Origin of the sequence: Bradyrhizobium sp. 62, from assembly GCF_023073035.1 — a bacterium.
Lineage (GTDB): Bacteria > Pseudomonadota > Alphaproteobacteria > Rhizobiales > Xanthobacteraceae > Bradyrhizobium.
In genome coordinates this window covers 78,743-134,532 of sequence record NZ_JADPIT010000011.1, presented here as the reverse complement: position 1 = coordinate 134,532, position 55,790 = coordinate 78,743, and the positions used below count along the sequence as shown (strand labels likewise).

The 55,790-nt window shown below is 64.6% G+C and carries 53 protein-coding genes and 1 pseudogene (1 of these 54 cut by a window edge); 18 read left to right on the top strand and 36 right to left on the bottom strand.

Annotation, left to right across the window (positions count from 1 at the left end; translation table 11 throughout):
* On the top strand, positions 1 to 953 hold the 3' portion of the coding sequence (locus tag IVB47_RS07375) for a hypothetical protein (RefSeq protein ID WP_247460762.1). The gene continues 430 nt to the left of window position 1, outside the view; 953 of the gene's 1,383 nt are visible here — the last part of the coding sequence; the start codon falls outside the window, past its left edge; it ends in the stop codon at positions 951 to 953.
* Positions 954 to 1,023: 70 nt separating this feature from the next.
* On the top strand, positions 1,024 to 1,317 hold the full coding sequence (locus tag IVB47_RS07370; protein WP_197031122.1) for a hypothetical protein: 294 nt from the start codon (positions 1,024 to 1,026) through the stop codon (positions 1,315 to 1,317).
* A 19-nt stretch (positions 1,318 to 1,336) separates the two neighbouring features.
* Here the strand turns inward: IVB47_RS07370 and IVB47_RS07365 are convergent, their stop codons facing one another.
* Positions 1,337 to 1,696, bottom strand: coding sequence for a hypothetical protein (locus IVB47_RS07365; RefSeq protein ID WP_007612410.1), 360 nt, complete (start codon positions 1,694 to 1,696; stop codon positions 1,337 to 1,339).
* A 122-nt stretch (positions 1,697 to 1,818) separates the two neighbouring features.
* Between IVB47_RS07365 and IVB47_RS07360 the strand changes: the two genes are divergently transcribed.
* Positions 1,819 to 2,136, top strand: a complete 318-nt coding sequence (locus tag IVB47_RS07360; RefSeq protein WP_027566847.1) for an antibiotic biosynthesis monooxygenase — start codon at positions 1,819 to 1,821, stop codon at positions 2,134 to 2,136.
* A gap of 30 nt (positions 2,137 to 2,166) precedes the next feature.
* Here IVB47_RS07360 and IVB47_RS07355 read toward each other — a convergent pair whose 3' ends face one another.
* Entirely contained in the window at positions 2,167 to 2,610 is a 444-nt protein-coding gene (locus tag IVB47_RS07355; RefSeq protein ID WP_247460760.1) for an RbsD/FucU domain-containing protein, read from the bottom strand.
* Between the two features lie 164 nt (positions 2,611 to 2,774).
* Here IVB47_RS07355 and IVB47_RS07350 point away from each other — a divergent pair, with 164 nt between their 5' ends.
* The gene (locus IVB47_RS07350) at positions 2,775 to 4,583 is read left to right on the top strand and encodes a caspase family protein (protein ID WP_247460757.1); all 1,809 of its coding nucleotides are present in this window, start codon (positions 2,775 to 2,777) and stop codon (positions 4,581 to 4,583) included.
* Between the two features lie 73 nt (positions 4,584 to 4,656).
* Here IVB47_RS07350 and IVB47_RS07345 read toward each other — a convergent pair whose 3' ends face one another.
* The 4 genes from IVB47_RS07345 to thiD all read right to left on the bottom strand — a co-directional run bounded on the left by IVB47_RS07345 (position 4,657) and on the right by thiD (position 8,558).
* The gene (locus IVB47_RS07345; RefSeq protein ID WP_027566844.1) at positions 4,657 to 5,640 is read right to left on the bottom strand and encodes a threonine/serine dehydratase; all 984 of its coding nucleotides are present in this window, start codon (positions 5,638 to 5,640) and stop codon (positions 4,657 to 4,659) included.
* Between the two features lie 63 nt (positions 5,641 to 5,703).
* On the bottom strand, positions 5,704 to 6,747 hold the full coding sequence (locus tag IVB47_RS07340; protein ID WP_247460755.1) for a glycosyltransferase family 1 protein: 1,044 nt from the start codon (positions 6,745 to 6,747) through the stop codon (positions 5,704 to 5,706).
* Between the two features lie 13 nt (positions 6,748 to 6,760).
* Positions 6,761 to 7,573: a UDP-2,3-diacylglucosamine diphosphatase gene (locus tag IVB47_RS07335; protein WP_247287409.1), complete on the bottom strand. Its 813-nt coding sequence runs from the start codon at positions 7,571 to 7,573 to the stop codon at positions 6,761 to 6,763.
* Positions 7,574 to 7,757: 184 nt separating this feature from the next.
* Entirely contained in the window at positions 7,758 to 8,558 is an 801-nt protein-coding gene (gene thiD, locus IVB47_RS07330; protein ID WP_247460752.1) for a bifunctional hydroxymethylpyrimidine kinase/phosphomethylpyrimidine kinase, read from the bottom strand.
* 129 nt (positions 8,559 to 8,687) lie between these two features.
* Here thiD and IVB47_RS07325 point away from each other — a divergent pair, with 129 nt between their 5' ends.
* The gene (locus IVB47_RS07325) at positions 8,688 to 8,933 is read left to right on the top strand and encodes an Lrp/AsnC family transcriptional regulator (RefSeq protein ID WP_007602021.1); all 246 of its coding nucleotides are present in this window, start codon (positions 8,688 to 8,690) and stop codon (positions 8,931 to 8,933) included.
* A gap of 24 nt (positions 8,934 to 8,957) precedes the next feature.
* Here IVB47_RS07325 and IVB47_RS07320 read toward each other — a convergent pair whose 3' ends face one another.
* Positions 8,958 to 9,887 carry a cytochrome c gene (locus IVB47_RS07320; protein WP_247460751.1) on the bottom strand — a complete coding sequence of 310 codons (930 nt, stop codon included), beginning with the start codon at positions 9,885 to 9,887 and terminating at the stop codon, positions 8,958 to 8,960.
* Positions 9,888 to 10,042: 155 nt separating this feature from the next.
* Here IVB47_RS07320 and IVB47_RS07315 point away from each other — a divergent pair, with 155 nt between their 5' ends.
* A complete protein-coding gene (locus IVB47_RS07315; protein WP_027566840.1) occupies positions 10,043 to 10,459 on the top strand; it encodes a CHRD domain-containing protein in 417 nt (138 codons plus the stop codon).
* A gap of 77 nt (positions 10,460 to 10,536) precedes the next feature.
* Here the strand turns inward: IVB47_RS07315 and IVB47_RS07310 are convergent, their stop codons facing one another.
* The 10 genes and pseudogenes from IVB47_RS07310 to IVB47_RS07265 form a co-directional block, all read right to left on the bottom strand.
* The gene (locus tag IVB47_RS07310) at positions 10,537 to 11,832 is read right to left on the bottom strand and encodes a cystathionine gamma-synthase family protein (protein WP_247460749.1); all 1,296 of its coding nucleotides are present in this window, start codon (positions 11,830 to 11,832) and stop codon (positions 10,537 to 10,539) included.
* Between the two features lie 285 nt (positions 11,833 to 12,117).
* Positions 12,118 to 12,564 carry a cytochrome c gene (locus tag IVB47_RS07305; RefSeq protein WP_007602016.1) on the bottom strand — a complete coding sequence of 149 codons (447 nt, stop codon included), beginning with the start codon at positions 12,562 to 12,564 and terminating at the stop codon, positions 12,118 to 12,120.
* A 121-nt stretch (positions 12,565 to 12,685) separates the two neighbouring features.
* Positions 12,686 to 14,995 carry a xanthine dehydrogenase family protein molybdopterin-binding subunit gene (locus tag IVB47_RS07300; protein ID WP_247460746.1) on the bottom strand — a complete coding sequence of 770 codons (2,310 nt, stop codon included), beginning with the start codon at positions 14,993 to 14,995 and terminating at the stop codon, positions 12,686 to 12,688.
* A gap of 273 nt (positions 14,996 to 15,268) precedes the next feature.
* Positions 15,269 to 15,526 (bottom strand): DUF1127 domain-containing protein, encoded by a 258-nt coding sequence (locus IVB47_RS07295; protein WP_247460805.1) that lies wholly within the window; start codon positions 15,524 to 15,526, stop codon positions 15,269 to 15,271.
* Positions 15,527 to 15,831: 305 nt separating this feature from the next.
* On the bottom strand, positions 15,832 to 16,248 hold the full coding sequence (locus IVB47_RS07290; protein ID WP_247287415.1) for an SRPBCC family protein: 417 nt from the start codon (positions 16,246 to 16,248) through the stop codon (positions 15,832 to 15,834).
* 163 nt (positions 16,249 to 16,411) lie between these two features.
* Positions 16,412 to 17,938: a murein biosynthesis integral membrane protein MurJ gene (gene murJ, locus IVB47_RS07285; protein ID WP_247362641.1), complete on the bottom strand. Its 1,527-nt coding sequence runs from the start codon at positions 17,936 to 17,938 to the stop codon at positions 16,412 to 16,414.
* A gap of 43 nt (positions 17,939 to 17,981) precedes the next feature.
* Positions 17,982 to 19,133 carry a DegT/DnrJ/EryC1/StrS family aminotransferase gene (locus tag IVB47_RS07280; RefSeq protein ID WP_247460744.1) on the bottom strand — a complete coding sequence of 384 codons (1,152 nt, stop codon included), beginning with the start codon at positions 19,131 to 19,133 and terminating at the stop codon, positions 17,982 to 17,984.
* Positions 19,134 to 19,166: 33 nt separating this feature from the next.
* The gene (locus IVB47_RS07275; protein ID WP_247287417.1) at positions 19,167 to 20,171 is read right to left on the bottom strand and encodes a Gfo/Idh/MocA family oxidoreductase; all 1,005 of its coding nucleotides are present in this window, start codon (positions 20,169 to 20,171) and stop codon (positions 19,167 to 19,169) included.
* A gap of 184 nt (positions 20,172 to 20,355) precedes the next feature.
* Positions 20,356 to 21,768 carry a mannose-1-phosphate guanylyltransferase/mannose-6-phosphate isomerase gene (locus IVB47_RS07270; protein WP_247460741.1) on the bottom strand — a complete coding sequence of 471 codons (1,413 nt, stop codon included), beginning with the start codon at positions 21,766 to 21,768 and terminating at the stop codon, positions 20,356 to 20,358.
* A 7-nt stretch (positions 21,769 to 21,775) separates the two neighbouring features.
* A pseudogene (locus IVB47_RS07265) lies at positions 21,776 to 22,041 on the bottom strand (UDP-glucuronate 5-epimerase); the annotation flags it as partial.
* Between IVB47_RS07265 and IVB47_RS07260 the strand changes: the two are divergent.
* The 3 genes from IVB47_RS07260 to IVB47_RS07250 all read left to right on the top strand — a co-directional run bounded on the left by IVB47_RS07260 (position 21,961) and on the right by IVB47_RS07250 (position 24,284).
* The gene (locus IVB47_RS07260) at positions 21,961 to 22,158 is read left to right on the top strand and encodes a hypothetical protein (protein WP_247460807.1); all 198 of its coding nucleotides are present in this window, start codon (positions 21,961 to 21,963) and stop codon (positions 22,156 to 22,158) included. The pseudogene IVB47_RS07265 and the gene IVB47_RS07260 overlap by 81 nt on opposite strands.
* A gap of 150 nt (positions 22,159 to 22,308) precedes the next feature.
* Positions 22,309 to 23,268: a lysylphosphatidylglycerol synthase transmembrane domain-containing protein gene (locus IVB47_RS07255; protein ID WP_247460739.1), complete on the top strand. Its 960-nt coding sequence runs from the start codon at positions 22,309 to 22,311 to the stop codon at positions 23,266 to 23,268.
* Complete coding sequence (locus IVB47_RS07250) at positions 23,265 to 24,284, top strand: glycosyltransferase family 4 protein (protein ID WP_247460736.1); 1,020 nt, start codon at positions 23,265 to 23,267, stop codon at positions 24,282 to 24,284. The genes IVB47_RS07255 and IVB47_RS07250 overlap by 4 nt, the downstream gene beginning before the upstream one ends.
* On the opposite strand, the gene IVB47_RS07245 is transcribed toward IVB47_RS07250, so the two are convergent.
* The 6 genes from IVB47_RS07245 to rfaD form a co-directional block, all read right to left on the bottom strand.
* Entirely contained in the window at positions 24,272 to 25,219 is a 948-nt protein-coding gene (locus tag IVB47_RS07245; RefSeq protein WP_247460734.1) for an NAD-dependent epimerase/dehydratase family protein, read from the bottom strand. The two genes, IVB47_RS07250 and IVB47_RS07245, sit on opposite strands and share 13 nt — an antisense overlap.
* A complete protein-coding gene (locus IVB47_RS07240) occupies positions 25,216 to 26,436 on the bottom strand; it encodes a glycosyltransferase family 4 protein (RefSeq protein WP_247460732.1) in 1,221 nt (406 codons plus the stop codon). The genes IVB47_RS07245 and IVB47_RS07240 overlap by 4 nt, the downstream gene beginning before the upstream one ends.
* Positions 26,437 to 26,438: 2 nt before the next feature.
* Positions 26,439 to 28,352 (bottom strand): nucleoside-diphosphate sugar epimerase/dehydratase, encoded by a 1,914-nt coding sequence (locus IVB47_RS07235; RefSeq protein WP_247460730.1) that lies wholly within the window; start codon positions 28,350 to 28,352, stop codon positions 26,439 to 26,441.
* A 123-nt stretch (positions 28,353 to 28,475) separates the two neighbouring features.
* A complete protein-coding gene (locus IVB47_RS07230; RefSeq protein ID WP_247460727.1) occupies positions 28,476 to 29,762 on the bottom strand; it encodes an O-antigen ligase family protein in 1,287 nt (428 codons plus the stop codon).
* Positions 29,759 to 31,243, bottom strand: a complete 1,485-nt coding sequence (gene rfaE1, locus IVB47_RS07225) for a D-glycero-beta-D-manno-heptose-7-phosphate kinase (protein ID WP_247460726.1) — start codon at positions 31,241 to 31,243, stop codon at positions 29,759 to 29,761. The genes IVB47_RS07230 and rfaE1 overlap by 4 nt, the downstream gene beginning before the upstream one ends.
* A gap of 11 nt (positions 31,244 to 31,254) precedes the next feature.
* Positions 31,255 to 32,235 (bottom strand): ADP-glyceromanno-heptose 6-epimerase, encoded by a 981-nt coding sequence (rfaD, locus tag IVB47_RS07220; RefSeq protein ID WP_247460725.1) that lies wholly within the window; start codon positions 32,233 to 32,235, stop codon positions 31,255 to 31,257.
* 174 nt (positions 32,236 to 32,409) lie between these two features.
* Here rfaD and waaF point away from each other — a divergent pair, with 174 nt between their 5' ends.
* Positions 32,410 to 33,480 (top strand): lipopolysaccharide heptosyltransferase II, encoded by a 1,071-nt coding sequence (gene waaF, locus IVB47_RS07215; RefSeq protein WP_247290160.1) that lies wholly within the window; start codon positions 32,410 to 32,412, stop codon positions 33,478 to 33,480.
* A gap of 179 nt (positions 33,481 to 33,659) precedes the next feature.
* On the opposite strand, the gene IVB47_RS07210 is transcribed toward waaF, so the two are convergent.
* The gene (locus IVB47_RS07210; protein ID WP_247460723.1) at positions 33,660 to 34,697 is read right to left on the bottom strand and encodes a glycosyltransferase family 4 protein; all 1,038 of its coding nucleotides are present in this window, start codon (positions 34,695 to 34,697) and stop codon (positions 33,660 to 33,662) included.
* A gap of 125 nt (positions 34,698 to 34,822) precedes the next feature.
* Between IVB47_RS07210 and galE the strand changes: the two genes are divergently transcribed.
* The 3 genes from galE to IVB47_RS07195 all read left to right on the top strand — a co-directional run bounded on the left by galE (position 34,823) and on the right by IVB47_RS07195 (position 38,492).
* On the top strand, positions 34,823 to 35,836 hold the full coding sequence (gene galE, locus IVB47_RS07205) for a UDP-glucose 4-epimerase GalE (RefSeq protein ID WP_007612473.1): 1,014 nt from the start codon (positions 34,823 to 34,825) through the stop codon (positions 35,834 to 35,836).
* 116 nt (positions 35,837 to 35,952) lie between these two features.
* A complete protein-coding gene (locus IVB47_RS07200; RefSeq protein ID WP_247460721.1) occupies positions 35,953 to 37,755 on the top strand; it encodes an ABC transporter ATP-binding protein in 1,803 nt (600 codons plus the stop codon).
* 35 nt (positions 37,756 to 37,790) lie between these two features.
* A complete protein-coding gene (locus tag IVB47_RS07195) occupies positions 37,791 to 38,492 on the top strand; it encodes a fumarylacetoacetate hydrolase family protein (protein WP_247460719.1) in 702 nt (233 codons plus the stop codon).
* Positions 38,493 to 38,569: 77 nt separating this feature from the next.
* Here the strand turns inward: IVB47_RS07195 and IVB47_RS07190 are convergent, their stop codons facing one another.
* Positions 38,570 to 39,028, bottom strand: coding sequence for a nuclear transport factor 2 family protein (locus IVB47_RS07190; protein WP_027566819.1), 459 nt, complete (start codon positions 39,026 to 39,028; stop codon positions 38,570 to 38,572).
* A 131-nt stretch (positions 39,029 to 39,159) separates the two neighbouring features.
* Here IVB47_RS07190 and IVB47_RS07185 point away from each other — a divergent pair, with 131 nt between their 5' ends.
* Positions 39,160 to 39,702, top strand: coding sequence for a hypothetical protein (locus IVB47_RS07185; protein WP_247460717.1), 543 nt, complete (start codon positions 39,160 to 39,162; stop codon positions 39,700 to 39,702).
* Between the two features lie 28 nt (positions 39,703 to 39,730).
* Positions 39,731 to 39,967, top strand: coding sequence for a hypothetical protein (locus IVB47_RS07180; protein ID WP_247460715.1), 237 nt, complete (start codon positions 39,731 to 39,733; stop codon positions 39,965 to 39,967).
* A gap of 20 nt (positions 39,968 to 39,987) precedes the next feature.
* Here IVB47_RS07180 and IVB47_RS07175 read toward each other — a convergent pair whose 3' ends face one another.
* On the bottom strand, positions 39,988 to 40,143 hold the full coding sequence (locus IVB47_RS07175) for a hypothetical protein (RefSeq protein WP_007612486.1): 156 nt from the start codon (positions 40,141 to 40,143) through the stop codon (positions 39,988 to 39,990).
* Positions 40,144 to 40,289: 146 nt separating this feature from the next.
* Positions 40,290 to 41,213, bottom strand: coding sequence for a LysR family transcriptional regulator (locus tag IVB47_RS07170; RefSeq protein ID WP_247460713.1), 924 nt, complete (start codon positions 41,211 to 41,213; stop codon positions 40,290 to 40,292).
* Positions 41,214 to 41,426: 213 nt separating this feature from the next.
* On the opposite strand from IVB47_RS07170, the gene IVB47_RS07165 reads away from it, so the two are divergent.
* Positions 41,427 to 42,137 carry an SDR family oxidoreductase gene (locus tag IVB47_RS07165; protein WP_247460711.1) on the top strand — a complete coding sequence of 237 codons (711 nt, stop codon included), beginning with the start codon at positions 41,427 to 41,429 and terminating at the stop codon, positions 42,135 to 42,137.
* 31 nt (positions 42,138 to 42,168) lie between these two features.
* On the top strand, positions 42,169 to 43,404 hold the full coding sequence (locus IVB47_RS07160; RefSeq protein ID WP_247460709.1) for a YbfB/YjiJ family MFS transporter: 1,236 nt from the start codon (positions 42,169 to 42,171) through the stop codon (positions 43,402 to 43,404).
* 19 nt (positions 43,405 to 43,423) lie between these two features.
* On the opposite strand, the gene IVB47_RS07155 is transcribed toward IVB47_RS07160, so the two are convergent.
* The 4 genes from IVB47_RS07155 to IVB47_RS07140 all read right to left on the bottom strand — a co-directional run bounded on the left by IVB47_RS07155 (position 43,424) and on the right by IVB47_RS07140 (position 49,190).
* The gene (locus IVB47_RS07155) at positions 43,424 to 44,884 is read right to left on the bottom strand and encodes an NAD(P)/FAD-dependent oxidoreductase (protein ID WP_247460707.1); all 1,461 of its coding nucleotides are present in this window, start codon (positions 44,882 to 44,884) and stop codon (positions 43,424 to 43,426) included.
* Positions 44,885 to 45,043: 159 nt separating this feature from the next.
* A complete protein-coding gene (gene ahcY / locus IVB47_RS07150; RefSeq protein WP_247460704.1) occupies positions 45,044 to 46,465 on the bottom strand; it encodes an adenosylhomocysteinase in 1,422 nt (473 codons plus the stop codon).
* Between the two features lie 111 nt (positions 46,466 to 46,576).
* A complete protein-coding gene (gene metK / locus IVB47_RS07145; RefSeq protein ID WP_247290184.1) occupies positions 46,577 to 47,773 on the bottom strand; it encodes a methionine adenosyltransferase in 1,197 nt (398 codons plus the stop codon).
* 61 nt (positions 47,774 to 47,834) lie between these two features.
* Positions 47,835 to 49,190 (bottom strand): hypothetical protein, encoded by a 1,356-nt coding sequence (locus tag IVB47_RS07140; RefSeq protein WP_027519010.1) that lies wholly within the window; start codon positions 49,188 to 49,190, stop codon positions 47,835 to 47,837.
* 175 nt (positions 49,191 to 49,365) lie between these two features.
* On the opposite strand from IVB47_RS07140, the gene IVB47_RS07135 reads away from it, so the two are divergent.
* The gene (locus tag IVB47_RS07135) at positions 49,366 to 51,084 is read left to right on the top strand and encodes a caspase family protein (protein WP_247460702.1); all 1,719 of its coding nucleotides are present in this window, start codon (positions 49,366 to 49,368) and stop codon (positions 51,082 to 51,084) included.
* A 131-nt stretch (positions 51,085 to 51,215) separates the two neighbouring features.
* Here the strand turns inward: IVB47_RS07135 and IVB47_RS07130 are convergent, their stop codons facing one another.
* From IVB47_RS07130 to IVB47_RS07110, 5 genes are read right to left on the bottom strand one after another with little or no spacing between them, the layout of a single operon-like run.
* On the bottom strand, positions 51,216 to 52,334 hold the full coding sequence (locus IVB47_RS07130; RefSeq protein WP_247460700.1) for a cobalamin-independent methionine synthase II family protein: 1,119 nt from the start codon (positions 52,332 to 52,334) through the stop codon (positions 51,216 to 51,218).
* A 19-nt stretch (positions 52,335 to 52,353) separates the two neighbouring features.
* A complete protein-coding gene (locus IVB47_RS07125; protein WP_027566808.1) occupies positions 52,354 to 53,070 on the bottom strand; it encodes an ABC transporter ATP-binding protein in 717 nt (238 codons plus the stop codon).
* Positions 53,063 to 53,818, bottom strand: coding sequence for an ABC transporter ATP-binding protein (locus IVB47_RS07120; protein WP_007612502.1), 756 nt, complete (start codon positions 53,816 to 53,818; stop codon positions 53,063 to 53,065). The genes IVB47_RS07125 and IVB47_RS07120 overlap by 8 nt, the downstream gene beginning before the upstream one ends.
* Positions 53,815 to 54,843, bottom strand: a complete 1,029-nt coding sequence (locus tag IVB47_RS07115; protein ID WP_027566806.1) for a branched-chain amino acid ABC transporter permease — start codon at positions 54,841 to 54,843, stop codon at positions 53,815 to 53,817. Before IVB47_RS07115 ends, IVB47_RS07120 begins: the two co-directional genes overlap by 4 nt.
* A gap of 8 nt (positions 54,844 to 54,851) precedes the next feature.
* The gene (locus IVB47_RS07110; RefSeq protein ID WP_027566805.1) at positions 54,852 to 55,721 is read right to left on the bottom strand and encodes a branched-chain amino acid ABC transporter permease; all 870 of its coding nucleotides are present in this window, start codon (positions 55,719 to 55,721) and stop codon (positions 54,852 to 54,854) included.
* Positions 55,722 to 55,790: the final 69 nt, after the last annotated feature.

The window sequence follows — 55,790 nt, the reverse complement described above, 5'->3', positions numbered from 1 at the left end:
CCTCCATCGAGGCGGCCTGCGCGCAGGTTTCGACCATCGACCCCCGCGCCGACCTCAAGGCCGCATTCGATCTGCTCAAGGACCGGATCGACCAGACCGACGCTGACGCAACGCCGCAGGCGGCGCGCCCCTCGCCGACTCCGGTGCAGGATGCACCCTCGCCCGCTGCGGAAGCTCCGCCTGCGGAGGCCGTGCCTGCGGCGATGGCCAGCGAAGCAGCCGTGGCTTTTACGGAGGCGCCGCAGGACATCGCAGAGGCGATCGAGCCCGAAGCAGCCGTGGAGACGGTCGACGTCGTCGCCGAGGCCTTCTCTGTTGCCGAGCAGGCGACGGACGCCGCCCTGGAGCAGGCGCCCCTCGCCGAGAGCCGGATCGCGCCTGAAGACATCGCTTTTGAAGAGCCGGCCACTGAGGCCTTCGCGGAAGTGACGGACGAATTTTCGCCCGAGGCCGCCGCCGAAGCCGAGGATGAAGCCATCCTCGAGGCCATCGCGCTGGAGATGGCCGCGCCAGATCCGGAATTCGACGAGATCATCGAACCGGTCGAGATGGAAGCGACGGTTCCGGAGCCGGTCGTTGCGGAGGCCGCAGCGCCCATCGCAGCCGAGATACCGGAGCCGATCGCACCCGAGCCAGTCGCCGCCGCAGCGATCGTGGAGGAGCCTGTAGAGGAAGCGCCGATCGCGATGGAATCGCTGGCGCGCCTCACCAACGCCATTGCGGAAGCCGCCGCCGAAGTGATGGAGCAGTCGGCGCCGGTGATGGCCGCCACCGCGACATTCGGCGCGGCGCAGGCCACGACGCTGCCGATGCCCTCGCCGGTTCCGGAAGCCTCGCTCGGCGCCACCATCCTCGCCAGCGGCATCCTGCAAAAACCCCGCGCCGCCGCAAACGACCCCATGGCGCCCATCCGCCGCATGACCCAGGCCGAGAAGATCGCGTTCTTCTCGTAAGGGGGCAACCATCTCCTCAACCGCAGACACCCTCACCCTCTGGCGTCCCGTCGGTCCGAAAGAGCTGGAACTGATCCAGCAAACGGGCATGCGCGCGTTTCCGCCGCGCTTGCCCGACCAGCCGATCTTCTATCCAGTCTTGACGGAAGACTACGCCATCAAGATCGCGCGCGACTGGAATGTGCCAGCGAGCGGCGCGGGCTTCGTGACGCGCTTTGCTGTCGAGCGCAGCTTTATCGCGAAGTACGACGTGCAGGAGGCGGGCGGCCGCTCACATCTGGAGTACTGGATTCCGGCCGAAGACATGGATGCCTTCAATGCCGCAATCGTCGGCCTGATCGAGGTCGTCCGTAGCTTCCCCTAGCCGCCGCGCGCTCAGCCCATCATCCGCAATTCCACACCGCACCGATCGGCGTCCGCGTCCAGCATGGCCCAAAACTGCCGCCATTGTAGCGGCCGCCGCCGAAGCCGGGCCGGCCGAAATAGCGCCACTCACCATCCCAGCCGTAATATTGCGGGACCGGATCGATGTACCAATGGCGTCGGTCGCTGGGCGACATCCGCCGCATCGCTTCCTTCTGCTTGTAGAGCGGAATGCTGTTGCTCAGCGGCTGGCGATAGCCGGGCAGGAAGCCATAGCCATGCCAGGCTTGCTTGGGACGCTTTTGGATCGAAGCGGCCGGCGCGACAGCCGGCAGCAGCGACAGGACAATAGCGACAGATAGACACATAAGGCGCGACATGGACCGACCATAAACAGTCGGATGCCGGCAGGCCATTCAAATTCGGGTGGGCGATGTAACAAAGCCCATCCCGAAACCGAAGAGATCGAGAACGGAAATCCACCACCGAGGGTCAAGGAAACATGATTGGTGAAGTGATTGTCATTGGCGATCTGCAATTGCGTGACGGCGCCTCTGTCGACGAACACGACCGACTCGGCGAGCGCATGTACGACATCGTCAGCCGTCTTCCCGGCTTTCTGTCGGTCAAGTCGTTCAAAGCCGACGACGGCGAGGAGCTCACCGTGTTCCGTTTTGCCTCGGAGGAAGCGCTCGAAGCCTGGCGCACCCACCCCGAACATGTCGAGACGATGAAGCGGGGACATGCCGAGTTCTACGCCAGCGGCTTCCTGCAGATCTGCAAGGTGATCCGCGAGGTCGGACCGTTCGAGCACGCGTGACGCAGTCTCGCATCGTTCGATCGTGCGCTTCTAGCTGATCACACCTTTCCTGATCAGGAAGCATCCGTAACTGCTGCTGTCGCCGACCTGCACGACGCCAAAGCTCGCCGCCGCCGCGCGATAAAAATCCGGCCGGGAGAGTTTTCCGGGCGTGACCGGCCGGCCGGCGGCGCGTTCGATCTCGGCGAGCACCGCGCGCTGCACGTCGGGGACGCGATCGGGATCGTCGACCGGCATCATCACGCGCACCGGATCGGGATCGAAATCGTCGAGCGGATAGACCGACATGATGGCGCGGATCGCGGTCTCCATGCTCATGCCCGGCAACCGGATCAGGCGCCGCGAGTGCGTGCTCTGCGCGATGCGTGCCGCCGGGTGGTTGGCATCGACGAAAACGAGGTCGTCGCCATGGCCCATCGAAGCCAGCAGCCAGAGCAGGTCGGGCGTGAGGATCGGATCGATCGATTTCAGCATGTGACGGACTGTCCTCCCATCGTGCACCCACCCCGGCGGGTTCCAAGCGTGATTCAGATCACGCAGCCTACCATGGTGATGGCGATCACGGACCTCAAACTCGAACGCGGCCAAGCTCCCGGGCAACCAATCTCGTATCGAGATCAGTGCCAAAGGAGCACGCCATGTTCCGCCTAAAACCTTTCCTGATGACGGCCAGCCTGCTGGGAAGCCTGTTCGGCTTCGCCTGCGGCCCTGTTTCCGCGCAAGTCGCCCCGGTCGAGCCGGCCCCCACCGCGCTGCAAGGCCCGGAACAGCGCGTGGCGCTGGTGATCGGCAATTCGAACTACCAGAACGCGCCGCAGCTCGCCAATCCCGACAATGACGCGGAGTCCATGGCGAAATTCCTGAATTCGGCCGGGTTCGAAGTGGTCGCCGCGACCGACCTGACCCAGAACGACATGCTTCGCGTGGTGCAGGACTTCTCCGCCAAAGTGTCGGCGCGCGGTCCGAACACGGTGGCGATGGTCTACTACGCCGGTCACGGCGTGCAGCTCGCCGGCGAGAATTACCTCGTTCCCGTCGACGCTAAGGTCTCGAGCCAGACCGAGCTCGTCAACAACTCCGTCCGTCTGGTCGACGTGATGTCGACGCTGGAGACGATCCCGAGCCGCATGCGCATCGTCATTCTCGATGCCTGCCGCAACAACCCGTTCCCGAACGTGAATGATGCCGGCCGTGGTTTGGCCATCGTCGATGCCCCGAACGGTTCGATCGTCGGTTACTCGACTGCGCCGGGCGCGGAAGCGCAGGATGGCACCGGCGGCCACAGCCCCTACACGCAGGCCTTCCTGAACGTCGCGCGCGAGCCCAACGTGCCGATCGAGCAGCTGTTCAAGCGCGTGCGCCTCGAAGTGAACCAGACCACCAGCGGCGCGCAGATCCCGTGGGAGAGCTCGTCGCTGACGTCCGACTTCACCTTCTTCGGCGACACCGCCGTTGCCGCCAACCGCGCGCCGGTGAATGCGCCTGTGGTGCAGATGGCCTCCAACCTGCCGAGCCGCTCGACCCGCCAGGCCTATGACTACGTCGTGTCCGAAGCCCGCCCGGAGTACTATCAGGAGTTCATCACGATGTATCCGCACGACCCGCTGTGCGATCACGTCCGCTGGCTGCTCAACAACCTGCTGCTCACGCAGGCCTGGCACAAGACGGTGCTCGCGAACTCGCCGGTCGCCTACAAGAACTTCTACGACAGCTACGGCAACACGCCCTATGCGCAGGTCGCGCTGAAGCTCCAGATGCAGCCGAAGCAGATCCCCTTGATGCAGGCGACCAAGTTCCTGGCGCCGCAGAATATCGCCCCGACCTTCAAGATCGGCAATCTCGGCCAGCCCAAATACATGCCGCTGCAGCAGGGTAATGGCGGCGCGCAAGTGAACGGCAATTTGCCGATCGTGCAGAAGTCGGGCGACAACAACGGCATCGGCAAGCTCGGCAATGGCGGCCAGATCGTCAACCTGCCGGCGGGCAACAACCAGCCGAACGGCACGCCGTCGCAGACCCCGGGGAAGATCGTCACCCTGCCCGCGCCGACCAACACCACCAACAACAATGGCGGCATCGGCAAGATCGTGACGCTGCCTGCGACCAACAAGACGCCGAACGGTACTGCTAACGGCACGACCAACGGCACGACCAATGGCACTCCTGGCAAGATCGTGAGCATGCCGGTGAATGTCGGCAAGGGTGGCACGAGCATCGATACGAAGCCCGTCAAGGTTCAGACGCAGAACAACCCGATCCGCATCGACAACGGCGCGAAGATCAACAACAACCCCGTGAACAAGGTGCAGGTGCAGAACAACACCCGCCCGCAGTTCAACACGACCAACCGGCTCGTCAATAATAACGGCAGCAACAACTTCCGGCAGTCGATGAACCAGAGCCCGGGCGGTAACGGCGGCAACAACCACCGCGGCTTCATGCACTGATCGCGGTCGGCCACACACGATAAAGGGCAGAGCGGTGACGCTCTGCCCTTCTTCATGTCAGAAGATTGGACTATCAGGCCACCAGCTCGGCAAACAGATCGGCGTCGACATTGCCGCCGGAGAGCACGATGACGACGTTCTTGCCGGCAACATCGAGTCGCCCCGCAAGCAGCGCGGCCAGGCCGACCGCTCCGCCCGGCTCCACCACGAGCTTCAGCTCGCGATAGGCAAACGCGACGGCCGCGCCGACTTCCTTGTCCGAGGCGGTCACGCCGCGCGCGAGCAGCTTGCTGTTGATCGCGAACGTCATCTCGCCGGGGATCAGGGCCATCAGCGCATCGCAGATAGTGCGGCCTGCCGGCCCGTGCGGCTCGCGATGACCTGCGGTCAGCGACAGGCCGTGATCGTCGAAAGCCTCGGGTTCGGCGACGACGATTTGCGCCAGCGGATAGCGCGCCTTCACAGCCGTCGCGACGCCCGCGATCAGACCACCGCCGGAGGCCGGCGCCACCACGATGTCAGGGGCGAGACCAAGTGCCGCCATGTCCTCGGCGATCTCGCGGCCGGCGGTGCCTTGGCCGGCGATCACGAAGGGATCGTCATAGGGCCTGACCAGCGTTGCGCCGCGCTTCTCGGCGATGCCGCGCGAGATCGCCTCGCGGTCGTCGCGGTCGCGGTCGTACAGCACGACCTCGGCACCGTAGGATTTGGTGCGCTCGCGCTTCGACAACGGCGCATCCGCGGGCATCACGATGGTCGCCTGCATGTCGAGGATCTTGGCCGCCGCCGCCACGCCCTGGGCGTGATTGCCGGAGGAGAACGCCACCACGCCGCCGGCGCGCTTGTGCTGCGGGATCGAGGCGACCTTGTTGAAGGCACCGCGGAACTTGAACGAGCCGGTGCGCTGGAGCATCTCCGGTTTGAGATAGACCTTTGCGCCGACACGTTCGTTGAGCACGGGAAAGGACAACAGCGGCGTACGGACGGCGAAGGGTGCGATCACGCGCGCTGCGGCATCGATATCGGCAGGGCCGATCGGGAGGAGCTGTTCTGTCATGCCTGATGTTATCGCGGCGGATGAGGCGCGGGCAAGGCATCTCCGCGCGAGCATTCTGGGCTCTCAGGCGACGAATCGCGCCGGCTCCGCCCCGTTCCGGCCCGGCAGGACCGCGCCGACCGCCAAAATGCTGTCGATAAAGGCCCGGGCCGAGGCCTCCCAGGTGTAGTTGGAGGCGAATTCGACGCAATCCTGCCGGGAGATGTCCAGCGCGGCGAAGCAGGCGCTGCGCAGATCGTGATCGAGCGCGCCGACCGGCGCATCGCCGATCACGCCGCGGGGCCCCTTCACCGGAAACGCCGCGACGGGCAGGCCGCTCGCCAGCGCTTCGAGCAGGACCAGGCCGAAGGTGTCGGTTTTGCTCGGAAACACGAAGACATCGGCGGCAGCGTAAATGTCCGCCAGTTCCTCGCCGTGCTTTTCGCCGAGGAAGATCGCGTCCGGATAGGCCTGCTCCAGCGCGACACGCGCCGGACCGTCGCCGACGATCACCTTGGTGCCGGGCAGGTCGAGGTCGAGGAAGGCCTCGAGATTCTTCTCCACCGCGACGCGGCCCACCGAGAGGAACACCGGCGCCGGCAGGCAGAGATCAATCGCACGGGGATGGAACAAATGGGTGTCGACGCCGCGAGGCCACAGCACGACATTGTCGAAGCCGCGCTCGGTCAGCTCGCAGGCAAGCGCCGGCGTTGCCGCCATCACGGCGCGGCTGGGGCTGTGGAATCGGCGCAGCGCCCGCCAGATCAGCGAGCCCGGCACCGGCACGCGGGCGCGGACATATTCGGGAAAGCGGGTGTGGAAGCTGGTCGTGAAGGGTAGCTTGCGCTGGCGGCAATAGCGGCGGACCATCAGGCCGATCGGCCCCTCCGTCGCGATGTGGATGCTGTCGGGGTGCGCCTCTTCGATCAGCTTCGCGATTCTGCCCGGCCGCGGCATCGCGAGCCGCACGTCACGATAGCTCGGCATCGCAAAGGTGCGGAACGATTGCGGTGTCAGGTACGAGAATTCGACTTCGAGGCTTTTGGCACCGTCAGCAAGTTTCGTCAGCGTCCGAACCACACCGTTGACTTGCGGGTGCCAGGCGTCGGTCGCGACCAGGATGCGCATCAGGCTGCCTTTGTCATGCAGCTCTGGCTGCAACCTGCGGGACCTGCGCCGGCTTCTCGGCCTGGTCCGCCCAGGTGATGATCTCGAAACGGCCGTCATCGTGCTCGACCAGCGCCGTGCAGCTCTCGACCCAGTCGCCGCAATTCATGTAGCGGATGCCGCCCTCGTCGCGGATCACCGCGTAATGGATGTGGCCGCAGATCACCCCGTCGGCGTCGTGGCGCCGCGCCTCGGCGGCGAGCGCCTGCTCGAATGCGCCGATATAGTTGACGGCGTTCTTGACCTTCTGCTTGGCCCATTGCGACAGCGACCAATAGGGCACCTTGAACATGCGCCGGAAGAAGTTGACGAAGCGATTGAGCTGGATCGCGAAGTCGTAGGCCTTGTCGCCGAGATGAGCGAGCCAGCGGGCGTTCTGCACCACGAGGTCGAAGATGTCGCCGTGGATGACGAGATAGCGCTTGCCGTCCGCGCCGGTGTGGACGGTGTTCTCGACCACGTCGATGCCGCCGAAATGCGTGCCGTAATAGTTGCGCAGGAACTCGTCGTGATTGCCGGGGATGTAGATGACCTTGGCGCCCTTGCGCGCCTTGCGCAGAAGCTTCTGGACGAGATCGTTATGCGATTGCGGCCAATGCCAGCTCGATTTCAGCGCCCAGCCGTCGACGATATCGCCGACGAGATAGATCGTGTCGGCATCATGGAAACGCAGGAAATCGAGCAGAAGGTCGGCTTGAGAACCGCGGGCTCCGAGATGAACGTCGGAGATGAACAACGTGCGAAAGCGCCGCTCGGGGCTCTCGTCACTCACATCGTAACTTCCCATGCGCCAGCCTGTAACAATGTCCCGTGACAGGGGGATGACCAATCGAACCTTTGAGGCACCTTCGGAACCGAATCGCGCTTGCCTCGCCCACCCCGCGAATATCAGTCGCATGCGACAATCAGGCGACATGGCGTCGCAGCGCCCTCCGCAAGAACCCGGAGCTGCGGCGCGCTCGCGAGCGGCGTCAGTAGAATTTGTGGAAATGATGGATCGGGCCGTGGCCGTGGCCGACGCTGAAGCGGTCGGCGGCCGCGATCGCCGCGCTGATCCAGGCCTTGGCGTTGCGCACGGCGCGCTCGAGATCCTCGCCCCTGGCGAGCCCGGCGGCGACCGCCGAGGACAGCGAGCAGCCGGTGCCATGGGTGTTGCGAGTGGCAACGCGCGGCGCGGCCAGCGCGATCGTGGTGCTGGCATCGACGAGATAGTCGATGCTCTCGGCGCCCTCGCCGTGCCCGCCCTTGATCAGGACCGCCCTGCAGCCGAGCGCCAGCAGCCGGCGCCCCTGGCTCTCGATTTCGGCCTCGCTGGCCGCGACCGGTTCGCTGAGCAGAGCCGCGGCCTCGGGCAGATTGGGTGTGATCACCGAGGCCAGCGGCATCAGCTTGATGCGCAGGGCGTCGACCGCTTCGGAGGCGAGCAGGCGATCACCCGATGTCGCCACCATCACGGGATCGAGCACGATATGCCGGGGCGCCCAGCGCGACAGCGCGGCCGCGATCGCATCGATGCTGGCGGCTTGCGCCACCATCCCGATCTTGACCGCGCCGACCTCGAGATCGGAAAACACCGCATCGATCTGCGCGGTGACGAATTCGGCGGGCACCGCGTGAATGCCGGTGACGCCGCGGGTGTTCTGCGCCGTCAGCGCCGTGATGGCGGACGCGCCAAAAACGCCCAGCGCAGCAAAGGTCTTCAGGTCGGCCTGGATGCCGGCGCCGCCGCTCGAATCGGAGCCGGCAATGGTCAGCGCGACGGGCGTTGTCATGGGGCGATCTTCAGCATTTTCGAAGCCATGGACCGTCCTAGCGCGCCTCCCCCGGCCCAGCAAGTTCGCTTGCTAAATTCGGCCGGGTTTGGCCTATTAGCCGCTAGATATGCTTTCGGAGTGACCGCGATGGTTCCCTTTTTCGTCCAGATCAAATGCAAGCTCGGCCAATCCTATGTAGTCGCCAATGCGCTTGCCGAAGCCGAGATCGCCTCCGAGATCTATTCCACGGCCGGTCAATACGACCTGCTGGTGAAGTTCTACGTCGACAACGACACCGATATCGGCCACTTCGTCAACGAGAAGGTTCAGGTGCTGCCCGGCATCCAGGACACCCTCACCATCATCACCTTCAAGGCGTTTGGCGCGAGTTGACCGTCCGGAAAAGGGCGGGCCTGATCAGGCGTCGCCCTCCTTGCGCTTGGGGCGCGGCGGACCGTCCACCGGCAGCAGCGATTTGAGATAGTCCGCCATCGCCGCGAGATCGTCGTCCGGCAATTGCGAGGTGTTCTTGATCACCCGCGTCATCGCGCCCCCGACGCTGTCGCCGTCGGGCAATTCGCCGGTCTTCAGGAAATACGCAATATCCTTCGCGCTCCACTCGCCGAGGCCCTTCTGGGTGATGTTGGGGACCCACCCCTCGCCTTCCGGATTGGGCCCTCCGGCGAAGCGTTGTCCGGCGATGATGCCGCCAAGCGCGTTGCGCGGGCTGTGGCATTCCGCGCAATGGCCAAAACTGTTGACGAGATAGGCGCCGCGATTCCACTGCGGCGACTTCGCGCTGTCGGCGACGAAGGGTTTGCCGTCCAGAAATAAGAATTTCCAGATGCCTACGTTGCGCCGGATGTTGAACGGAAAGCGCACGTCGTGGTCGCGCACCTTGCCTGCAACGGCCGGCAGCGTTTTCAGGTACGCAAAGAGATCGAGCACGTCCTCGCGCCTGCCGTGCTGATAGGACGTGTAGGGAAAGGCCGGAAAGTAATGCTGCCCGTCCGGGGAGACCCCGTGCATCACAGCATTGACGAATTCGGCCTCGCTCCATTTGCCGATGCCGTCGGTCGGATCGGAGGAGATGTTCGGCGCATAGAACGTTCCGAACGGCGACTTGATCGCGACGCCGCCGCCGAGCCTGAAACGATCGGGCTGGTCGGGGACGGCATGGCATGAGGCGCAGCCGCCGGCGTTGAACATCGCCTGGCCATTGGCAAGATCAGGGGCGCGGGCGGGCGCGGTGCCGGCGGCCGCCACCACCGGCGCGCTGAGCCACCAATAGACGCCGGCTGCGGCGAGTGCGGCAAGCAGCACCACAGAGATTGTTCGTCGCAACATGCGGTCCTTTCGTCGTCGCGGCGAAGCTTATGACCGATGTCCTCGCGGCTCCAGCCACGAAGAATTTAGCCCACCGCGGCCAGAAACGGGAATAAACTGAAATGCCGGCTGTTGGAAGTTTGGCGGCCCAAACGGGTTCAGCAGGGAGAAAAATCATGAACAAGATCGTCATTGCCATGTCAGTGCTTGGCGCCGTTGCTTTTGCGGGTTCGGCCAGCGCCGAAAAGCTGAAAGCAACGCTCGACGCCAAGTCCGAGGTCCCCGCAACGACCAGCAGCGGCACCGGAACGGCCGATCTGGATTACGACGCCGCCAGCAAGAAGCTGTCCTGGAAGGTCACCTATTCCGGCCTGTCCGGCCCCGCCACCGCCGCGCATTTCCACGGACCCGCCGAGGCCGGCAAGAACGCCGGCGTCGCGGTCGCGATTCCGAATGCGACGTCCAGCCCGGTCGAGGGCTCGGCGACATTGACCGACGCGCAGGCCGCCGATCTGCTCGGCGGCAAGCTCTACGTCAACATCCACACCGCGGCCAATCCGGGCGGCGAGATCCGCGGTCAGGTGACGAAGTAAACTTCGCACAGACCAGCAAAAAAGGGCGGCTGCCATCGCAGCCGCCCTTTTCGATTCCCGTAGCGCTGGCGCGGGCGTCACACCTCAGGTTCGGCCGCGTTCAGCGCCTGCGCGAGGTCGGCGATCAAATCCGACGGGTGTTCGATGCCGATCGACAGCCGGATCGTGGAATCGAGCACGCCGATCTTCCGGCGGATGTCGGCGGGAACGCCGGAGTGGGTCATGGTGGCAGGCAGGCTCGCAAGCGACTCCGTTCCACCGAGGCTCACCGCCAGCTTGAGGATCTGCAGCGCGTTGAGGAATTTCATGGCCGCGGCCTTGCCGCCGACGATGTCGAACGAGAACGTGGATCCCGCCCCTGTGCATTGCCGGGCGAACACAAGTCCGTCCGGCGACGCCGCCTCGTGATGACCGAGATAGTGCACCTTGGCCACTTTGGGATGATCGCGCAGATAGTCCGCCACGAGGCGCGCATTCGCATCGGCCTTTTCCATGCGCAGGCTCAGCGTCTCGAGCGACCGGTTGATCATCCAGCAGGAATGCGGATCGAGCTGGGTGCCGATGGCGCCCCGCAGCGCCTTGATGCCTTTCACGACCGCCTTCGCGCCGAGCGCGGCACCCGCGATCAGGTCTGAATGACCGCCGACATATTTCGTGAGCGAGTACAGGGAAATATCGGCGCCGTGCTCGATCGGCCGCTGAAACACCGGCCCGAGCAGCGTATTGTCGCAGGCGATGATCGGAACGTGGCCTTGGGTCTTTCCGATGGTCTCGGCGACGCGCCGCATCATCGCGACATCGACCAGCCCGTTGGTCGGGTTGGCCGGGGTTTCGATCAGGATCATCGAGACGCGGCCCTTGCGCATGGCCTCCTCCGCGGCCTGGCTGACCACGGCTTCGTCAACGCCATCGGCGAAGCCGACGGCGCCGATCGACAGACGCGCAAGCGTATTCGTCAGCAGGGTTTCCGTGCCGCCATAGAGCGGCTGGGAGTGCAGAATGACATCGCCGGGGCGGACGAACGCCAGGATCGTGGTCGCGATGGCCGCCATGCCCGACGAGAACAGCGCGCAGCTCTCGGTGCGCTCGTAGATCGCGAGCCTGTCCTCGACGATTTCGCTGTTGGGGTGATTGAAGCGTGAATAGACCAGGCCCGCGCCCATCCCTTCCGGCGGCTCGCGCCGGCCGGAGACGAAATCGAAGAAGTCCTGCCCGTCCTCGGCCGTCTTGAACACGAAGGTCGAGGTCAGGAACACCGGAGGCTTGACGGCGCCTTCCGACAATTGCGGATCATAGCCATAGGTCAGCATCAGCGTTTCCGGATGCAGCATATGGTTGCCGATGTGCGTCTTCGACGGGAACGGTTTGACCATGGCTTGTCTCGCTGTTGCTGATTGAGCTGCTCGCCGCGGGTTGGAACTCCTGATGTCGCAACGCGGTCAGGAGCAAGATGCGTCGGCGTCAAAAGCTCACGCCAATGCCGCGGCGGCTGGAGCCAAGATAGCTGCTCCGGCAGCGATCCGTCAGGCCTTGCGGACAGAATTTCCAGTGCTGCGCGCCAACATGAAAAAAGCGGCTGCTGTCGCAACCGCTTTTTCCCGATTCTCAGTAGCCGGATGGAGCGCAGCGCAATCCGGGCTACGAATCTTTTTCTTCCGTCAGCCGTTCTTCACACGAAACGTCTCGTGGCAGCCGCCGCATTCCTTGCCGACCGCGGGGAAATTCGCCTTGAGCGAGTCCAAATCCTTGATCTTGCCCTTGGCCTCGCCGACGACCTTGGCGAAGCTCGCGACCTTGGCATCGAAGCCGGCCTTGTCCTCCCACACCTTCGGCGAGGCGCTGTAGTCGCCCTCGGGCTTCATGCCCTTGGCGCTCGCCGGAAACAGGTTCGGCAGCTTCTTGGCGGTATCCTCGAACTGCGCCAGCGCGCTGTCCACCGTGGCCTGGTCGTAGGGCTTCTCGCCCTTGACCATCGCTGCCACTGCGCCGGCGTTCTTGCCATTGCCCTTCATCAGGGTCTGGACCTCCTTGACGGAGTCCTGTTGTGCCCAAACCGCGCCCATACCGAGCAGGAGCGCGCCCCCAACAACCAACACTCGCTTCATTCGCAAAGTCCCTTTCCTTGATGCAGGATTGCCTTGATGCAGGATCGCCGTGCTGCACGATCGTGCTGACCCCTCAATGGGGCCAACACCGCTCGGCAGACTTCATTCCCGTGGAAGATTGTCACAGGTTGTGACGGCGATGGTGCTCGTTGACGGCGATCCACACCCGCTCCGGGGTCGCCGGCATGTCGATGTGGTCGATCTTGTACTCGCGCCAGAGCCCGTCGACGATGGCGTTGACGACGGCCGGGCAGGACCCGATCGCGCCGGCCTCGCCCGCGCCCTTGACCCCCAGCGGATTGGTCTTGCAGGGAACGTTGGCGGTCTCGAACACAAAGTCCGGCCCGTCCGCCGCGCGCGGCAACGCGTAGTCCATGAAGGTCGCGGTGACGAGCTGGCCGTCGCCCGCGCCATAGACCACCTGCTCCATCAACGCCTGGCCGATGCCCTGCATGGCGCCGCCATGGACCTGGCCGGCCAGCAGCAGCGGATTGAGCGTCATGCCGAAATCATCGACGATCACGTAGTTGACGATTTTGATGATGCCGGTGGCCGGATCGATCTCGACCTCCGCGACATGGGTACCGTTCGGATAGGTGCCGTCGGCGCTGGCAAAGGTCGCGCTCGCATTGAGCTTCGACGGATCCGCGCCGGGTCGCTTGGCGAGATCGGCGAACGAAATCGAACGGTCGGTGCCGGCGATGCGCACGATGCCGTCGGTGATCTCGAGGTCGCCGGCGCTGGCTTCCAGCGCCTGGGCCGCGATTTCCTTCAGCTTCTGCCCGAGTTCGCGGGTCGCGCGCTCGACGCTGACACCGCCCGACGGGATCGAAGCCGAGCCGCCGGTGCCGAGGCCCGTGGCGATCATGTCGGTGTCGCCCTGGTGGACGTGCACGCGCTCGGGCGCCACGCCGAACTGCTCGGCAACGATCTGCGCATAGGCCGTCTGGTGGCCCTGCCCGCTCGACTGGGTCCCGATCAGGACCGTGATATCGCCATTGGGGTCCATCCGCACATTGGCGGTCTCCTCGCCCATGGTGCCGCAGACCTCGACATAGCTCGCAAGTCCGATGCCGCGGATCAGGCCATTCTTCTTGGCCGCCTTGGCGCGCTTGCCAAACTCTTTCCACTCGGCGATCTCCATCGCGCGCTTCAGATGCGCGGCGAAGTCGCCGGAATCGTAAACCTTGCCGGTCGCGGTCTTGTAGGGCAGCGCTTTCGGCTGAATGAAATTCTTGCGGCGGATGGCATCCACCGTCATGTCGAGTTTTCGCGCGCAGGCGTCCACGAGACGTTCGATAACGTAAGCCGCTTCGGGCCGCCCGGCGCCGCGATAGGCATCGACCGGCACGCTGTTGGTGAAGATGGTGCGCACCCGGCAGTGGAACGCCTGGATGTCGTAGAGGCCCGGCAGCATGCCGGCGCCGCCATGCGGGATATAGGGCCCGAAGGTCGACAGATAGGCGCCCATGTCGCCCATCAGGTCGCAATCCATCGCGAGGAACTTGCCGTCCTCGGCCAGCGCCATCTTCGCGGTGGTGACGTTGTCGCGGCCCTGCGCGTCGCCCATAAAGTGCTCGGTGCGGTCGGCCGCCCATTTCACCGCCTTCTTCAGCTTTCGCGCGGCGACCGCCAGGAGGGCGTATTCCCGATAGGGAAACAGCTTTGTGCCGAAGCCGCCGCCGACGTCGGGGCAGATCACCCGCATCTTGTCGGTCGGAATGTTGAGCACGTTCTGGCAGAGGATGTCGCGCAGGCGATGGCTGCCCTGGCTGCCGACCGTCAGCGTCAGATGGTCGCGCTTGGCGTCGTATTCGCACACGGCCGCGCGCGTTTCCATGAAGTTCGCGACGACGCGCGGATTGACGATCGAGATCTCGGCCACCGCATGCGCTTTGGCAAAGGCAGCTTCGGTCGCTTTCTTGTCACCGATCGAGACGTCGAACAGCACGTTGCCGGGCTTGTCCGGCCAGACCAAGGCTGCGCCCTTCTTCACGGCGTTGACGACGCCGGTCACCGCTGGCAGCGGGCTCCATTTGACCTCGATCGCCTCGATCGCGTCGCGGGCCTGGTCGACGGTCTCGGCGACCACGAAGGCGATGGAATCGCCGACATGGCGTACCTCGTCCTTGGCGAGGATCGGGTAAGGCGGCCCGGTGAAGGGATCTGTCTCGAGATTGAACAGGCAGGGCAGATTGCCAAGATCCCCAACGTCATCGGCGGTCAGGATCAGCGCGACGCCGGGGAGAGTGCGGGCACGGCTCGCATCGATGGTGTATTTGGCATGCGCATGCGGCGAGCGCAGCATCAGGCAGCGCAAAGCGGCCTGCGGCGCGTAATCGTCGGTATAGCGGCCCTTGCCGCGGATGAGCGCGTCATCCTCCTTGCGCAATACGCTTTGGCCAACGCCGAACTTGATGGGAGCCGCCATTTTCTCGTCCCGTTTCTCATGGTTGTTTTGCCGGCATATTGCCGTGGAAAAACTGGCAAGGCAAACGGGTTTAGCCATGCGAAAACCGTCCAGCGCCCTCACCTGTCAGAGCAGGATGGAACGGGAGTGCCGCAGCTCGGTCATTTCGCTGTGAGGATCGGTCCGCTTGATGGCATGGTGCCGAACCCGCCCGCAGTGCACGCCTGAGAACAAGCAGCCGTGCCGACGGCTGCTTGCTCACAAAGCGCATCTCCGCTTCGGATGGCTCATCAGTTAGATCCCCCCGCGGCTCCATAGATCTCTGGCGTGATCCCTCAGCCTATCGATAGCCCGTTCCGGCGAGATGTAGTCGACCTCGCCACGCGTTATGCCGATATCCATCAGCTCCCTGTCACTCAGGTCCTGCAAGGCGAGGTGTGGACCCTGCCGCCAGCGCCAGTCCTGGAGCGCACGCCAGTATTGCGCGAGCAAGCCTGGGATGCTCCACGTCGAGGCAAGTTCGAGAGGGAGCCTCTCGGTCTCGGATGTCATGTTCGTCTGTTGGGGTGGCATCGGACGCTCCTGCTGTTGTGCCGGCAGGAAGCGTGGCCAAACAAAAGGCCCCGTCCGATGCCGGCGGGGCCTGGTGAAAAGATGTCGTCGTCGAATTCCTAGCGCACGACTCCTTCCACGGCCCAGCCGAAGCGGGTCATGTGGTTGCGGTTGAGTTTGCGCGACGATTTGATCATGCGCTGCGATTACCACAGCAATCGCGCAAAATCAAGAGATGTGTAGAGGTTCGCTGCATCCTGGAGGCGAGTCCCTTACCCTGGCGCTTTCTTGCCCTACACACGCCCTCAGGACTTCGTCTGCTTCGCTTCTACGTATCGTGCGAAGTTGTCGAGGATTGCCTGCCAACCGCCTTGCTGCTGCTCGACCGAATGCGTCGATTCGCCATCGAAGACCACGCGGACGAGAATGCCCTTTGGGCCGGGCACAAACTCGACTTCGGCTTTTCGCTCGCCGAACGCGTATTCGATCCGCTTATGCTCGATGATTTTCGTGTAGGTACCGGCGAAGTCAAAGCCCATGCTGCCGTCCTTGGCCTCCATGCGCGATGAGAAGACACCGCCTTCTCGCAGGTCGACGGTCGCCTTGGTCGTATGCCAGTCGTCGGACGCGGCGTTCCACTTCATGATGTCGGCCGGCGTCGTATAAGCGCGCCAGACCTGATCGATGGGGGCTGCTACGTTGGTTTCGACGGTGATCCTCATAAACAGTGCTCCTGGTTCGATTTTTGCCGGCTCAAGGTGACGGCATCACGTCAATTGTGCGGGGTCCATCCGCCGCACTTCCGAGATGTGTCGATCCAAGGACGATCGAGACTGGCCCATGCCGACAAGGTCGAGCCGTCAATGCGTTGAAAATATGAAAAAGCTAGCCCCGCACCAGCGAGACCAGCCAGCGGCGGCCGAACAGGGCGAGGATGGCGAGCGCATAGACGATCGTGCCCCCGACGGCCAGCAGAAGCAGCGTCAATTCGTCCCGGAAGGGCATCGCCCCCAACGAAGGACCGCCAAAGCGCGCGATGAGCCAGAAGGCTGCCGCCAGGATGATCCCGGTCAGCAGGAATTTGGCGAGCGACAACAGCCAGGCGCGGTCCGGCACGAGAAAGCCTCGCCGCACCGCGAAGAACAGCACCAGCAGCAGGTTGGTCCACACGCCGACGGCAGTGGCCAGCGCAAGCCCGATCTGGGCCAACGATCCCATCAAGGCGACCTTGAGCGCGACGTTGACCGCGATGCCGGTCAGGGAGGCGCGAACCGGCGTTGCCGTGTCCTTGCGCGCATAGAAGGTCGCGACCGCGCTGCGGATCAACACGAAGGGGATCAGGCCGATGGCATAGGCCGCGAGCGTGGCGCCGGCGGCGGCGGCATCGGCTTTCGAGAACGCCCCGCGGGCGAACAGCGCGCGCATGATCGCGTCGGGCACAGTGAGGAAGGCGGCGACGAACGGCACCGAGAACAACAGCGTGAAATCGAAGGCGCGGCGCTGCGCCTTCATCGCGCCGTCATGGTCGTTGGCCGTGATCCGCCGCGACATCTCCGGCAGCAGCACCGTGCCGATGGCAATGCCGATCACGCCGATCGGGAGCTGGTTGAGGCGGTCGGCGTAATACAGCGCCGACAGCGCGCCCGCAGGCAGGAAGGTCGCGATGATGGTGTCGGCAAACAGCGCCAGCTGCGTGCCCATCGAGCCCAGCGTCGCAGGCCCGAGTGCCCTAAAGAATGCGCGGACGTCTTCGTCGAGCTTGAGTGGCGCAAAGCGCGGCAGGCCGCCGTGGCGGGCGAGATCGCCGGCGAGCAAGAAATACTGCAAAAAGCCGGAGATCAGGACGCCCCAGGCGGCGGCGTGGCCCGCGCTGGGAAACCAGGCGGCAAGCGCCAGCGTCATCATCATCGAGACGTTGAGGAAGATCGACGCGGCTGCGGCGCTCGCGAAGCGCTGCATCACGTTGAGCATGCCGCCATAGAGCGTCACCAGCGTGATCAGCAGCAGATAGGGAAAGGTGATCCGGGTCAGCTCGATCGCGAGCTTGCGCTGCTCGGCGTCCTCGGAAAAGCCGGGGGCCAGAAGGCTCATGGCTTGCGGCATGAACAGCCAGGCGACGATCAGCAGCACCACCTGCGAGGCCAGCAGCAGCGTGAAGATGCGGTCGGCGAACAATCTTGCCGCCCCCTCCCCGCGTTCGCCATGGACGTGCGCATAGGCCGGCACCCAGGCCGCGTTGAAGGCGCCCTCGGCAAAGATCGCACGGAAATGGTTGGGCAGCCGCAGCGCCACGAAAAAGGCGTCGGCCACGGGGCCGGCGCCGAGAATCGCCGCAAGCATGATGTCGCGGGCAAATCCCGTCAGCCGCGAGAGCAGCGTGTAACCACCAACCGTGAAGATACGTCCGAGCATCGTTCCCTTCTAAAGGAAGAGCTCGCGCAGCAAAACGGCGAATTCAGGTTGAAAGCGCGCCGCGCACGGCCGCGATGATTCGCTCCTGATCGGCTTCGGTCAGGTAGGCGTGCATCGGCAGGCTGATGACGTCCTGCGACAGGCTCTCGCAGCCCGGCAGGCCGCCCTCGGCCACCGGGTACTGCTTGTAGGCCGTCTGCTGATGCATCGACTTGCCGTAATAGATCGCCGTCGGCACGCCCTGGGCCTTCAGCGCGGCGGCAAAGCCGTCGCGGTCGGTGCCCTCAGGGAGGCGGATCGTGTACTGCGCCCAGACCGAGGTGTTGCCGGGAGCAACGCGCGGCACGGTGACCACATTGCTGAGACCGCGCGCGTAGCGCTCGGCGACCTTGTTGCGGGCGGCGATCTCGTCGTCGAAGATCTTCAGCTTCTCGATCAGGATCGCGGCCTGCATGGTATCGAGCCGGCCGGTCAGGCCGAGGCGGACGTTGTCGTATTTGTCCACGCCCTGCCCGTGCACGCGGATGCTGCGCAGCGTCGCCGCGAGCTCGTCGTCATCGGTAAAGATCGCGCCGCCGTCGCCGAAGCAGCCGAGCGGTTTTGCGGGAAAGAAGCTGGTCGCGGTGGCGAGTGCCAACGTGCCGAGCTTGCGGCCCTTGTAGCTCGCGCCAAAACCCTGCGCTGCGTCGTCGAGCACGAACAGGCCATCAGCCTTGGCGATCTCGGCGATGGCATCGTGATCGGCCGGCTGGCCGAACAAATCGACCGGAATGATCGCGACCGGCTTGAGGCCGGCCTTGCGGGCGGTCGCGATGCCGCGCTTGAGCGATTCCGGGCTCATGTTGGAGGTGGCTTCGTCAACGTCGACATAAACCGGCGTCGCGCCGGTCCGCGCCACCGGCGAAGCCGTCGCGATGAAGGTGAAGGACGGACACAGCACGGCGTCGCCGGGCCCAACATTCTTCGCCATCATCACCATCAGGATCGCATCGGTGCCGCTGGCGCAGCCGATCACATGCTTGGCGCCGCAATATGCCGCAAGCTGCTTCTCGAGCTCGGCGACTTCAGGGCCGTTGACGAACTGACAATGGTCGAGAACCCGCTTCACGGCAGCATCGAGCGAGTCGCCGAGCCGACGGCGCTGCGAGGCGACGTCGATGAAGGGAATGGGTTCGGAACGCAGATGCTGGTTCATGGCGCCTTCTTGGCTAGTCGACATGGAAAGAGTTCAACCGGCAACGCGGCGCGGACCCTTGCGGGCCGACGACGTGGCCGCGGGCCGCGACGGCGTTTCCAGGCACTGCGTCGCGATCTCGAGGCTGGCGACACCTTCGTCGCCGGTGACCGCCGGCGTCTCGCCGTTGCGCACGGCCTTGAGGAACGCGATCAGCTCGGCGCGGAGCGGCTCGTCATGGCCGACCGGAAGATGCCGCATCGAATAGCTGCCGTCAGGCTTGAAGCCGAAACATTCGGTGACCTGGCGCGTCAAGAGATCGCCCATCACGTATTTGCCGCGGGTCGCGACCGTGACGCTACGCGCCTTGAACGGCGTCAGCCAGTTGGTGTTGATGTGCGCGAGCACGCCGTTGGCGGTGCGGAACTGCAAGAGCGCGATGTCCTCGCGCTCGGCGACCGCACTCGACAATTGCGGCTGCACCTCGACGATGTCGGACTCGGTGAACCAGCGGATCAGATCGATGTCGTGCACGGCGAGATCGATGACGACGCCGACATTGGACATGCGCGGCGGAAACGGGCCGACGCGCGTGATCGCGATCGACAGAATATCCTCGCCCGCGATCGCCTGCTTGACGGCGGCGACCGCCGGATTGAAGCGCTCGACATGGCCGACCATCAGCGTCACGCCGGCCTTTTGCGCAGCCGTGACGATCTCGCGGCCTTCCGCGACCGTGGACGCAATCGGCTTCTCGACCATCACGTGGATGTTCTTGGCGATGCAGGCGAGCGAGACCTCGTGATGCAGATGGGTCGGCGCCGCGATGGTGACGGCATCGACGCCTTCGGCCAGCAGCTGGTCGAGCGTCTCGAAGCTCGCGCAATTGGCAAGCTCCATCGCCCGGGTGCGATGTGCCGGCGAAGGATCGACGACGCCGACGAGGTTGACGCCGGGAAGACCCGCGAGCACGCGCGCGTGGTTGCTGCCCATCACGCCGGCGCCAATGACGCCGACGCGCAAGCCGGCCTTTGCCGGTGCCGATCCTGTGGAACTCATTTGAGCAAACCCCGATTCAACGCAAATCCCCGGGGCGCTTCTAGCACGGACGCCACATTTGTGGCGAATGGGGAGCTAGCGGTCCGGACACGATTTGATTCAAAAAGTTACACGTTTCCCGGGCCTTAAGCCTCTGAAAGACACCACTCTTTTGGCCCGGATCGCGTGATTCGGAGTGTGCTGGTTACGACCTTTGATAGTCGTCTTCAATCCGGATGATGTCGTCTTCCCCGAGATAGCTTCCAGTCTGGACCTCGATCAGCTCCAGCATGATTTTACCGGGGTTCTCCATCCGGTGCACCGCGCCCATCGGAATGTAGATCGACTCGTTCTCGTGCACGCTTTTGACGGTCTCGTTGACGGTGACGCGGGCGGTGCCGCGGACCACGATCCAGTGCTCGGCGCGATGATGGTGCTTCTGCAGCGACAGACGCCCGCCGGGCTTGACCACGATGCGCTTGACCTGGTGGCGCTCGCCATTGTCGACCGATTGGTAGCTGCCCCAGGGCCGATGCACCTTGAGATGCTCCTCGGTGACCTTCGGTGCGACCGCCTTGAGTTTTGTGACCAGCCGCTTGAGCCCGTTGGCATCTTTTTGGCGCGAGACCAGAACCGCATCGGCAGTCGCAACCACGATGAGATCGTCGACGCCTTCGAGCGCGACCAGCGCGGCATCGGTGGTGACGTTGCAGTTGCGGGAATCCTCGAACACGGCGGCGCCATGCGAAGCATTGCCTTGCGCGTCCTTGTCCGACAATCCCCACACCGCGTGCCAGGAGCCGACATCGGACCAGCCGCAGGACACCGGCACCACCGCGGCGCGCGCGGTCTTCTCCATCACCGCATAGTCGATCGAGATCGCCTTGGCCGCGCCGAACGCCTCGGGCTCCAGCGTCACGAAGCCGAGATCGCGGCCGGCATTGCTAACAGCATTGGAAATCGCCTCTACGCTCGCTGCATCGACCTTGCGGTATTCGTCGAGCAACACAGTGGCGGGGAACATGAAATTGCCGCTGTTCCAGAGATAGCCGGAATTGACGTAATCGGCGGCCTTCACCGCATCCGGCTTCTCGACGAAGCGCGCGACCGCGTGCACCTCGCCGGAGATGACCTCGCCTGGGCTGATATAGCCGTATTCGGTCGCCGGCCGCTCCGGCTTGACGCCGAACGTGACGATGCGCCCGGCGCTCGCGGCGGTGAGGCCCTGGCGGCACGCGGCGACGAACGCCGCATTGTCCTGCACCACGTGGTCGGCGGCGAGCGCGAGCACGATCGCCTCACTGGCGCGGCTCTGCGCGAACACCGCGCCGGCGGCGATCGCAGGCCCGGAATCGCGCCGCATCGGCTCCAGGATCACGTCGGCCTCGATGCCGATCTCGGCGAGCTGCTCAAGCACCATGAAGCGATAGGAAGCATTGGTGATGACGATCGGGCGATCGAACAGCGAGACCTCCGAGACGCGCAACAGCGTGTCCTGGAAGGTCGAGCGGGTGCCGAACAGCGGCAGGAACTGCTTGGGGCGCACCTCGCGCGAAGCCGGCCACAGCCGCGTTCCGGCACCGCCGCACATGATCAGGGGGATAATGCGTTTGTCCATCGTCATTTCAAACCTTGAACTCGTTCCGATACCAGGTGACAAAATTACGAATTCCGTGTGCGATCGGCGTTGACGGTGCAAAGCCGGTGTCGCGCATCAGATCCTCGACATCCGCGAACGTTTCCAAAAGGTCTCTCGGCAGCAATTCTTTGATCGCCGTCCGACCCAGCCCCTGCTCCAGAATCCGACGACATGCATCAGCTCTTCCGGATGGTGGTTGCCGACATTGTAGACCTTAGACGGCGCATTTGCGGCAGCCGGGTCATCGGCGGGCATCAAGCCGATGAAATCGGCGGCGCCCGTGACCAAAATCTCCTGATCCCTCATCCTGTTCCCAAGGTCTGCTTCACCCGATCCGTGCTCGATCTTTCGCCCGCGGCGCCTCTTTAGCCTCCGCATCGACGGGGTCGCAATAGCTCCGCTGCCCTGCATGAGGGCTCTCGATCACCGCTATTGCAAGATCGACGCCAAAACCATACCAAAGCGGCCGAATTCGGCGCCTTGCGTCGGGTTGCTTCAACCCTTGTTCATGCGGGCGAAATGCGCCGAATCCTGCTGTCGACGGCCAAGATCCTGATTTCCGGAGCGCTGCTCTACCTGGCGCTGCGCAAGGTCGATCTGTCCGAACTGTTCTCGCGCTTCACCGTGACCAGCCTGTTCTGGATCGGCTTGGCGATCGCCGTCACGTTCCTGCAAATCTTCGTCGGCGTGTTGCGCTGGCGCGAGGTCAGCGCCGCATGCGGCGCCCCGCTCGAGCTCGGCCGGGCCATGCGCTACAACGTGATCGGATCTTTCTTCAACCAGACCCTGCCCTCGGCGATCGGCGGCGATGCGGTCCGGTTGTGGCTTGTCGCGCGCGCCGGCGCCGGCTGGCGCGCTGCGACCTACTCGATCTTCGTCGATCGCGCGATCGGTTTGATCGCGCTCGCGATCATGATCGTCGCGAGCCTGCCCTGGAGCTACAGCCTCATCGCCGATCCACACGGGCGCTCGGCGCTGCTGCTCGTCGATCTCGCGGCGCTCGCGGGTGGTCTCGGCTTCCTGGTCTTCGGCGCGCTGAAATGGCACTGGCTGAGAACCTGGTGGGCCACGCATCACATCCACGCCTGTGCCGTGATCGCCAACCGCGTGATCTTCAGCCGCTCGCGCGGACCAGCCGTCGTGAGCCTGTCACTCGCCGTGCATGTGCTGGCCGTCGTGGTCGCCTGGTGCGTCGTGCAGTCGATCGCGGCGCCGGTCGGCTTCAGCGACGTCTTTATGCTCGTGCCGCCGGTGATGCTGATCACGATGATGCCGATCTCGATCGCCGGCTGGGGCGTGCGTGAAGCCACCATGAGCCTCGCGTTCGGCTTCGCGGGGCTGGCCGCCAACGAGGGGGTCAACGTCTCGCTGCTGTTCGGCGCCGTGTCCTTCATCGTCGGCGCGATCGGCGGCCTGGTCTGGATCCTCAGCGCGGAGAAAGCCGCGCAGGGATCGGCGCCGCTCGGGGTACCGGAGTGAACGCGACCGTTGACGCGCTCGGCGCCGTACCCTCGCTGCTTGCCGTTGCGATTGCCGCGCTGGTGTCGGGCGTCATCACCTGGACCAGCCGTCCCCTGCTCCAGCGTTACGCATTGGCGCGGCCCAACGCGCGGTCCTCTCATCGCATCCCGACCCCGCAGGGTGCGGGCATCGCCGTGATATCAGCGACGCTGCTGGTCGCATCAGCCTGGGCAGCCTGGGCGAACATCGCGATTCCGCCGGCGCTGATCGCTGCAACGGTCTTGATCGCCGTGGTCGGATTTGCCGACGACATCAAGTCGCTGCCGGTGCTCGTGCGCCTCGTGCTGCAGGCCGCAGCTGTCGCCGCCGTCGTGTTCACCACGCCCGAGACCGCGCGCATCGTGCCGGCGCTGCCGCTCGCGCTGGAGCGCGGACTCATCCTGCTGGCGGGCGTGTGGTTCGTGAACCTCGTCAATTTCATGGACGGGCTCGACCTGATGACGGTGGCGGAAGTGGTGCCCGTCACCGCCGCGCTGCTGCTGCTGGGACTGCTCGGCGATTTGTCGTGGCCGGCGGCGCTGATCGCCGCGGCGCTGTGCGGCGCCATGCTCGGCTTTGCGCCGTTCAACAAGCCGGTCGCGAAAGTCTTCCTGGGCGATGTCGGCAGCCTGCCGATCGGCCTTTTGCTCGGCTGGTGCCTGCTCGAGCTCGCCTGGCGCGGGCAGCCCGCCGCGGCGCTGTTGCTGCCGGCCTATTACCTCGTGGATTCGACCATCACGCTGTTCCGGCGCATCGCAAGGCGCGAGCAATTCTGGTCGGCGCATCGCTCGCATTTCTACCAGCGTGCCACCGACCATGGCTTCACGGTTTCCCGCGTGATCGGGGAGGTGTTCGCGCTCAATCTCGTGCTCGCGGGGCTTGCCATCGTCACCGCTCGCGCCGGCTCGATGACGATCACGCTGACCGCGCTGTCGGCGGGCGCAATCGCGATCGGCATCGTGCTGCGGCGGTTCTCCGGCCCTCAGGCGTCCTGAGCCACCAGCGCCAGCCGCAGCCCCTCGTCGAGAGACACCGGCGGCTGCCACCCGGTCGCGGTCGCCTTGGCGAGGTTGAGCTCGAGCGAGCCGATCAGGCTGTCATGCGTATCCTGCCGGCCCAACACGCTCAGCAACGTCCCGAGCAGGTCCTGTGGCATGCCGAACAGCCGCGAGCTCTTGCCGGCAGCCTTGGCCAGCCGCTCGATGAACTCGGGCGTCGAGACCTGCTCCCTGTCGGCCACCAGGAAGATCTCGAAATTGCTCGCGGGATCTGGATGAGAAAGCCGGCGCAGGATGAACGACGACAGGTTCTGCACGGCAAGGAAGGCGCGGTGATTGCGGATCGCGGCAAAGGGCAGCGGCAGCCCGAGGTTCACTGCACGCGTCAGCAGCGCGAAATTGCCCTTGGCGCCCGCACCATAGACCAGCGGCGGCCTGATCACCGAGACCTTCATGGCGCTGTCGCGCGCCAGCGTCTTCAAGCCCGCTTCGGCCGCGGCCTTGGACATGCCGTAGAGACCGCGCGGCGTCAGGACATCGTCCTCGCTGAACGGCCCGCGGCCCTCATTGCTGCGACCGTGCACGAGAACGGTGCTGATGAAAATGAACTGCCGCACGCCGGCCGTCGCCGCGCTGCGCGCCAGGTGGAGCGTGCCGGCAATGTTGACGTTGCGGTAGAGCTGGACCGCATGCTCTTCGTGCTTGTGATGCACCCGCGCGGCGAGATGAACGACGGCATCGACGCCTTCAAGCGCGGCCTGCCAGTCGGTTTCGGGGCCGATCGTTTCGATCACGACCTCGTCGTCCATGCCTTCCGGTCTGCGGACCGCGCGGCGGACCGACCACCCCTCGCGCGCCAGCGCGGGCACGACGTGACGGCCGACGAAACCGCTCGCACCCGTCACCAGCACGACTGGCTTGCGCTCGTTCATCGTTGCTCCGGCAGTTCGGGGTTGCGCAACAATTCGTCGGTCAGGGCGGCATAGGCGTTCATCGCGGTGACGCGATCGAACTTCGCCGCCGCCTTCACCGCGCGCCCCGCAAAGGCGACACCGTCGGAGCGAGACGCCGCGCGGATCGCCTCGGCCAGTTGATCGGCGCGGCCCGGCGTCACGACCCAGCCCAGCCCGTTCTCCACCACGGTCAACGCAGCCTCGGCCTCCGGTTCGGAGACCAGCACCACGGGACGGCCGACCGCCAGCAGATTGTAGAACCGGCTCGGCACCGAAACCCCCGCAACGTCCTTCCGGTACGGAATGATCCAGAGATTGGCAGCCGCCAGGAATGGTTCGAGCTCGGCATCCTCGACCCGTCCCACGAAGGAGACATTGGGCAAGTTCGCCTCCGTCTGCAACTGCTTCAACCGCTCGAAGCCGATGCCCCAGCCGGAGAGCAGGAAGTGGATATCAGGCTCGTCCCTCAAAAGACGCGCCGCCTCGAACACGATCTCCGGATCATGGGTGAAGCCGAGATTGCCCGACAGGCCGACAACGAAACCCGCCGAGAGCGCTTTGCGGAACGGATTATCCGCCGTCACCGGCCGGGGTGCGGCCACGAGCGTCGCCCAGTTCGGGATGAAGCGGATCTTGTTTCGCGTCATGCCGGAATAGCTCAGTAGCGGCCGTTCCGCATCGCGGCCGATGGTGATGACGGCATTGAGCGCGCGGAACATCAGGCCGTTGGCGGCGCGCATCGTCATAGTGATAATCGAACCGGGCTTCAGCAGGCCCGCCATCACCAGCACGTCAGGGAAGAGGTCGTGCATGATCAGCGCTGAGCGCGCGCCCTTCAGCCTCGCCGCCGCCGCGACTGCGTAAGGCAGCATGAACGGTGCGGTAACGGTGAGCACGACGTCGCCTCGCCTCAACTCCCGTGTCAACGCCAGGAACGTGCGCACCGCGAACAGCAGCTCGGAGGCGCCGCGCCGCACCAGCGCCGCCTTGCCCGCCATGCGGTTCTTGACGGCGACGACCCGCGGCTTGCCCGGGCCGGTCTGCGAGGCCGGCAACGCGCCTGATGAGCCCGACAGCACCACGACCTCGTGATCCCCGGCGATGCGGCAGGCGATCTCGGCCATGATCGCCGCCGTCGTGCTCGGATCAGGCGGGTAGTGCTGGCTCGCCACGACGATCTTGCCTCGAGGCTGCATGATCAGGCCGCGGTGGACCCGAATTCCGGAATCGCGTCCTTCAGGATGGTCCTGATGGTGGCCCGATCGTCGCGCGCGATCGCCTGCTCCAGCGCCGCAATCCATTTGCGCAGCGTCTGCATCGGCGGCTCGTTCGGCTGCGCGGCCATGATGCCGGCGACGCCGATCTCGCGGGTCGGCTCCTCGGAGGCGAACAGGATTTCGTGCAGGCGTTCGCCGGGCCGCATGCCGGTGAACACGATTTCGATGTCGTAGCCGGGTTGCAAGCCCGAGAGACGGATCATGCGCTCGGCGAGATCGACGATCTTCACGGGCTGGCCCATGTTGAGCACGTAGACCGACACGTCCGAACGCTGCGTTCCGAGCGCATGCGTTGCCGCCGTGATGACGAGATCGCAGGCCTCGCGGATGGTCATGAAGTAGCGGACCATGTCGGGATGCGTGACCGTCACGGGACCGCCGGCATCGATCTGGGCCTTAAACTTCGGCACCACCGAGCCGTTCGACGCCAGCACGTTGCCGAACCGAACCGAGATCAGCCGCATCGACCGCCTGGCGCCGCCGTGACCCGCCGCAAGATCATGGTCGAGCGCCTGGCAATACATCTCGGCGAAGCGCTTGGTCAGGCCGAGCATCGACACCGGCTCGATCGCCTTGTCGGTCGAGATCATCACCATGGCTTCGGCGCCGGCACTGTGCGCGGCATCGGCAACGTTGATCGAGCCGAAGATGTTGGTCTTGACGCCCTCGCTCCAGTCGCGCTCGAGGATCGGCACGTGCTTGAGCGCGGCGGCATGGAACACGATGTCCGGCTTGAACTCGGCCATCAGGCGCATGATGCGCTCACGGTCGCGGATGTCGGCGATCCGCCCTTCGATCGAAGCAGCGGTGCCGAGCGCCGCGAGCGTTTCCGTGATTGCGTAGAGCGCGGGCTCGGAATTTTCCACGATCAGAAGGCGCGCGGCGCCGAACGCGACGACACGTTCGCAGATCTCGGAACCAATCGAGCCACCCCCGCCGGTGACGATCACCGCCTTGCCCTCGATCAGGGCCTCGAGCCGCGCATAGTCGATCTTTTCGCTCGGCCGCAGCAGCAGGTCCTCGACGGCGACGGCCGTGAGCCGTGGCGTATCGCCACTCTCGAGCGAGGGCATGCGGCTCACGATCACGCCGAGCTTGCGCGCCCGCATCAGGATCGATTCGGGATGGGCCTCCGGCTCGAATGCCGTCGGCGTCATCACAACGCGCGCGATCCCCTTGCCGCGCTTGGTGAAGTCGGCGACGACATCCTCGATGTCGTCGACGCCGCCCAGGACAGGGACGTTGCGGATGGACTGGCCGCGATCGGAACTCGACGGCGAGAGCACACCGACCGGCCAGATGTGCTTGATCGCCCCGCTCTCGATTCCGCGCAACAGTACCTCGGCGTCCGCGGCGCGGCCGATCAGCAGTGTTGGCGCGGCATCTCCGGTGCGGGCGTGACGCCGAACCCGCGTATAGCGGAAATAGCGGTAGGCCATGCGCAACGCGCTGAGGAAGGAGATCTCGAGGAACCAGTAGAGGACGATGGTCACCTTGCCGAGGAAGAAGGCGCCGCGAACGTTGGGGGCGACGAAGATGTAGTCGAGCACCAGGAGTGCAACCGTCAGCACGGTCGCGACGCGGATGATGTTCAGCGCGTCGGGCAGCGAGATGAAGCGCCATTTCGTCGTGGTCAGGTTGAAGACGAAGAACACGACCACGCTGAAGGCGAGGAAATAGGGCAGGATCTGGATCAGCAGCGGCAGGCGATCGAAGAAGCCGTCGCCACCCTCGAAGCGCAGATAGAAGGCGGCGAACAGCGCCGCCGTGGTCGCCAGCAGGTCGTGGAGCGCGATCATGAAATTGCGCAAGGTGAGATGCGAAAGACGCGTCATCCGCTGACCGAAAATCCAGTTAAATGCAACCTGATCGCGCTGATAACCCATCTCGGCCGGACATGCCAGTCAAGGCTTGCCGGTCAAGGTTTGCCGGTCAACCTTTGCGATCCGGGCGGCCGTTCAGGAACCGGTTACTGTCGCCTTCGCTTCGGCCTGCTGGGCCCGGATCACCATGCCGCCGGCAACGCCGACACCGATGACGTACATCCAGCCCTCGTGGAAGTCGAACAGATGGGAGTTGAACAGCGAGGTGAAGACGTTCTGGACCACGACCAGGAGGCCGACCCAGTTTGCGAGCCCGTCGCCGCGAAACAACAGCAGATGCAGGATCCAGATGGCGTAGAGAACGGCGACGCCGATGAAGCCCCATTGCACGGCCACGTTCAGCGTCTGGTTATGCGGGTTGCCGATCACCTCGGCGGACGCCAGGTTCTGATCGCCGGGCGTCGCGGCCCGCTCGAACAATCCACGCGTCGAGCCGGTGCCGTGCCCCTTGACCGGCGCCTCCGCGAAGAAGCCGAGGGATTTTCGCCAGAATTCGAGCCGCAACCCGGCCGAGGTCGCCGCGCCTTGTTCGACATAGCGTGTGTAGTCGCTGGCAAAGCTGTCGGCGGTCTTGCGCAATTGCGGCGAGGCCTGCCAAACGAGAACCGCGCCCACGAGCAGGGCCGCGGAGATGATCGCGATGCTGCGCCATCTCAGATGAAGCAACGCAAACACGCCGAACAGGACCGGAATGGTGACAAGCGCAGTGCGCGACACCACCACGAAGGCCATATTGACGAAGAAGGCGAGCGCAAGCGCCGTGAGCAGCCCTGCGATCCAGTAGCGCTTCTGACGCAGCAACTGCACGATCGGATAGGCGAGCGCGACCGCGCAGAGCGCAAACTCCTGGCTCTGGTCGATGTAGTTCTTGACGAAGATGCCGCGCTCGACGCGGTCGGATTTGAGCGCGAGGTCGGGGTAGAAGGCGACCAGCCAGGACATCACCGACAGCAGCGCGCAGGACACCAGGAAGGCGACGAACACCCAATGTCCGCGCGGCGAGCGCGCAAAATGATAGAGCAGGACCGGCAGCACCAGCAGCTTGACGGTCGGATTGACCGCGTAGAAGCGCCCGCCCCAGGCCGCGTCCGACCACAGCGTCCCGACCAGCGCGAGCAGGACCAGCGCAATCGGCGCCGCGCAGATCGGACGCCTGAGCGATTGCAGGAACTCGCGGACGTCGAGGAACGGCACCATGCAGAGCAGCATCAGGACATTGAATATCGCCGCAAGCGACGTCGACCATGGCAGCGAGGCCGCAGTCAGGATCGCGAACAGATCGACCGTCTCGGACCAAGCCGCCGGACTGCGCAGACGCCGCCACAGCACCTGGCCGGTCGTCTCCCCGGCGAGCGTCGTCACTTGCCCTCTCCCCGCGCGCGATGAACCAGCGCCGTCGTGCTGAAACCCTGGAGAATGTCGACCAGCACCACCGTCCCGCCCGCGGCCTCGACGACCTCATGGCCGACGACCTGCTCGCGGGTGTAATCGCCCCCCTTGATCAGCGCACTCGGCTTGATGCGGGTGATCAGGTCGATCGGCGTATCTTCATCGAAAATAACGACGAGATCGACGGCTTCGAGCGCCGCCAGCACTTCCGCACGCGCTCGCTCGTCCTGAACGGGGCGATCGGCGCCCTTCAGCCGCCGTACCGAAGCGTCGCTGTTCAGCCCCACGATCAGGCGGTCGCAGGCGGAGCGCGCCGCTGTCAGCACCTTGACGTGGCCGGGATGCAGGATGTCGAAGCAGCCATTGGTGAAGCCGACGCGCTGGCCTTGCTTCTTCCATTCCGCGAGCTGCGCGTCGAGCGCGCCGGGCTCGAGCACGATCTTCTCCTCGGCCGCGAGATAGGCATGCGGCAAAATCTTTCGCTTCAGCTCGGCCGCACTCACGCTGGCGGTGCCCTGCTTGCTGACGGCGACGGCGGCCGCGGCACTGGCCATGCGTAGCGCCGTGTCCCAGTCCGCGCCCGTGGCGAGCGACACCGCGAGCGCCGCCGCAACGGTGTCGCCGGCGCCGGAGACGTCGCGCACCTTGACAGGGAACGCCGGAACGTGAACGGCCTCGCCGTTGCGCGGCACCAGCGTCATGCCGTGCTCGCCTTGGGTGACCAGGATCGCTTCGCAATCGGCGAGCCGCATCACGTCCTCGCTGGCATCGACGATGCTCTGCGGCGTGTCGGCGCGGCTTCGGGTCGCTTCCGAAAACTCCTTGCGATTGGGCGTGAGCAGCGTCGCGCCGCGATAGATCGCCCAGTTCAGGCTTTTGGGATCGACGATCACGGGCTTGCCGAGTTTTCGCGCGGCGTCGATGGTGTGGCGGATAACGCGGGCGGTCAGCACCCCCTTGGCGTAGTCGGACAGCAGCACGATGTCGGCGCGCGCGATCTGCGGCAGGATCGCTTCGATCAGCTTGGTCTCGATCGTATCGGAAGCAGGCTGTGCCTGCTCCCAATCCGCACGCAGCATGTGCGTGGAAAAATGCTCGGAGACGAAACGGACCTTTCGCGTGGTCGGACGCGAGGGATCGCACACCAGCACGCTTTCGATTGCGCCCAGCTCCGCAAGCGTCGAGGCGAGCTGCCTGCCCGCATCGTCCTCGCCGACGAGACCGACGAAGATGCAGCGCGCGCCGAGCGCGGCGACGTTGCGCGCGACGTTGCCGGCACCGCCGATATGGATCTCGCTGCGCTGTGCCGCGATGACCGGCGCCGGCGCTTCCGGCGAGATCCGCGACACCTCGCCATAGACGAACTCGTCCAGCATGATGTCGCCGATGCACAGGACCGTGCGGCCTGAGATGGCTTGCGCGAGGGCATCGAAATCGAGAATGGGCGTCGGCATGGTGATGGGCCTCAGCGGAAGCGGTCGGGCCGGTCGAGATAATCGCCGACATAGGCCTTCACCGCATCCTCGAGCGTGGTGAAACCACCATTATAGCCGGCGCGGTGGAGGCGATCGACCTCGCTCTGGGTGAAGTACTGGTAGCTGCCGCGGATCTGCTCGGGCATGTCGATGTATTCGATGTTGGGCTTGGCGCCGAGCGCGGCATAAGCCGCCAGCATCAAATCCTTGAAGCTGCGTGCCTTGCCGGTGCCGACGTTGAAGACGCCGGACACCGAGGGCGTTGCCAGCAGCCACATGATCACGCGGACGACGTCCTCGACATAGATAAAATCGCGGCGCTGGTCGCCGTCCGTGATGCCCTCGCGATGCGACTTGAACAATTGCACGACGCGGCCCGCTTTGACGTCGTCGAAGCGCCGCGCCAGCACGCTCATCATCGAGCCCTTGTGGTATTCGTTGGGGCCGAACACGTTGAAGAATTTCAGTCCGGCCCATTGCGGCGGCAGCTTCTCGCCCTTCGCGGCGCGCTCGGCGACGGCGAGATCGAACAGGTGCTTGCTCCAGCCGTAGAGGTTCATCGGCCGCAGTTTCTTCAACGCAGCGATCGAAGCATCGTCGTCAAATCCAGCCTCGCCGTCGCCATAGGTCGCCGCCGAGGAGGCATAGATCAACGGCACCGCATTTGCGGTGCACCAGTTCAGGAGGCGCATCGACAGGCGGAAGTTGGTCTCGAACACCAGGTCGCCGTCGGTCGCCGTGGTCGCGGAAATCGCCCCGAGATGGATCACGGCATCGAGCTTGCGGCCCTTCAGCCAGTCCGGCAGCTCGGCCGGCGGCACGATATCCACAAGCTGCCGCTTGGCGAGGTTGCGCCATTTGCCCTCGTTGCCAAGGAAATCGCAAACGACGACGTCGCTGCGGCCGGCCTCGTTCAGCGCGGCGACGACATTCGATCCGATAAAACCGGCCCCGCCGGTCACCAGCAACATTACAACTTCCCTGCCAGATTTTGCCCGCCCGAAGTTTTGCGGCCCCGGTTCTGCCCTAGCGCATGATCCGCAAAAGTGTAAGCGGTTTTGGGATGGCCGCTCGGCTGGCTTTACCTGCCGACCCGGAGCGGCTAACCGAACCGCCACATCAGCGCACCCCGGCCTTATTAACGAATGAACCAAGATTCGCAACTTAGTGGAGAGGCAGATCGGGGCGACACGCGCCCGATCCTGATCGTCCCCTACATGTGGATCGGTGATTTCGTCCGGAATCACACCGTCGTGCGGGTCCTGAACGAGCGCTGGCCGAACCGGCCGGTCGATCTGCTCACGACGTCGCTGTGCGCGCCCCTGGTCGATTACATGCCCGGCGTGCGCCATGCGATCGTCTGGGACCTGCCGCGCGGCCGGCTCGCAGTGGGCCGCCAGCTCGGCCTGGCGAAGCTCCTGCGCGAGCGGAACTACGGCACCGCCCTGGTGCTACCCCGGACCTGGAAGGCCGCCATCGCGCCCGCTTTGGCCGGGATTCCGGAAAGGGTCGGCTTCGTCGGCGAATTCCGATTCGGCCTGCTCAACCGCTGGCGCTGGGGCGAGAAGAAGCTGCCCCGCTTCATCGACAAGAATGCCGCCCTCGCCCAGCCCGATGGCGCCCCGCTGCCGGCGGAATGGCCGGTGCCGCAATTGCGGGTCCCGGCCGAGGACATCGTCCGCTGGCGGCAGGCCAATGGCCTCAGCGCAGGCGCCGCCGTGGCGCTGGCTCCCGGCTCGGTCGGGGTGTCAAAACGCTGGAGCTACTATCCGGAAGCCGCCCGCCTGCTCGCCGAGCGCGGCCTCGAGGTCTGGGTGGTCGGCGGCCCCGGGGAAAAGGGCCTGGCCCACGAGATCGTCGCGGCCGGCGGCGCCGGGGTCCGGGACCTCACCGGCAACGATCTGCGCAACGGCGTGCTGGCAATGGCCGCGGCCGGCGTTGCGATCTCCAACGATTCCGGCCTGATGCACATCGCAGCCGCCCTGGGCACGCCGACCATGGGTATTTTCGGTCCGACCAGCCCCTACCTCTGGGCCCCCCTCAACGGCCTCGCCGCGACCGTGGTGCAGGACAAGAGCGTGCTCTCCTGCCAACCCTGCCAGAGCACGATCTGCAAGATGAACGACCACCGCTGCATGCGAGATATCGCGGCGAGCGAGGTGGTGGAGATTGCGCAGCGGGTGCTGGGTGAGGTGGGGATGCGGGCTTCGACCTGAAGGCCGTCGGGGCTCCGCCGATGTTGACACCATGCCAGTGTTTTGCCCGACGAGTCAAATCGACTTCGTAAAATCAGCAGAACATCGACCCACCGCCAAGCCATTGATTTCATTGTCCGCGGCTACTGTGCATGGGGTTGTTTTCGCGGTTTTTGTTTTGGTGGCCGTACGACAGGGGTTCAGAGCAGCGGCCGATACACCTCGCCGATCCGTGACGCCTCCGCATCGAGGCTGAACCGTTCGAGCACCCGTGCCCGCCCCCGTTCGCCCATCGCGGTTGCGGCAGCAACATCGCGCATCAGCGGCTCCAGCGCTGCGACCAGCGCATCCACATCACCGGTCGGGACCAGCACGCCGGTCACGCCATCCTCCACCACCAGTTCGGCCGCGCCGGCGCGCGCGGCGACCAGCGCGCTGCCGACCGCCATCGCTTCGATCAACGTCAGGCCAAAACCTTCGTTGCGCGAAGTGAAGGCGTAGATGGTGAGCCGCTGATACCAGCGCTGCACATCTTCGATCGGCAGCTCGCCAGTGATGACGATGCGCGATTGCAGACCGGCGGCCTCGATCCGTTTCTTCAGGTCGTTTGCAAAAGCGGCTTGCTCGGGTGTGACCTGGCCGACGATAACAGCGGTGAAATCCGGATAGCGCGGCAGCAGGCGGCACATCGCATCGACGAACACATCGGTGCCCTTCTGGGCGCGCACGCGGCCGAAGCAGCCGATCGCGTAGCGGCCCGGCAGCGCAGTTTCCGCGAAGGCAGCAGTGCGATCCGCCGGCGGCGCATAGACGTCGGTGTCGACGCCGTGCGGAATCACGGTCGCCTTCACTTTCAGGAACGAGGCCGAAAGATCTGACGTCGCGATGATTGCGTCCATGCGCCGGATCAGCCAGCGCGTGATCCAGCTATGATGGCGTTGCGCCGCCGAAGTGAACACGAGCTTGAGCGGCCAACCGAGCGCACGCAACATCACCCCCGCGATCATCTCGTTGTTGCGGCGCGCGTGCCAGATCACCGGCGCCTTGCGGCGCCACAATCTCAGGAGATCGGCACCGTCCTGGCGCGCGATCCCCTCCGGCGCGTCGGAACCGAACCACGCGGCGCGATAGAGCTTTGCCAGCCGCGGCGCCACCATCCGGTTGGTCGCGGTGACCCCGGAATAGCGCCTGTGCAGATTTGGCACGATCACTTCGAGATCGCTTGGGGAATTCGCCACGCCACGCTCCGTTTCGAAAGTCCCTATACGCAACATTAAGCATAGTGACCAGTTCAGCCGCGCCGATACCCACTCTTCACCACGTAAACGTTAGCTTGGAGCGTTGATCGAAGACGGGTGAGATCATGACTGTGCTTGTCACCGGCGGTGCCGGCTATATCGGAAGCCACACGGTTCTGGCGCTGGCGGAAGCCGGCGAGGACGTCGTCGTGATCGACGATCTCTCCACCGGTTTCTCCGCCTATCTGCCCGAAGGCGTGCCGCTGTTCATTGGCGATGCCGGCGACGAGAACCTGCTCGAAGGCGTGATCGCCCAGCACAACATCGAGAGCATCATCCATTTCGCGGGCTCGGTGGTCGTGCCGGATTCGATGCGCGATCCGCTCGGCTACTACCGCAACAATTTCACGACCGCGCGCAACCTGCTCAACGTCGCGGTCAAGCGCGGCATCGACCGCTTCATCTTCTCCTCGACCGCGGCGGTCTACGGCGATCCGGACCAGGTGCCGGTGCCCGAGCATGCGCCGACACGGCCGCTGTCGCCCTACGGTTCGTCGAAGCTGATGACCGAGATCATGCTGCACGACGTCGCCGCCGCTTACGGCATGCAATACGTGACCCTGCGCTATTTCAACGTTGCGGGTGCCGATCCGCAGGCCCGCATCGGCCTCGCCACCGTCGGCGCCACGCACCTGCTCAAGATCGCGGTGGAAGCCGCCACCGGCCAGCGCGCCAAGATCGACGTGTTCGGCACCGACTATCCGACCCAGGACGGCAGCTGCATCCGCGACTTCATCCACGTCACGGACCTGTCGCAGGCGCATCGCTCGGCGCTCGCCTATTTGCGCAACGGCGGCGCCTCGACGACGCTCAATTGCGGCTATGGCCGCGGCTATTCGGTGCTGGAGACCATCGACGCAGTACGCCGTGTCTCGGGCCGCAGCTTCGCCGTGCAATACGCCCCGCGCCGGCCCGGCGACATCATGACCATGGTCGCCGACACCAGCCGTATCCGCGGCCTGCTCGACTGGAAGCCGCAATACGACGACCTCGAGACCATCGCGGCCCATGCGCTGGCCTGGGAGGACAAGCTGTTCCGCGAGCGTCACGGCGAGCTCCGCCACGCCGCCTCGGCCTAGATTCATTCCAGCGCAAGCCCTTAATTGGGCTTGAAAAGCGCTGGCTTAGCGGGCACAGAGGCCATTCGATCCCTGACGCGCGGGCAGGCTTTTCCTGTGCCGTCAATGGACTGCGGATGGCTCAGTTTCCAAAGAAAATCACCGACGATCCCTATGCGGCTGCGGTGCTGATTCGCCGCCTGGTCACGGAACAGGGGATCATCTACTGGCGGCGCTACCTCGTCGCCTTCGCGCTGATGGCGCTTGCCGCCGGATCGACCGCGGGCGCGACCTACGTGCTCGGCCAGGTAATCAACCAGGCCTATGTCGACAAGAACATCCCGGGCATCGCGATGTTCTCGGGCATCACCGTGATCCTGCTCTTCATCAAGGGCGTGGCGACCTACGGCCACATGGTGATCCTGACCAAGATCTCCAACGCCATCCTCGCCACCAACCAGCGCCAGCTGTTCGCCAAGCTGATGCGCGAGAGCGTCGGATTCTTCTCCGAGCGGCATTCGTCGGAATTCCTGGCGCGGCTGACGGCCGGCGCAAAGTCCATCACCGACGTCCTCAACATGCTGGTCAATGCGGTCGGGCGCGACCTCATGATGCTGCTCGCCATGATCGGCGTGATGGTGTGGCAGGATCCGGTGATGTCGTTCATCGGCCTCGTTGCCGTGCCGCCGGCGATGCTGGTGCTGCGCAAGCTGGTCAAGCGCATCAAGGGGCTCGCCTACAACCAGTTCACCGGCACCGCCGACATCCTGGAGACGATGCAGGAATCGCTGCAGGGCATCCGCACGGTGAAAGCGTTCACGCTCGAAGACACCATGCAAAACCGCATCGACGAGAATATCGCGATCGTCGAGCGCAACGCCAACAAGATGGCCCGCGTCGCCAATCGCTCCAATCCGCTGATGGAGATGCTCGGCGGCTTCGCAGTCGCCGGCTGCCTGCTCTATGGCGGCTATAGCGTGGTCGCGCTCAACGCCACGCCCGGCGCGTTCTTTTCCTTCATGACGGCGTTCCTGATGGCGACCGAGCCGGCCAAGCGGCTGGCGCGGCTCAACATCGACCTCAACAGCCAGCTCGTCGGCGCCCGCATGCTGCTCGAAGTCGTCGACAGCCCCGCGAGCGAACACTCCGACGACGACAAGCCGGCGCTGAAACTCTCGAACGCACGCATCGAGCTGCGCGACGTCAGCTTTTCCTATCGCAACGGTGAGACCGTCCTCAACCGCATGAGCTTTGTTGCCGAGCCCGGCAAGGTCACGGCTCTGGTCGGCCCCTCCGGCGGCGGCAAATCGACCGTGCTGGGGTTGCTGCTGCGCTTCTACGAGGTGACGCAAGGCGACATCGTGATCGACGGCCAGTCGATCGGCGCCGTCTCGCGAAAATCGCTGCGGGCTCAGACCGCCTATGTCGGCCAGGACGTCTATCTGTTCCGCGACACCATCCGCAACAACATCGCCTTCGGCCGCGCGGGCGCGACCGAAGAACAAATCATCGATGCTGCGAAAGCAGCCTGCGCGCATGATTTCATCATGGGCTTCCCGCTCGGCTACGACACGCCCGTCGGCGAACACGGCACGCAGCTGTCCGGCGGCCAGCGGCAGCGCATCGCAGTCGCGCGCGCGCTGATCAAGAACGCGCCGATCATCCTGCTCGACGAAGCCACCGCCGCGCTCGATTCGGAATCCGAACGGCAGGTGCAGGAGGCGATCGAGCATCTCTGCCAGAACCGCACCACGATCGTGATCGCGCATCGCCTGCACACCATCATGCACGCCGATGCGATCCTGGTGGTCGAGGGTGGCGAGATCGTCGAGCAGGGCCGGCATGACGAGCTGCTCCGCCGCGGCGGGCGCTACGCCTCGTTCTTCCGCCTGCAGCATTACGACGCCGGCGCTCTGGCGCCGATCAGCGCAACCGCATAGAGTTCCCTTCACCTCAAGAGCAGCGAGATCGCACCATGAACGCCGCCTCCTACGTCATCCCGCTTCCGACCCAGGCTTCGCTTCCCGTCGTCGGGGAAAGCGGCCGATATCCCGTGCGCCGCATCTGGTGCGTCGGTCGCAACTATCTCGAGCACATCCGCGAGATGGGCAATGACGAGCGCGCCCCGCCTTTCTTCTTCGCCAAGCACGCCGACATGCTGGTGCCCGACGGCGCCACCATTCCCTATCCGCCGCTGACCAAGGATCTCCATCACGAGGTCGAGCTGATCGTCGCGATGAAGAGCGGCGGCCTCAACATTCCCGCCGACAAGGCGCTCGACCATGTCTACGGCTATGCCGTCGGCATCGACTTGACCCGCCGCGACCTCCAGATCGCCTCGCGCAAGAAGGAGCGTCCGTGGGAGATCGGCAAGTCGTTCGACTATTCGGCACCCTGCTCCGCGGTGCAGCCGGCATCGAAGATCGGCCATCCCGCCAAGGGCAGGATCTGGCTCACGGTCAACGGCAAGGAAGCGCAGAAGGGCGACCTCACCGAGCTGATCTGGAACGTGCCCGAGATCATCTGGCAGCTCTCGCAGCAGGTGAAGCTCGCCGCCGGCGACATCATCATGACGGGCACGCCTGCCGGCGTGTCGCAGCTCCAGCCCGGCGACAAGCTCGAATGCGGCGTCGACGGCGTCGGCACGCTGAAGGTCTCGATCGGCCAACCCGAGTAAGGCTCACGGCGGCTCTAACTAAGAAGGCCCCGGGCATGTCCGGGGCCTTTTGCATTTCGCTGGCGGACGATGCCGATCTACCAAGCCTTCACCGGCCGATCGGCGTGGCTTGCCTGCGGCACACCGCGATTGAGCGACATGTGGGAATGCACGCACAGCCAACCATCGCCATGTCTTGAAAACACCATCGTGGCCCGGCCGGGGCGCGGAAACGCGCTGCCGTCGGGATGATAGCCTGTGCTCGTCCACGGCACGATCACCGTCGCCATCGTGCCATCAGACGATGCCAGGATCGAGGCCTGGTCGATGACGAAACGGAAGTCGGCCGTCTTGGGCCAGACGTTATCCCATTGCGTGGTGACCCATTGGTCGAGGCCGGGAATGACGTCGTTGTGCGTGCCGAAGGCCAGCACATCCGGATGGAAGAGCGGCCGCGCCGAAGCATAGTCGACCTCGCGGACATAACCTGCAAAGGTCTCCAGCCATTGGCGAAAGAACTGCGTGATCTCGGCATTCGCGGTCGGCAAGGAGGCCATCGCCTGCTCCATGTTCGGCAACCCAATCGCGGCAATCTTTGTTGCCATGAGGCGAACCGTCCAGCAAGATATGTGGAGAGCACCGGTGGAGATCGATCGACGAACCGGGCCGATTTCATGGAGCCAGACTCATGAGACGCCTTCTCCTGCTTGCGGCCACGCTTATCGTCTCGTGCAACGTTGCCAGCGCGCAATCCGGTCAGCCCTATGCCGGCCTTGAGCAGCGCCCCATCAAGGCGCTGTCGCACCAGCAGATCGACGATCTTCGAGCCGGACGCGGCATGGGCCTGGCGCTTGCCGCCGAACTCAATGGATATCCCGGTCCGAGCCATGTTCTTGAGCTCGGTGACCGGCTTGACTTGACCGCGGATCAGCGCATCCGGGTTCAGCGCCTGTTCGAGGCCATGAAGCAAGAGGCGGTCCCGCTGGGTAATAAGCTGGTCGAGCAGGAAACGGAGTTGGACCGGCTCTTCTCTGCCCGCGTCGTGACATCGGAGTCACTCAAGGCGACCCTCGTTGCCATTGCGGAAACCCAGGCCTTGCTCCGCGAAAGCCACCTCAAATATCATCTGTCGACGACCGCCTTGCTCGATCAGAACCAGATGCAGCGATACGCGGAGCTGCGAGGTTACCAACGCCCCGATAGCTCCGAAGGACACAAGCACCATCACTAGACGCGGTCATCGCAGCGCCGACAGCACGATGAGGCCGCGCTTCAGGTCAGCGGGCCGGCACCCGCCCTCGGGCTACAGCTTCAACCACATCAATCTCGGCGACAGCACTGAGAAGCTGATGGCGCAGTTCGGCGGCCCCTTCCATGTCGGGCCGAGCGGGCTAGAGAAGACCGATCTCTGGACCTATCACCCATGGCCCTTCTCATTCGAAGTGCAGGCGGACCGTGTCACGTCAATCCGGATCAACGATCCGACCGTTCAGTAATTGATTGTACGCGGCCCTGGTCACGCCCGTGACAGGGCCTGGAGACCCTTGAAGGTCAGGCGCTTGGGGTCGGTGACGCCGGCGAGATAGAGGCGGCGGATGAACGCGATGACGGCGTCGCGGTCGCAATCGGTCAACGCGACGACGGCGTCGACCGCGATTCTCTGGGCTTCCATTGGGCTCACCTCGGCCTTGCAAGTACCCCCGGCCGAGACAGGCTAGGACTCCGCGGTTAATCCGACGTTAACTGTTCGGGCAGCATGGCTGATTCAGCCTAGCGGCCGTATACGCAAAACAACGCATTGCCCGTGCGCGCAGCGGCTCACCGCGCAGTGATGCTGTTCTTGAGCTGAGCAAACTGCTTCTTCAGCCGCGGCACCGCAAAGTCCGTGAAGGTCCGCACCTTCGGCACCGAGAGCCGGCCCTGCGGACAGATCAAATGCGCGGGCATCTCGGGATCCTCGTCGCCGGGCAGCACGATCTCGAGCTCGCCGCGCGCGACCTGCTCACCCACCTGGTACGAATACATTCGCGCCACACCGCGGCCGGCGACGGCCGAGGCCACCGCTGCATAGGTGCTGTTGACGACGAGCCGCGGCGTGAACTGCACCGTGCGGGCAGCCGACGAGCCGACCTGCGGCGCAAAGGTCCACGAATTGGGAAGGTGGGCCATCGCGACGATCTGGTGCTTGGCGAGATCGCCGGGCTCGGTGATGCGCGGGTGCTGCTTCAGATAGCGTGGTGATGCCACCACGACGCGGCTGATCTCGCCGACCCGCATCGCGACCATCGCTGAATCCGCGAGATGGCCGATGCGGAGCGCGACGTCGACCCCCTCCTCGATCAGATTGACCGCGCGATCGAACAGCAGGAGTTTTGCCGACACGGTCGGATAGGCATCGAGAAACGCATCGAGGATCGGCCGCAGCACCATCTCACCCGACACCACCGGGGCAGTGATCGTGAGCAAGCCGCGGGGCGCCGTGCGCGGCCCGGCCGCGATGTCGTCGGCCTCCTCCAATTCGGTGAGCACGCGCCGACAGACCGCGACATAGTGCTCGCCCTCCTCGCTCAGCTTGATGGAGCGTGTGGTCCGGTGCAGCAGCTCGGCACCGACCCGCTGCTCCAGGAAAGCAATGGCGCGGCTCACCGCCGCCGGCGAACGGCCGAGCTTGCGGCCCGCAGCGGCAAGGCTGCCCTCGTCCACCGCAAGGACAAACACCTTCATCGCATCCAGACGATCCATACGTTTCCCGCCAGCCCATCGAGGTCACACTGGAAGCTAGGCGTTCGCTCCTGCTGCGACAACCACCGGCGGCGCCGGTCCGGCATTCGTTCGCGCTGCGAAAGAGTGTCTGCCGGACAGCGCGTATTCGCAGCCGGCCCAACACGGCGTACTTCACCCGCCAAGCCAGCCGCTGCTGGCGCAGGTTCTGAAAGCCAACAACGGGAGTCCATCATGGGTATCGAACAGAAGGTTGCCATCATCACCGGTGCCTCGCAGGGCATCGGTGCGGCCCTAGTCCAGGGTTTTCGCGATCGAAACTATCGCGTCGTCGCGACAGCGCGCTCCATCAAGCCGTCGGGCGATGACGATGTCCTCGCCATTGCCGGCGACATCGCCGACCGGAGCACCGCCGAGCGGGTGGTCTCGCAAGCCGTCGCCCGCTTCGGCCGCGTCGACACGCTGGTCAACAACGCCGGCATCTTCGTCGCAAAACCGTTCACGCAGTACACGGCGGAGGACTATGCGGCGGTGATGGGCACCAACGTCGCGGGCTTCTTCCACGTCACGCAGCTTGCCATCGCCGAGATGGAGAAGCAGGGGTCCGGGCACGTCGTCCAGATCACAACCACGCTGGTCGACCAGGCCAATTCGAACGTGCCCTCGGTGCTGGCCTCGCTGAGCAAGGGCGGGTTGAGCGCCGCGACCAAGTCGCTCGCGATCGAATATGCCAAGCGCGGTATCCGCGTCAACGCGGTGTCGCCCGGCATCATCAAGTCGCCGATGCATCCCGTCGCGACGCACGCCCAGCTCGATGGGCTGCATCCCGTCGGCCATATGGGCGAGATGTCCGACATCGTCGATGCCGTGCTCTATCTCGATGGCGCCTCCTTCGTCACCGGCGAAATCCTGCATGTCGACGGCGGCCAGAGCGCCGGCCACTGAACGCTAGCGCCTTCGCGCGCACGAGGACGACATGACAGACGCAGATGCCAAGCTGCAAGTTCATCCCCGACCGCATCAGCGGTCGGGTTCGACATCAGAGATTTCTTCACAGCAAACCTGGCGATATGCGGTAGCCGGATTGTCAGCATCGCTGGTCGGACTCGGCCTCGCGCGCTTTTCCTATACGCCGCTGATCCCGGCCCTGATCGCCGCAAAATGGTTCGGCGCGTCCGACGTCGTCTATCTCGGTGCAGCGAACCTGGCCGGCTATCTCGCCGGCGCGCTCGCGGCGCGGACCGTGGCCGCGCGCATCGGCGCCGTTCGCACCTTGCGGGCGATGATGTTGCTCGCGACCCTCTCCTTTTTTGCCAGCTCAACCCCGGTGTCGTTCACCTGGTTCTTCGCCTGGCGCTTCCTGTCGGGGCTCGCCGGCGGAATCATCATGGTACTGGCGGCCTCCGTCATTCTGCCCCATACCTCGGCCGCAAAGCGCGGCATGGTCGGCGGCGTGATCTTTGCCGGTGTCGGGCTCGGTGTCGCCGCATCGGGCACGCTGGTGCCGCTATTGCTGCAGCAAGGCTTGCAACAGAGTTGGTATGGTCTTGGCGTGGTCTCTGGCACGCTCACGCTGGTGAGCTGGTGGAACTGGCCTGCCGAGGCCAAGACCGATACCGTGTCATCGCAGCGGGCGAAGCACGCTTCGCCCGCCGTTCGCGGCTTGCTCGTCCAATACGGCCTCAACGCGGTGGCGCTGGTGCCGCACATGGTCTTCATCGTCGATTTCGTCGCGCGCGGCCTCGGCCAGGGTATTGCCGCGGGATCGCACTACTGGGTGCTCTACGGCCTTGGCGCAATCGTCGGCCCCCTGGTCACCGGTCACCTCGGCGATCGCGCCGGGTTTGGACCCGCGCTACGCGCCGCCTTCCTGATCGAAGCGGCCGCCGTGTTGCTCCCGACCGTCAGTACCGCGCCTCTCTCGCTGATCGTGTCGAGCGTGGTGGTCGGCGGCTTCACACCCGGCATCGTACCGCTCGTGCTCGGACGTATCCATGAGCTGGTCCCCCATTCTGCCGAGCAGCAGCGCAGGACGTGGAGCCATGCCACGACCAGCTTTGCGCTGTTCCAGGCGGCCGCGGCCTACGGCTTCTCCTGGATCTACGCGCAGACCGGCGGCGATTATCTCGTCCTGTTCGCGCTGGGCGGTGGCGCCGTGGTGCTCGCACTCGCGATTGATTTTGCCCTGCCGCTTACCACCCGTAAGGCTTAGAACGCCGAGGTCGTCGCGATCAGGAATATTGCATCACGCCGTCGTCGATCCGGCCGAACCGCAAGGAGACGATGTCGAGCGCGTAGTTCTGGTAGAGCCGCCACGGCTGCTTCGAGCCTTGCTTCGGCATCTTTGCGACTGAGCGCTGCACATAACCCGAGGTGAAGTCGAGCGACGGCTGCGCGGTAATCGAGGGATCGTCATTGTGCGGCATGCACTGCCGGAAATTGTGCCGGTCCATGTAGTTGATCAGGCGGCAGACATATTCGCAGGTGAGGTCGCATTTCAGTGTCCATGATGCGTTGGTATAGCCGAAGGCGGAGGCCATGTTGGGCACCTCGGCATACATCATGCCTTTGTAGGTCAGCGTATTGGCGAAATCGACGGTGCGGCCGTCGACACTGATGTCGAGACCGCCGACGACCTGGAGCACCAGTCCCGTCGCGGTCACGATGATGTCCGCCGCAAGCTCGCTGCCGTCCTTCAGGCGGATACCGCCCTGGGTGAACATGTCGATCTCTTTGGTCACCACGGAGGCGCGCTGCTCGCGAATCGCCTTGAACAGGTCGCCATCCGGCACGAGGCAGAGCCGCTGGTCCCACGGATTGTAGCGCGGCGTGAAATGGGTCGCGACGTCGTAGTCGGGGCCGAGCGCCATCTGCACGCCCTTGAGAACTAGCTCCTTCACCTTCGCAGGGCGGCGCCGACTGAGCTGGAAGAAGAACATCCCCCACATCACGTTGCGCCAGCGGATCAGATGATAGGCAAGCCGCGTCGGCAGATTGCGCCGCAATTTGTTGGCGACGGGATCCTGTGCCGGGCGCGACACCACATAGGTCGGTGAGCGCTGCAGCATCGTGACCTGCGCGGCCGTCTTGGCGAGCTCCGGCACCAGCGTCACCGCGGTCGCGCCCGAGCCGATCACGACGACGCGCTTGCCCGCGCAGTCGATGTCGTCGGTCCATTTCTGCGGATGCACGATGCGGCCGGCGAAATCTGAGACGCCCGGAAACTCCGGCGTGTAGCCTGCCTCGTATTTGTAATAGCCCGAGCACATGAACAGGAAATTGCAGGTAAAGCGCACGGTTTCGGTGGCGCCCTCGCCGGTGATGCGCTCGGCCTCGACGGTCCAGCGCGCCTCACTCGTCGACCACGCCGCACGCTTGACACGATGGTGGAAGCGGATGTGCTTCTCGATGCCGTTCTCGGCCGCGGTTTCGCTAACGTAGTTGAGGATTTGCGCGCCGTCGGCGATTGCCTTTGGATCGGTCCACGGCTTGAAGGAATAGCCGAGCGTGAACATGTCGCTGTCGGAGCGGACGCCGGGATAGCGAAACAGGTCCCAGGTGCCGCCGATGCAGTCGCGTCCCTCGAGGATGACGTAGCTCTTGCCCGGACATTTGGTCTGGAGATGATAGCCCGCGCCAATACCGGACAGGCCGGCACCGACGATCAGCACGTCGAAATGGTCTTGAGCCATTGTTTCCTCCGCCGCCAGGAATTGTCTGACCGGGATCATCGCTCGTCAACTGGCAATCGGCCCTGACACAACCGCGAAGAGACGCGTTCGTCGCGCTCAAGACAACAAAGCCCCGGATCGCTCCGGGGCTTTGCGTCGAAAATAGATACGATCAGCGGATCAGTACCGATAATGGTCCGACTTGTACGGACCTTCCTGCTTGACGCCGATGTAGTCAGCCTGGTCCTTGCGCAGCTCGGTGAGCTTGACGCCGATCTTGGCGAGGTGCAGGCGCGCGACCTTTTCGTCGAGCGACTTCGGCAGCACGTAGACTTCCTTCTTGTACTTGCCGTCCTTGTTGTTGGCGAAGAGCTCGATCTGCGCCAGCGTCTGGTTGGTGAAGGAGGCCGACATCACGAAGGACGGATGGCCCATCGCATTGCCGAGATTCACGAGGCGGCCTTCCGACAGCATGATGATGCGGTGTTTGTCGGGGAATTCGATCTCGTCGACCTGCGGCTTGATGTTGGTCCATTTCAGGTTACGCAGACCCGCGATCTGGATCTCGTTGTCGAAGTGACCGATGTTGCAGACGATGGCGCGATCCTTCATCGCGCGCATGTGCTCGATCGTGATGATGTCCTTGTTGCCGGTCGCGGTGACGAAGATGTCGGCACGGGGCGCGGCGTCTTCCATGGTCACGACTTCATAGCCTTCCATCGCCGCCTGCAGCGCGCAGATCGGATCGACTTCGGAGACCATGACGCGGCAGCCGGCCTGGCGCAGCGAGGCGGCCGAACCCTTGCCGACGTCGCCGAAGCCCGCGACCATCGCAACCTTGCCCGACATCATCACGTCGGTGCCGCGGCGGATGCCGTCGACCAGCGATTCACGGCAGCCATAGAGGTTGTCGAACTTCGACTTGGTGACGCTGTCGTTGACGTTGATGGCCGGCCATAGCAGCGTGCCGGCCTTCTGCATGTCATAGAGACGATGCACGCCCGTGGTGGTCTCTTCGGAAACGCCCTTGATGCTCTTGGCGATCTCGGCGAAGTAGCCCTTCGGCTTCTCCTTGAGCTGCTTCTTCAGAAGGGCGAAGAAGACTTCCTCTTCTTCCGAAGCCGGCTTGTCCAGGAACTTGGTGTCGCCGTTCTCGGCGCGCAGGCCGAGATGGACGTACATGGTGGCGTCGCCGCCGTCGTCGAGGATCATGTTCGGGTGACCGCCGCCGTGCCACTCGAACAGCTTGGCGGTGTAGTCCCAGTATTCGGTAAGGCTCTCACCCTTGACGGCGAACACCGGAATGCCGGCGGCTGCGATCGCCGCCGCAGCGTGATCCTGCGTCGAATAGATGTTGCAGGAGACCCAGCGGATGTCGGCGCCAAGCGCGGCCAGCGTCTCGATCAGCACGCCGGTCTGGATTGTCATGTGCAGGGAGCCTGCGATGCGCGCGCCCTTCAGCGGCTGCTTCGGGCCATACTCTTCGCGGGTGGCCATCAGGCCGGGCATCTCGGTCTCGGCGAGGGAGAGCTCCTTGCGGCCGAAATCGGCGAGTGAAATGTCTTTGACGATATAATCGGTGAAGCCGGGCTTCGCGTTCATTGCGGGCGTCCTGTTGTTGAATTGGTCATTCCGGGCCGCCCTGGAGAGGCGAGCCCGGAATCTCGATACGATGGAAGAACCGGGTTCGCCGCCGTGGCGGCGTCCCGGGAATCAGACCGCGCGCTTGAGCGCTTCGACGAGATCGGTCTTCTCCCAGGAGAAGCCGCCCTCGTTGTCGGGGGTACGGCCGAAATGGCCATAGGCGGAGGTGCGCGCGTAGATCGGGCGGTTGAGATCGAGATGGCTGCGGATGCCACGCGGGGTGAGATCCATCGCCTTGGCGGCGGCCTTCTCGAGCTGATCCTCCGACACCTTACCGGTGCCGTGGGTGTCGATGTAGATCGACAGCGGACGCGCCACGCCGATGGCGTAGGCGAGCTGCAATGTGCAGCGATCCGCAAGACCGGCCGCGACGATGTTCTTGGCGACATAGCGTGCCGCATAGGCGGCCGAGCGGTCGACCTTGGTCGGATCCTTGCCGGAGAACGCGCCGCCACCGTGCGGAGCCGCACCACCATAGGTGTCGACGATGATCTTGCGGCCGGTCAGGCCGGAATCGCCGTCGGGACCGCCGATGTAGAACTTGCCGGTCGGGTTGATGTGCCAGATGGTCTTCGCCGTGATCCAGTCCTTCGGCAGCGCCTCGCGCACATAGGGCTCGACGATGTCGCGAATCTGCTTGGACGAGATGTCCTCGACGAGATGCTGATGCGACACCACGATCTCGCGCACGCCGACGGGCTTGCCGTTCTCGTACTGCACGGTGACCTGGCTCTTGGAGTCCGGGCCCAGCACCTTCTCGCGGCCGGAGTGGCGCGCTTCGGAGATGAGACGCAGGATCTTGTGGGCGTAGAAGATCGGCGCCGGCATCAGATCCGGCGTCTCGTTGGTGGCGTAGCCGAACATGATGCCCTGGTCGCCCGCGCCCTCTTCCTTGACTTCGCCCGGCTGCAGCGCATCCACGCCCTGCGCGATGTCGGCGGACTGCGGATGCAGAAGGATCTCGATGTCGGCCTTCTGCCAGTGGAAACCTTCCTGCTCGTACCCGATGTCCTTGATCGCGGCGCGCACGACGCCTTCGATCTGCTCGTTGGTGACGGATGCGGGACCGCGGGTCTCACCGGCGATCACGACCTTGTTGGTGGTCGCAAGCGTTTCGCAGGCGGCGCGAATTTGCCAGGGATCGATGCCGGCTTTCGGTCCTTCGCGGTAGAACAGATCGACGATCTCGTCGGAGATCCGGTCGCACACCTTGTCCGGATGGCCTTCGGACACGGACTCGCTGGTGAAGAGATAGGACGCGCGCATCAGTAACCCCTTGTTCCGCCGCTAGCTGGCGGGCGTTTGCGATGTTTAGCTTTGAATGATGTCAATCACGCCGGCGCGAGATGACGTAGGATTCGTCGAGAAACCAGAGCCCATTATACTTTCGCAGCACGTCCCTGGCGGCATCCAGAGTGCGGCCATTTTGAGTCATTTCCGTCAACCGGTCGTCCTCAATCTGAGCGACATACACCGCCGCATTCCAGGCTGCAAAGGCCGTCGAGGTTCCGATAGTGCCTGTCACCTCGTTGGGCAGCGCTTCCATATCATACCTGAAGATCGAGCGGTTATCTGCGTAGGCATTAAAATTTAGGTCGCGGCCCACCGAGCCGAGCTCATACTTCACCGCGCGCAATAGCTCATGACGGCTCACCGAGAAAGGATTTTCTCCGGGCCAGATCGCCTGGATCATCTCCATGCCCGGATCCTGGCCGTGGGAGTGAATACCGATCAGGCGGCCGCCTGCCCGCAAGGCCCGCGCCAGGGGCGCTATGATCCGTTTTGCCCGGAAATTGACCGAGGACAGCGCCCGGTATGGCTGGGATGCGATAACGAGGTCGAAATTGGCCTCGGCCTGGCCCGGTCGTGGAATGGTCGAATCGAGCAGAAACCGCTGATCTTCGCGGTAGAGCACCAGCACGACAGGCCGCTCATAGAGCGGCATCCCCGTGCGCGGGCTGACCGCCGCGCGCCAGTTCTGCTCCAAAAACGGCTTCAACTCCGCGATTTGCGTCTCGAACTCGCCCGAGGAAGCCCCCCGCAGGGGAACCTCGTGCCAGACGGTCGCGGCGGCCGCCGCGGGCGATGCCGGCGTGAGCCAGGGCGCCTCCGCGTAAAGCATGTTGGTAAAAACGAACACCGAGGCCGGATGCTCGAAAATGCGATCCGGCACCTTGTCCAGCGTCAGGCGGAGGTCCTCGAGACTGAGCTCCTTGCCGGCGACATAGAACGGCATGTGCGGAAAGCGCTGGTGCATCGCGCGCAGCACGCGCGCCAGCACCGTGCCGTCGCCAACGCCGGCATCGAACACGCGCAGCGCCGGCGGCCGGGGATGAATGCTGGCAAGCTCCAGCGCCACGCGCTCGGCGACCACCCGCTTCTCACTGCAAGTGTGGACGAACAGCAGGTATTTCTGGCGGTTCTCGAAGAAGCGGAAATTGCCGCGCGGATCGCGCTTTTCCGGCGGCACCTGAAGTCCCCGCGGGGGAGGCACGCCGCCGGCCATCGATGCGGCCATATAAGCCTGGATCCGGTCCAGCGTGTCGATCGTGATGCGCTTGCCCTCGCGCAGGCGATGCACAAGCTTCCCATCGTTCACCGCGCGCCGGCCAAACGTCGATTCCGCCATGTCGGCCTTGCGGCAGAACTCGGTGATTTGGCTCAGGATTTCGTCATTCTTCATGAAGTGGGACGCAGTGGGCAGAAGGATTGGGTAACGCCTCCTAGCAAAATCTGCCCACCGGGGGAATAGGGGATGGAGTTCGCCGCCGTTGCCGTGTGCACAACAGCGAGGCCGTGAACCACCAGGCCCTGCCGCGCAACCAACAGACGCCTCTCCTCTATGGGACCCATCTCCAATGCGTCGTCCGCTCGTCGCACTCTGCCTGCTCGCTGCAACGCTGTGGTCGGCGCCCGCATTTGCGCAGGTGCGCAACCAGCTTGGGCCGCTCTGCACCACCGACACCACGCCGGCGGACCAGATGATCGACGCCTGCAGCAAGATCATCGCGCTGAAGGTGTTCAGAGGCGAGCAGCTCGCAACGGTCTACTTCTGGCGCGCGGTGGGCTGGAACAAGAAGGGCGAATACCTAAAGGTCATCACCGACGCCACGGAAGCGATCCGGCTCCAGCCGAGCCAGGCAGTCTATAATCTCAGGGGATCGGCCTACTACGACAGAGGCGAGTACGAAATCGCGATTGCCGATTTCGACGACGCGCTGAAGCTTGGCCCGCCGAGCGGTACCATATTCCATAATCGCGGCAATGCCTGGCGCGGCAAGGGCGACTACGCCAAGGCGATCATCGACTACGACATGTCGATTAAAGCCGACCCGAGATCGGCGTTCTCGTTCCAGAACCGCGGCATCGCGAAGGAGGCGCTCGGCGACCTCGACGGCGCGCTGGCCGACATCAACCAAGCGATCCGGCTCGACCCGACACTGCCGCAGCCGCTGATCAACCGGACCGCGATCTGGCGCGTCAGAGGCGATTACGATCGCGCGATTGCCGACGGCAGCGAAGCGATTCGGCTCGCGAAAGAGAAACCGCCCGTCAATATTATGACGCCGCCGAACAGCGTTCTGGTCTCGGGCTACACCCATCGCGCGCTGGCCTATGAGGCGAAAGGCGATTACGCGCACGCGAGGGACGACTACAAGGCGACGCTGGCAATCACGGCTTCCGATGCCGGCAGCAAGGCCAATCAGGCCACGGCAAAGGTGCGGCTGTCGCTGGTCACCGACGCTAGCGTGCCGATCCCGCGCGATGCGCCGTCACCGACGAGCGAGCCGGCAAAGGCACCGGCTCCCCAGCAGACGGGTGCCGCGCCGTCCCCCTCGCCTGCTCCGGCCGCGCGCGGCACGCGCATGGCGCTGATCATCGGCAATGGCGCCTATGCGCATGTCAAGGCACTGCCCAATCCGCCCAACGACGCGCGCGCCGTTGCGAAGAGCCTGCGCAACATCGGCTTCACTGTGTCAGAAGGCGTCGATCTCGACCGCGCGGCGATGCAAAAGATGACGCGTGACTTCTTGCGGGAGGCGGCGCGGGCGCAAATCGTGGTGGTCTACTATGCCGGCCACGGCGTGCAGGTCGAGGGTCGCAACTATCTCATTCCCGTCGACGTCGAGCTCAAGTCGGGCGCGAGGATGACGGACGCGATGATCGACATGGATACGATCATGGCCGGCCTCGACGACCAGGTCCGCACCAACATTTTGATCTTCGATGCCTGCCGCAATAATCCGATGGCACAGCAGGTTGCATCAGCTGCCACCAACCGCGCCATCGAAGCTGCCTCGGGCCTCGCAGCCCCAACGAGCCTGGGCGCCGGCGCGACGCTCGGCGCCGGCACGCTGATCGCTTTCGCCACTGCGCCGGGCCAGGTCGCGCTCGACGGCGAAGGCGCCAACTCGCCGTTCTCCGCTGCCCTCTCCCGCCACATCGGCACGCCTGGCCTGGAAGTGCAGCAGATGCTGACACGTGTGCGGGCGGAGGTGGTGTCGACCACAAAGAGCAAGCAGGTGCCGTGGTCGAACTCGTCGCTGCTGGGAGAGGTTTATCTGGCGGAGAAGTGAGGGGCGTGTGCCTCACCCTCGCCCGGCTTGACCGGGCGATCCAGTACGCCGAGAAGTCAGCGATTATCCGAGGAGCCGCGGCGTACTGGATTCCCCGCCTTCGCGGGGAATGACAGTGAGCGAGTGGAGCCCTATTGGCCCCACACTTCCTTCGCGATCTCCACGGCGAGGCTGAGCTTGGCCCACTGTTCCTCTTCGGAGAGGACGTTGCCCTCCTCCGTCGACGCAAAACCGCACTGCGGCGATAGTGCGAGCTGCTCCAGCGGGGCGAACTTGGCGGCTTCCTCGAGACGGCGCTTGATGTCATCCCTCTTCTCGAGCTCACCGAATTTCGAGGTGATGACGCCGACCACGACGACCTTGTTGCCCTTGGGCAGGAAGCGCAGCGGCTCGAAGCCACCCGCGCGGTCGCTGTCGTATTCGAGGAAATAGCCGTCGTAATTGGTGCCGGCGAGCATGGTCTCGGCAACCGTCTCGTAGCCGCCTGAAGAAATCCAGGTCGAACGGAAATTGCCGCGGCAGACATGCGTCGTCACCACCATGTCGGCGGGCTTCTCCGCCAGCGCGTAGTTGATGACGCGCGCATAGATCTGCTGGAGACCCTCGGGATTGTCGCCCCGCTCGCGCGCCTTCTGCAATTCGTCCGGCGAGCAGAGATAGGCCCACACGGTGTCGTCGAACTGGAGATAGCGGCAGCCGGCGTCATAGAACGCCTTCACGGCCTTGCGGTAGGTCTTGCCGAGGTCTTCGTAGAAGGCGTCGAGATCGGGATACACGTCCTTGGAGATCGCCTTGCGGCCGCCACGGAAGTGCAGCACCGCCGGCGAGGGGATCGTCATCTTCGCGGTGACGTGGGCCTGGTCGGCGACCTTCTTCAGGAAGCGGAAGTGATCCAGCATCGGATGGTCATCGGGGAAATCGAGCTTGCCGATCACCCGCACCGCGTCATGCCGCGTCTCGACGCCCGCGAACTGGATGCCGGTGTCGGGGTGGAACATTTCGCAGCCGGTGAGCTTGGCCAGGAAGTCGAAATGCCACCAGGAGCGGCGGAATTCGCCGTCGGTTGCGAGCTTCAGGCCGAGCGAGGCCTGCTTATGCACGACCTTCTCGATCTCCATGTCCTCGATCTTGCGCAGATCGTCGGCCGAGATCTCGCCCTTCTCCAGCCTGGCGCGGGCTTCCTTGATCTTGGCGGGACGCAGGAGGCTGCCGACCTCGTCGGCGCGGAAGGGGGCTTTGGTTCGCTGCATTTCTTACTCCCAGTTATTTTTAGTGGGCCGCCGCCCCTGCGACGCCGAGGTGGCGCTCGAGGACCGACGGGTCGGCCTTCAGCGCGGCGCTCGGGGCGTCGTGGACGATCGTTCCGCGCTCCAATATCACAACACGGTCGGCCAGCCCCAGAATCTTTTGGGCATTCTGCTCGACGATGATCGAGCAGATGCCGCCCGCCCGCGTGATGGTCCCGATCGCCTTCAAAAGCTCCTCGACGATGATGGGGGCAAGGCCCTCGGTCGGCTCGTCCAGGAGAAGCACTTTCGGATTGAGGGTCAGCGCGCGACCAATCGCCAGCATCTGCTGCTCGCCGCCGGAGAGCTGGTTGCCAAAATTGCTCCGCCGCTCCTTCAGCCGCGGAAACATCTCGTAGACCCTCTCGACCGTCCAGGGGCCGGGCTGGGCCACTGCGGACATGTTCTCCTCCACCGTGAGCGAGCGGAAGATGTTGCGCTCCTGCGGCACCCAGCCGATCCCGGCGCGCGCCCGCTGGTCCGGCCGCAAAGTCGTGACGTCGCTACCGGCCAGCCGGACATTGCCGGAGAAGCGACGGGTGACGCCGACGATCGAATTGATCAGCGTGGTCTTGCCGGTGCCGTTGCGCCCCAACAGTGCCAGCACCTGGCCTTCGGAGAGACGCAGGGACATGTTCGGCAGCACCACGGCCTCGCCGTAGCCGGCGCGAAGCGAGTCGATCGCGAGCAGGTCAGACATTGACCGCCTCCTCGCCGAGATAGACCGCCTTGACCTGCGGGTCGCGCGCGACCTGCTCGGGCGGTCCTTCGGTGAGCAGCGCACCGGAGACCAGGACAGAGATGCGGTCGGCGAAGGAGAACACGAGGTCCATGTCGTGCTCGATCAGCAGCACCGTGACGTCGCGCGGCAGGCTGCCAACGACGGCGAGAATGTCATGGCGCTCGCTCTCAGGCACGCCGGCGGCGGGCTCATCCAGCAGCAGCACGCGCGGCTTGGCGGCGATCGCGACCGCGATCTCGAGCAGGCGCTGCTTGCCGTAAGGCAGCGTCACGGTCTGCTCGTTCATGACGTCAAGCAGGTGGAAGCGTGTCAGGAGATCGGCGATCTCGCCGTTGACGTCGCTGCGCGTACCCATCCGCCGCCACCAGTCACCGCCATGGCCGAGGCGCTCGGAGACAGCGAGACCGATGGTCTCGAGCGGGGTCAGGTCGGGATAGAGCTGGTTGATCTGGAAGGTACGCGACAAGCCGCGCAACACGCGCTTGTGCACGGGCAGATCGGTGATGTCCTGGCCTTCGAGCAGGATGCGGCCCGAGTTCGGCTTGAGCACGCCGGTGAGCTGGTTGATGACCGTGGTCTTGCCGGCGCCGTTCGGGCCGATCAGCGCGTGGCGGGCGCCTTGTTCGATTTTTAGCGACAAGTCGCGAGTGACGCGCAGACCACCGAACTGCTTTTCGAGATTCTGGGTTTCGAGCGCGATGGTCATGCATCGCTCTCCGGCACGGCGACGACGGCCTTGCGCCCGGCTATCTGCTTGATGACCAGATTGGGCACATACAGCATCCAGCGATGCAGGCGTTGCCGGCCGACCAGGACGATCACGACCAGCACGAGCCCGATCCAGAACTGCCAGTATTGCGGGGTGATGGTGGAGAACAACTCCTGTAGCATGCGGAACAGCACCGCGCCGATCAGGCCGCCATAGAGATAGCCGGTGCCGCCGATCACGAGCACCAGCATCAGGTCCGCCGAGCGCTCGAAGGCGAACACGTCGAGCGAGGCGATCGCGGTGGTCTGGGTGAACAGTGCGCCTGCGATGCCGGCATAGAACGCCGCGAGTGTGTAGATCGCAATCAGGCGGCGGTTGACGGGAATGCCGATCGCGGCCGCGCGCAGCGGATTGTTCTTGATCGCCCGCAACGACAGCCCGAACGGCGAATGCACGACGCGGCGGGCGAACAGGAACAACAGGAACAGAACGGCGAGCGAATAGAAGAAGCCGGTCTTGCCGAACATGTCGAACGGGATCTCACCGAAGATCGGCTGCATCTCGATACCCTGCAGGCCGTCGGTGCCGCCGGTGATGTTGGAGAAGCGTTCGGCCAGCGCCTCCAGCAACAACGCGATGCCGAGTGTCACCATCAGCCGCGTCAGGTCGACGCCTCGGATCACCAGGAAGCTGGTGGCGAAGCCGAGCACCATCGCGACAAGGCCTGCGACGACAAGCGCAAGCACGGGCTCGTTGATGATCCCATGCAGCGCGAGAAGCCCCGCCGCGTAAGCACCGGCGCCGAAGAAGGCTGCATGGCCGAGCGAGACGATGCCGGCGTAACCGAGGATCAGATCGAGCGACATCGCAAACAGCGCGAGCCGCAGGATGTCCGTCATGATCAAATAACGCGTGGGAAATACGAAGCCGCAGCCCAGCACGATCAGCCAGAAAGCGGCCTCGCCATAATGCCAGCGTGCCTGGCGCTGGGCGTGATAGCCGACGTCGGAGGAGGCGCTCATCGGCGAACTCAACGCGCGGCCGTGCGGCCGAACAGGCCGTTCGGACGCCAGATCAGGATCACGATCATCATGGTGTAGATCACGAAAGGTCCCATCTTCGGGACGTAATATTTGCCGGCGACGTCGCCGATGCCGAGCAGCAGCGAGGCCAGAAACGGGCCGGTGATCGAGGACGAGCCGCCGACGGTGACCACGATCAGGAAGTAGATCATGAACTTCAGCGGAAAATACGGGTCGAGGCCGAGGATCTCGGCGCTCAGCGCGCCGCCGAGACCAGCCAGGCCGCAACCAAAAGCAAATGTGAAGGCGAACACCTGCGGCACGTTGATGCCGAGGCCGCTCGCGGCGCGGGGATCATCGACCGCGGCGCGTAGACGGCTGCCGAACCGCGTCTTCGCGAGCACCATCTGGAGAGCAATGGTGAGCAGCCCGCAGATCACGATGATCATCAGCCGGTAGCGGCCGACGCCGACGCCGAACACGTCGAACTGGCCCTGGAGCGCCGCCGGCAAATTGATGAAGACCCGCGACGAGCCCTGGATGTAGTCGACGGCCGCGACCGACATGAAGGTGAGGCCGATCGTGAACAGCACCTGGTCGAGATGGCTGCGCGCATAGAGGTGTCGGTACAGCGTGCGCTCGAGCACAATGCCGATCGCAGCAGAGGAGACGAAGGCAAGCGGCAATGCAGCGAAGAATGGCCAGCCCATCCGGTTGACCAGCACCATGCAGACATAGCCGCCGGCCATGGCGAAGGCGCCATGGGCGAGGTTGACGAAGTTCATCAAGCCGAGCGTGACCGCGAGCCCGCAAGCCAGCACGAACAGCAGCATGCCGTAGGCAACGCCATCGAACAGGTTGGTGAGGATTGATGTCATCGTCTCAGCTTGGCGTTATCGTCACGACCGGGCTTGTCCCGGCCATCCACGTTCCTGGTTCGACTCTCG

Bases quoted from the DNA above. Each gene is read 5' to 3' on its own strand.
- IVB47_RS07365 (WP_007612410.1), bottom strand. From the start codon at position 1,696: ATGTCGCGCCTTATGTGTCTATCTGTCGCTATTGTCCTGTCGCTGCTG.
- IVB47_RS07360 (WP_027566847.1), top strand. From the start codon at position 1,819: ATGATTGGTGAAGTGATTGTCATTGGCGATCTGCAATTGCGTGACGGC.
- IVB47_RS07355 (WP_247460760.1), bottom strand. From the start codon at position 2,610: ATGCTGAAATCGATCGATCCGATCCTCACGCCCGACCTGCTCTGGCTG.
- IVB47_RS07350 (WP_247460757.1), top strand. From the start codon at position 2,775: ATGTTCCGCCTAAAACCTTTCCTGATGACGGCCAGCCTGCTGGGAAGC.
- IVB47_RS07345 (WP_027566844.1), bottom strand. From the start codon at position 5,640: ATGACAGAACAGCTCCTCCCGATCGGCCCTGCCGATATCGATGCCGCA.
- IVB47_RS07340 (WP_247460755.1), bottom strand. From the start codon at position 6,747: ATGCGCATCCTGGTCGCGACCGACGCCTGGCACCCGCAAGTCAACGGT.
- IVB47_RS07335 (WP_247287409.1), bottom strand. From the start codon at position 7,573: ATGGGAAGTTACGATGTGAGTGACGAGAGCCCCGAGCGGCGCTTTCGC.
- thiD (WP_247460752.1), bottom strand. From the start codon at position 8,558: ATGACAACGCCCGTCGCGCTGACCATTGCCGGCTCCGATTCGAGCGGC.
- IVB47_RS07325 (WP_007602021.1), top strand. From the start codon at position 8,688: ATGGTTCCCTTTTTCGTCCAGATCAAATGCAAGCTCGGCCAATCCTAT.
- IVB47_RS07320 (WP_247460751.1), bottom strand. From the start codon at position 9,887: ATGTTGCGACGAACAATCTCTGTGGTGCTGCTTGCCGCACTCGCCGCA.
- IVB47_RS07315 (WP_027566840.1), top strand. From the start codon at position 10,043: ATGAACAAGATCGTCATTGCCATGTCAGTGCTTGGCGCCGTTGCTTTT.
- IVB47_RS07310 (WP_247460749.1), bottom strand. From the start codon at position 11,832: ATGGTCAAACCGTTCCCGTCGAAGACGCACATCGGCAACCATATGCTG.
- IVB47_RS07305 (WP_007602016.1), bottom strand. From the start codon at position 12,564: ATGAAGCGAGTGTTGGTTGTTGGGGGCGCGCTCCTGCTCGGTATGGGC.
- IVB47_RS07300 (WP_247460746.1), bottom strand. From the start codon at position 14,995: ATGGCGGCTCCCATCAAGTTCGGCGTTGGCCAAAGCGTATTGCGCAAG.
- IVB47_RS07295 (WP_247460805.1), bottom strand. From the start codon at position 15,526: ATGACATCCGAGACCGAGAGGCTCCCTCTCGAACTTGCCTCGACGTGG.
- IVB47_RS07290 (WP_247287415.1), bottom strand. From the start codon at position 16,248: ATGAGGATCACCGTCGAAACCAACGTAGCAGCCCCCATCGATCAGGTC.
- murJ (WP_247362641.1), bottom strand. From the start codon at position 17,938: ATGCTCGGACGTATCTTCACGGTTGGTGGTTACACGCTGCTCTCGCGG.
- IVB47_RS07280 (WP_247460744.1), bottom strand. From the start codon at position 19,133: ATGAACCAGCATCTGCGTTCCGAACCCATTCCCTTCATCGACGTCGCC.
- IVB47_RS07275 (WP_247287417.1), bottom strand. From the start codon at position 20,171: ATGAGTTCCACAGGATCGGCACCGGCAAAGGCCGGCTTGCGCGTCGGC.
- IVB47_RS07270 (WP_247460741.1), bottom strand. From the start codon at position 21,768: ATGGACAAACGCATTATCCCCCTGATCATGTGCGGCGGTGCCGGAACG.
- IVB47_RS07260 (WP_247460807.1), top strand. From the start codon at position 21,961: ATGCATCAGCTCTTCCGGATGGTGGTTGCCGACATTGTAGACCTTAGA.
- IVB47_RS07255 (WP_247460739.1), top strand. From the start codon at position 22,309: ATGCGCCGAATCCTGCTGTCGACGGCCAAGATCCTGATTTCCGGAGCG.
- IVB47_RS07245 (WP_247460734.1), bottom strand. From the start codon at position 25,219: ATGAACGAGCGCAAGCCAGTCGTGCTGGTGACGGGTGCGAGCGGTTTC.
- IVB47_RS07240 (WP_247460732.1), bottom strand. From the start codon at position 26,436: ATGCAGCCTCGAGGCAAGATCGTCGTGGCGAGCCAGCACTACCCGCCT.
- IVB47_RS07235 (WP_247460730.1), bottom strand. From the start codon at position 28,352: ATGACGCGTCTTTCGCATCTCACCTTGCGCAATTTCATGATCGCGCTC.
- rfaE1 (WP_247460726.1), bottom strand. From the start codon at position 31,243: ATGCCGACGCCCATTCTCGATTTCGATGCCCTCGCGCAAGCCATCTCA.
- rfaD (WP_247460725.1), bottom strand. From the start codon at position 32,235: ATGTTGCTGGTGACCGGCGGGGCCGGTTTTATCGGATCGAATGTCGTC.
- waaF (WP_247290160.1), top strand. From the start codon at position 32,410: ATGAACCAAGATTCGCAACTTAGTGGAGAGGCAGATCGGGGCGACACG.
- galE (WP_007612473.1), top strand. From the start codon at position 34,823: ATGACTGTGCTTGTCACCGGCGGTGCCGGCTATATCGGAAGCCACACG.
- IVB47_RS07200 (WP_247460721.1), top strand. From the start codon at position 35,953: ATGGCTCAGTTTCCAAAGAAAATCACCGACGATCCCTATGCGGCTGCG.
- IVB47_RS07195 (WP_247460719.1), top strand. From the start codon at position 37,791: ATGAACGCCGCCTCCTACGTCATCCCGCTTCCGACCCAGGCTTCGCTT.
- IVB47_RS07190 (WP_027566819.1), bottom strand. From the start codon at position 39,028: ATGGCCTCCTTGCCGACCGCGAATGCCGAGATCACGCAGTTCTTTCGC.
- IVB47_RS07185 (WP_247460717.1), top strand. From the start codon at position 39,160: ATGAGACGCCTTCTCCTGCTTGCGGCCACGCTTATCGTCTCGTGCAAC.
- IVB47_RS07180 (WP_247460715.1), top strand. From the start codon at position 39,731: ATGAGGCCGCGCTTCAGGTCAGCGGGCCGGCACCCGCCCTCGGGCTAC.
- IVB47_RS07175 (WP_007612486.1), bottom strand. From the start codon at position 40,143: ATGGAAGCCCAGAGAATCGCGGTCGACGCCGTCGTCGCGTTGACCGAT.
- IVB47_RS07170 (WP_247460713.1), bottom strand. From the start codon at position 41,213: ATGGATCGTCTGGATGCGATGAAGGTGTTTGTCCTTGCGGTGGACGAG.
- IVB47_RS07165 (WP_247460711.1), top strand. From the start codon at position 41,427: ATGGGTATCGAACAGAAGGTTGCCATCATCACCGGTGCCTCGCAGGGC.
- IVB47_RS07160 (WP_247460709.1), top strand. From the start codon at position 42,169: ATGACAGACGCAGATGCCAAGCTGCAAGTTCATCCCCGACCGCATCAG.
- IVB47_RS07155 (WP_247460707.1), bottom strand. From the start codon at position 44,884: ATGGCTCAAGACCATTTCGACGTGCTGATCGTCGGTGCCGGCCTGTCC.
- ahcY (WP_247460704.1), bottom strand. From the start codon at position 46,465: ATGAACGCGAAGCCCGGCTTCACCGATTATATCGTCAAAGACATTTCA.
- metK (WP_247290184.1), bottom strand. From the start codon at position 47,773: ATGCGCGCGTCCTATCTCTTCACCAGCGAGTCCGTGTCCGAAGGCCAT.
- IVB47_RS07140 (WP_027519010.1), bottom strand. From the start codon at position 49,190: ATGAAGAATGACGAAATCCTGAGCCAAATCACCGAGTTCTGCCGCAAG.
- IVB47_RS07135 (WP_247460702.1), top strand. From the start codon at position 49,366: ATGCGTCGTCCGCTCGTCGCACTCTGCCTGCTCGCTGCAACGCTGTGG.
- IVB47_RS07130 (WP_247460700.1), bottom strand. From the start codon at position 52,334: ATGCAGCGAACCAAAGCCCCCTTCCGCGCCGACGAGGTCGGCAGCCTC.
- IVB47_RS07125 (WP_027566808.1), bottom strand. From the start codon at position 53,070: ATGTCTGACCTGCTCGCGATCGACTCGCTTCGCGCCGGCTACGGCGAG.
- IVB47_RS07120 (WP_007612502.1), bottom strand. From the start codon at position 53,818: ATGACCATCGCGCTCGAAACCCAGAATCTCGAAAAGCAGTTCGGTGGT.
- IVB47_RS07115 (WP_027566806.1), bottom strand. From the start codon at position 54,843: ATGAGCGCCTCCTCCGACGTCGGCTATCACGCCCAGCGCCAGGCACGC.
- IVB47_RS07110 (WP_027566805.1), bottom strand. From the start codon at position 55,721: ATGACATCAATCCTCACCAACCTGTTCGATGGCGTTGCCTACGGCATG.